Consider the following 55,576-nt stretch of genomic DNA (forward strand, 5'->3'; position numbering starts at 1 on the left):
CCGCAACCCCAACGGCACCTGGACCGGATTCCAGCCCGTCACCGGCTACAACACCACCGCCCCCGCCGCCGGCAAGGACGTCGCCATCACCGGCATGCCCGACGGCTCCGCCCAGATGCTCATGATCGGCATCGACAACGGCGTCTACCACAAGATCCGCCACCCCAACCGCACCTGGGACCCGCTCCAGCCGCTGCCCGGCGCGGGCACGCCCACCACGGCCGCCGGCAGCAACGTCAGCATCGCCGGCATGCCCGACGGCTCCGCCCAGGTGACCATCGTCGGCCGAGGTTGACGAGGCACCCACGACCCGAGGGCTGACGCCGCACCCGGGCCGCTCCACCTGTCCACCAGGAGCGACTGCGGGAGATCACCGTCGAGCAGTCGGAGTACGGCCGCGCCGACCGTACTCCGACGCGCCGGTCCGCCGTCGCCCCGTCCGCTCGGCTCCGGCCCACGGAGGCGCTGGTCGTCCCGCCGCCCTGACAATCCGGTCGCGGACCGTCAGGGGTTCCCGCCAGGATGACCGGCATGACCTGGCGAGCACCGGAGATCACCCGGACCCCCGAGCCCTACGTCGGCGACGAGCGCACCATGCTGGAGGGCTGGCTGGACTACCACCGGCAGACCCTGCTGTTCAAGTGCGCCGGGCTGACCGCCGAACAACTGAAGACGCCGAGCGTCGAGCCCTCGGGGCTCACCCTGCTCGGCCTGGTCCGGCACCTGACCGAGGTGGAGGCCTGGTGGTTCCGGGAGAACTTCGCCGGCCAGCGGGTCGACTACCCCTACTTCACGCCCGACAATCCGGACGCCGACCACGACGTCAGCGCCGCCGACGCCGAGGCCGACCTCGCCACCTTCCACCAGCAGATCGCGCTGGCCCGCGACGCCGCCGCCGGCCGGTCGCTGGACGAGACCTTCACCGAGGTCGGCCCGAAGCGCCGCACGTTCAACCTGCGCTGGGTCTACGTGCACATGATCGAGGAGTACGCCCGGCACAACGGCCACGCCGACCTGATCCGCGAACGCATCGACGGCGTCACGGGCGAGTAGCCCGCGCCGGGGCGGGCCGGATCAGCCGGTCAGTACGCCAGGGCCGCCCGCGCGTACCGCAGGTCGGCCGGGCCGCTCCAGCGCAGCGCCGACAGCCCGGCCACCCGGGCGCCCCGGATCGCCCAGTCCTCGTCGTCGACGAAGAGCACCCGGCCCGGCGGGGTCTCCAGGGCCGCGCAGGCCGCCTGGAAGTACTCCTTCGCCGGCTTGTTCACCCCGATCCTGGACGAGTTGACCACCACGTCGAACTCGTCAGTCAGGTCGAGCGCGGCGAGGTCGGCGTCGAGCAGGTCGGTGGCGTTCGTGCCGAGCCCGACGCGGATGCCACCGGCCCGCGCCTCGCGGATGAAGGCGAGCACCTCGGCGTCCACCTCGCCCCGGTAACGCTGCCACTGCTCCACGGCCGCCCGGGCCCGCTCGGGGCCGCCCACCGAGTCGGCCAGCGCGTCGGCCACGCTGGTGATCCAGTCGGCGTGGCTGACCCGCCCGGTCAGCACCGGCTGGAGCCGCCCCCACTGCATGGCGATCTCGGTGAGTACGCCCTCGGACAGGCCGTACTCCCGCTCCACCCCGGCGGCGACCGCCGGGTCCCAGCGGCGCAGGACGCCGTCGAAGTCCACCAGGAGCGCCGTCGCCCGTTCCCGACCCACTACTCGTTCTCCTCGCCGCGGCCGTGCCGCTCGTCTCCGTCGGCCCGGTTGAGCCGTTGGCTGATCACCTGGGTCACCCCGTTGCGCATGGTCACGCCGTACAGGGCGTCGGCGACCTCCATCGTGCGCTTCTGGTGCGTGATGACGATGAGCTGGCTCTTCTCCCGCAACTGGGCCAGCAGCGTGATCAGCCGGCCGAGGTTGACGTCGTCGAGCGCCGCCTCCACCTCGTCCATGATGTAGAACGGGCTGGGCCGGGCCCGGAAGATGGCCACCAGCATCGCCACCGCCGTCAAGGAACGCTCGCCACCCGAGAGCAGCGACAGCCGCTTGATCTTCTTGCCCGGCGGGCGGGCCTCGACCTCGACGCCGGTGGTGAGCAGGTCGTCGGGGTCGGTGAGCACCAGCCGTCCCTCGCCGCCGGGAAAGAGCACGGTGAAGACCTGCTGGAACTCCCGGGCGGTGTCGGCGAACGCGCTGGCGAAGACCTCCAGGATCCGCTCGTCGACGTCCTTGACCACGGTGAGCAGGTCGCGCCGGGTGGCCTTGAGGTCCTCCAGCTGCTCGGAGAGGAACTTGTAGCGCTCCTCCAGCGCCGCGAACTCCTCCAGGGCCAGCGGGTTCACCTTGCCGAGCAGGGCCAGCTCCCGTTCCGCCTTGGCCGCCCGCTTCTCCTGCACCGGCCGCTCGTAGCGCACCGGCTCGGGCACCGGCAGGCCGTCGCGTTCGGCCGCCGCCACGTCGGCCTGGGTGGGCGGGACGGGCTGGGTCGGGCCGTACTCGGCGACGAGACTCTCCACGTCCAACCCGAAGTCCTCGGCGGCCTTCGCCTCCAGCTGCTCGATGCGCAGCCGCTGCTCGGCGCGGGCCACCTCGTCGCGGTGCACCTGGCTGGTCAGCCGCTCCAGCTCCGCGCCGAGCCGCTTGGCGGCGCCGCGTACCTCCTGGAGCTCGGCCTCGCGGGCGGCCCGTTCGCGCGCCACGGCGTCGCGGTGCTCCTCGGCCATGGCGATGGAGGTGGCCAGCCGGGTGAGCGCCTCCCGGGCCCCGCCCACCACGGCCCGGGCGATCCCCGCGCCCCGGGTGCGCGCCGCCCGCCGCGCCGCCGCGCGTTCCCGCGCGGCCCGCTCGGCGGTGGCCTGCCGGCGCAGCGAGTCCGCGCGGCCGGAGATCGAGGAGACCCGCTCCTCGGCGGTACGCACCGCGAGCCGGACCTCCATCTCGTTCTGCCGCGCCTGGGGCACCATGGCGGCGAGCTGGTCGCGTTCCTCGGTGGAGGGTTCCGCGTCGACGGGGGTCTCCTCGGCCAGCCGCAGCCGCTCCTCCAGCTCGGCCAGGGCGAGCAGGTCCCGCTCCCGGGCCGCCTCCGCGCGCGCCCGGGACTCGCCGAGCCGGTCGGTCTCCGCCTTCGCGGAGCGGGCCGCCGCGCCCAGCTCGGCCAGCCGGCGGGCGGCGGCGTTGCGGTGGCTCTCCGCCTCCCGCTTGGCGGCGGCGGCGTGCTGCACGGTCTCCTTGGCGGCGGCCACCTCGGCGCGGGCGTCCACGAGCTGCTCGCGCAGCTCCGCGCCGGTGCCCTCGGCGGCGAGCCGGTTCGACCGGGCCTCCTCGACGGCGGCCTGCACCTCGATGAAGCTGGGCGCCTTGGCCGATCCGCCGGCCGCCGCGTACGCGCCGACCACGTCCCCGTCCGGGGTGACCGCGCGCAGCTCGGGATTGCCGGCGACCACCTCGGCCGCCGCGGCGAGGTCGTCGACCAGCACCACGTCGCGCAGCGCCCGGTGCACCGCCGGGCGGATCTGCGGGGAGCACTCCACCAGGTCGGGCGCCCAGCGCGCGTTGTCGGGCAGCTTCGGCCGCAGCGCGTCGGCGGGGCCGTCCATGCCCGGGCCGGCGGGGCTGCCGACCAGCAGGCCGGCGCGGCCGGCGTCGGAGATCTTCAGCAGCCGCATGGCCTCGACGGCCTCGTCGACGCCGCTGACCGCCACCGCGTCGGCGAGCCCGCCGAGCGCGGCGGCGAGCGCGGCCTCCTGCCCGGGGGCGACCGTGAGCATCCCGGCGAGGCTGCCCAGCAGGCCCGGCACCTCGTCGGCGCGGGCCAGCAGCGCGCCCGCGCCGTCCTTGCGACGCAGGCCGAGGGCGAGCGCCTCCTCCCGGGCCTTCCAGGTGGCGGCGTCCTTCTCCGCCGCGCGCTCGGCGTCGGTCAGCGACCGTACGGTGGCCTGCGCCCGTTCCTGGGCGGCGACCGCCTCGGCGTGCCGGGCGTCGAGGTCGGCGTTGTCCCGGTCGGCCTCGGTCGACTGCTCGGCCACCGCGTCGAGCTCGGCCTGCGCCTGCTCGGCCCGGGCCAGCGCGTCGGCGTGCGCGGCGGCGAGCCGTTCGATCTCCTCACCGGCGCTGGTGGTACGGGCCCGGGCGGAGTTGACCTGGCCGGTCAGCCGGGCCAGCCCCTCCCGGCGGTCGGCGATCGCCTTGGCCGCGGCGACCAGCTCGCGCTCGGCGGCGGCGAGCTGCCGTTCCAGCTCCTGGCGGTGCTCGACGGCCTCGGCCAGCCGGATCTGGTCGTCGGTGAGCGCGGCCCGCAGGTCCTCCTCCTGCTCGCGGATCCGCTCGGCCTCGGCCTCCAACTGGTCGGGGTCGCGGCCGGGGCGCTCGTCATCGGGTGTGGCGCTGAGGTGCCGGAGCCGCTCCCGGGCGAGCTGCTCGATGGAGCGGAACCGCTCGGAGAGGGCGGAAAGCTTGTACCAGGTGTCCTGGGCGGCGGCCAGCAGCGGCGCGTCCTCGGCGAGGGCCGCCTCCAGCTCGGCCAGCCGCGCCTGCACCTCGGTGTGCTCGGCCTCGACCTGCTCGCGCCGCTCGCGCACCGCCGTCTCGTCGGCGATCTCCCGGTCCAGGGTGGCGCGCAGGGTGGCCAGGTCGTCGGCGAGCAGCCGCAGCCGGGCGTCGCGCAGGTTGGCCTGGATGGCGGCGGCGCGGCGGGCCACCTCCGCCTGCCGACCCAGCGGCTTGAGCTGGCGGCGCAGCTCGGCGGTGAGGTCGGTGAGCCGGTTGAGGTTCGTCTGCATCGCGTCGAGCTTCCGCAGCGCCTTCTCCTTGCGCTTGCGGTGCTTGAGGACGCCGGCCGCCTCCTCGATGAAGGAGCGGCGGTCCTCGGGCTTGGCGTGCAGCATGCCGTCGAGCCGCCCCTGGCCGACGATGATGTGCATCTCCCGGCCGATGCCCGAGTCCGACAGCAGTTCCTGGATGTCGAGCAGCCGGCAGGAGTCGCCGTTGATCTCGTACTCGCTCTCGCCGGAGCGGAACATCCGGCGGGTGATCGACACCTCGGTGTACTCGATCGGCAGCGCGCCGTCGGTGTTGTCGATCGTGAGGGTCACCTCGGCCCTGCCCAGCGGGGCGCGCCCGGCGGTGCCGGCGAAGATGACGTCCTCCATCTTGCCGCCGCGCAGCGCCTTGGCGCCCTGCTCGCCGAGCACCCAGGCGATGGCGTCGACGACGTTGGACTTGCCGGAGCCGTTGGGGCCAACCACGCAGGTGATCCCCGGCTCCAGCTTCAGCGTCGTCGCGGAGGCGAAGGACTTGAAGCCCTTCACCGTCAGGCTCTTGAGATGCACCTTCTCGATCCTCGTCCGGTGGCCGCCGTACCGTCGCCGGCTGCGCGGACCTGGGTTGACCCGCAGACTAACCCGGGACCGGGAGGCGCCGGGCACGCGACCCGCCTGGCGACCGCCGGGCGCTCACGACAGAGGGGTCGTTCGGTGCGGGACGTCGGCGGAATAGCGCAAGATCATTGATTCACGTCGCGACAAGGGGCCCGGACAGAGTTGCGCGCCGGCACAGAAGTGTCGGCGCGCTTTTTCGCGTGGTGCGATTCAGTTTTGCGATCTGGAGATCAGGTCAGCGCGGGCTCGGCCAGACGGAGCAGATCGTCCGCCTCCGCCGCAGCCGCCGCGAGCCGATCGTTCTCGGCACGCAGCCGCGTGATCTCGAACTCCAGAGCCCGAACCGTGGCACGCAGTCGGGTGACCTCGTCGAGCAGGCGCCGATCGGGCGCCGCGCCTACGTGGCCGTACAGGGCCTTAGCCATGTTGACTCCTTGATATGCGCTGCCGGAAGGGCCGGCCAACGCGCGCCCAAATGTGTACGCGGCTGTCATCCCAGACGATTCTGGGCATGACCGGGCGCGACTGGCGACACCTACATATTGAGCCGGCACCCCCTCCTTCGTCAAGTTCTCGCAGGCCGTAGATCATTTCCACGTCGACCTGACCACTTGCCGAGGGGGCTGCCACAAGGCGCGGACACACTCTGTCCGGACACCCTGACTCTACGCCTCGGATCCCGGGAAGTCCCCACCGTGCCGCCCGGCATCCCCTTAACTCTTCCTTAGCCGCGTTGCCGCTGTTCGCGCCCGCCACGTAGCGTCACCCCGGCCCGCAAGCAACCCCCTGGAGGCACAGGCGTGTACGGCTGGACCGATCCGAACGACCCGGACGGCGCCGCCCGGCGCCGCGAGCAGCCGCTGAGTGAGGAGCCGGCCTGGCTCACCGACCGTCCGGAGCCGAGGTCGGCCTACCTGTTCGGGGACGACCCGCAGCAGCCCGCCGACGAGTGGCACCGCGACCGGCCGACCGCACGCTGGCAGCCCGAACCGACCGACGCCCCGCGCTGGCAGCCCGGGTCCGACGACGCCCGGACCGCACACTGGCAGGCCGCGCCGACCGACGCCCCGGCCGGGCGCTGGCAGCCCGAGCGCGACGACGCCCGCACCGGACACCGGCGGCCCGAGCCGATGGACGCCCCGACCGCTCCCGTCGACCTCGCCGCGCTCCGGGCGAAGCAGACCGTCGCCGACGGCCGCCACCGCCCGCGCCGCCGGTTCCCCCGCCGGCTGCTGATCGGTGGCGCCGCCGCGGCCGCGACGCTGGTGGTGAGCCTCGGGGTCGGCGCGGTCGCGCTGACCGGCGGCGACCCGGCGACCGAGCCGACCGCCGTCGACGACACGGTCGCCGCCGCCCCGGTGCTGCCGGACGTCGAGTCGACACCCGACGCGCTGGCCCCGCCCACCCCGAGCACCACGCCGACCACCGCCAGGCCCAGCCCGTCGGCCACGAAGACCACCAGGCCGGCGCCGGCACCGTCGCGTACCACCGCGCCCTCGCGGGGCAACGCCGAGCGGAGCACCGCGCCGACCAGCGGCGGCACGAAGACCCCGGTCGGCAGCAGCGGGGCCGGCAGCCAGGCCAGCCAGGTGGTCGACCTGGTCAACGCCGAACGCGCCAAGGCCGGTTGCGCCGCGGTGAGCATCGACGACAAGCTGATGACCGCCGCCCAGCGGCACAGCCAGGACCAGGCCGACCACCAGAAGATGTCGCACACGGGCAGCGACGGCAGCAACGTCGGGACCCGGCTGGACCGGGTCGGCTACTCCTGGCGTACCTACGGCGAGAACGTCGCCTGGAACCAGAAGACGCCGGCCGCCGTCATGACCGCCTGGATGAACAGCTCCGGGCACCGGGCCAACATCCTGAACTGCGCCTTCACCGAGATCGGCGTCGGCGTGGCCAGCAGCAACGGGCCGTACTGGACGCAGGTCTTCGCCGCGCCGCGCTGAACGCGAGTCGTGGCCGGGTCCGCGCTCGTTTGACCGGATGAGGTACGCCGACGCGGCGTACCCGCTCCGGGCGGCACACCGCCGCCCGCGACCCGGGAGCTGCCGATGCGGATCCGGCCGCGTACGCGCGCCGTGGCGCGGGCCCTGCCCGCCTGCGTCGCGCTCGCGCTGCTGAGCGTGCTGGGCGCCTGTCGCGTGAACCTCACCCCGCCGGGCGCCCCGACGAGCTGGCCGGCGGCGTCGGCGGGCCGGTGGCAGTGGCAGTGGCAGCTCAGCGGCGTACTGGACCCGACCGTCGCCGCCGACGTCTTCCTGCTCGATCCGGTCGCCACCACCGCCGCGCAGACCGCCGAGCTGCGTTCCCGGGACCGCCGGCTGGTCTGCCAGGTGCACGTCGGCTCCGTCCTGCCGGGCGACCCCGACGCGGACCGCTTCCCGGCCGCCGTACGGGGTGCCGCGTCCCGCCGCCCGCAGAGCCGATGGCTCGACGTACGGCAGTGGGACGCGCTGCGCCCGGTGCTGGCCGACCGGTTCCGGCTCTGCCGGGGCAAGGGCTTCGGGGCGGTCGCGCTGGCCGACGCCGACGCGTACGCGCGCCGCTCCGGCTTCCCGCTCGGCTTCGACGACCAGCTGCGGTTCAACCGCCGGCTCGCCGAGCTGGCCCGCTCGCTGAGCCTCTCCCCCGGCCTGATCAACGACCTGGAGCAGGTGGCCGCCCTGGCCCCGGACTTCGACTTCGCCGTCAACGAGGAGTGCGTACGGCTCGACCAGTGTGACCGGTTACTGCCGTTCGTCGAGGCGGGCAAGCCGGTGTTCCACGTGGAGTACACCGGCTCGACGACGGACTTCTGCGTCACCACGGTGGGCTACGGCCTCTCCTCGATCCGCAAGCAACGCGAGCTGGACGCGTGGCGGATCCCCTGCCAGGTGCCCTGACCGCCGGCACCGCCCAGCGCAGCCGGGGACGCCGGTCGGGGTCACCCCCGAAGTGCCGCCCGGGGGCGGGGCTGACAGCGCGGGCAGCTGTACGACGAACGGTTCATGAACGACTCGCGACGGATGGGCGCGGCGCAGCGGGCGCACGGCAGCCCCTCCCGCCCGTAGGCGTTCAGCGCCCGGTCGAAGTAGCCGCTCTCGCCGTTGACGTTGACGTAGAGGGCGTCGAAGCTGGTGCCGCCGGCCGTGATCGCCTCGGCCAGGACGTCCCGGACGTGGCCCAGCAGCCGCAGCGCGGCCGGGCCGGTCAACGCGTCGGTGGGACGGGCGCCGTGCAGCTTCGCCCGCCACAGCGCCTCGTCGGCGTAGATGTTGCCCACGCCGGAGATCAGCGTCTGGTCCAGCAGGGCCCGCTTGACCTCGGTACGCCGTCGGCGCAGCGCGGCGGCGAACGCCACGTCGGAGAACTGCGGGTCCATCGGGTCCCGGGCGATGTGCGCGATCTCCGCCGGCAGCTCCGCGCCCCCGGCGGAGACGGACAGGCCGCCGAACGTGCGCTGGTCGACGAAACGCAGCTCGGGACCGCCGTCGGTGAACCGGAACCGCACCCGCAGGTGCGTCTCGTCGGGGGCGGCGGCCGGCTGCACCAGCAGCTGACCCGACATGCCCAGGTGCCCGATCACGGCGTCGCCGCTGTCCAGCGGCAGCCACAGGTACTTGCCGCGGCGGCGCACGTCCAGCACCGTCCGGCCGGCCAGCACGTCGGCGAAGTGCCCGCCACCGGGCGTGTGCCGGCGTACCGCGCGGGGGTGGCGCACCTCGACGGTGGAGATCCGCCGGTCGGTGACCCACCGGGCCAGCCCCTGCCGGACCGTCTCGACCTCGGGCAGCTCAGGCACGACCCAGGCCCGCCTCGGCGGCCTCCACCGTCGGGTCCTCGGCCACCGGGCCCTCCGGCCCGACCGGCTCCCGCTCCGCCTGCTCGGTGAGCGTCCGCCAGGCCGCCTCGGCGGCCCGCTGCTCGGCCTCCTTCTTGCTGCGCCCGTCGGCCCCGCCGTAGCGGTTGCCGGCGACCACCACCCAGGCGGTGAACGTCTTGAGGTGGTCCGGCCCGGTGCCCTCGATGCGGTACTCGGGGACGCCGAGCCCGAGCGCCGCCGTCAGCTCCTGGAGGCTGGTCTTCCAGTCCAGGGCCGCGCCCCGGCCGGCCGACTCGGCCATCAGCGGGTCGAACAGCCGGTGGATGACGATGGCCGCGGTGTCCAGCCCGTACTGGAGGTAGATCGCGCCGAGCAGCGCCTCCAGGGTGTCGGCGAGGATGCTCGCCTTGTCCCGGCCGCCGGTGGTCTCCTCCCCCTTGCCGAGCAGCAGGTAGGCGCCGAGCCCGTCCGGGCCGAGGCCCCGGGCCACGTCGGCGAGGGCGCGCATGTTGACCACGCTGGCCCGCAGCTTGGCCAGCTGCCCCTCGGGCAGGTCTGGGTGGTTGTGGAAGAGCGCGGTGGTGATCACCACGCCGAGCACCGAGTCGCCCAGGAACTCCAACCGCTCGTTGGTGGGCAGGCCGCCGTTCTCGTACGCGTACGAGCGGTGGGTCAGCGCGCGCTCGAGCAGTTCCGGATCCAGGCTGACGCCGAACGCGGCTTCCAGGTGACCGACGGACGCCCGCCGCCGCTTGTCGTTGCTCATGATGTCGGTACCTCGGTGTCGATGGTGCGATCGGTGCTGTCCTCGCGGTCGTCCGCCTCGGCGCCGTCGAGCAGCGCGCGGACCTGGTCGGTGGCGCGCCGCCGCCAGAGCTGGGCGGCCAGCGCGATGCCCTCGGCGACGTCCTCGCCCCGGGCGGCGCCGTGGCAGACGACAACCGTCCCGGCGACCCCGAGCAGGGCCGCCGCGCGGGGGGCGCCGCCGCCGGACGGGGGCCCGCCGGCCATCGCGTACGCGCCCTCGATCGCCTTGAGCAGCACGTTACCGGTGAACCCGTCGGTGACCACCACATCGGCGCGCGCGCCGAGGGAGACGTCGTAGCCCTCGACGAGGCCGACGTAGCGGCCGTCGCAGGGCAGCGACGCGGCGGCGAGGACGGGATCGGCGACCCGGCGGGCGCGGTCGCCCTTGCCGGCCTCGGTGCCCACCGACAGCAGCCCCACCCGGGGCGCGGCGACGGCGTGGGCCACGGCCGCGTAGGCGGCGCCGAGCATGGCGTGGCGGGCCAGGGTGGCCGGGCGCGGCTCCAGCGAGCCCCCGACGTCCAGCAGGACCACCGGGCCGGCGACGGCGGGGAGGGTGGCCACCAGCGCGGGACGGCGTACGTCCGGCCAGCGGCCGAGGCCGAGCGCGACGGCGGTGACGGTGGCGCCGGTCGAGCCGGCGGAGACGAACGCGTCGGCCACGCCGTCACGGACGGCGTGCACGGCGGCGCGGACGGTGCTGTCGGCGCGGGCGGCCACGGGGTGGTCGGCCATGCCGACGGCGGTACGGACGGGCCGTACGGTGACCCGGGCGCGCTGCGCGGGGTCGAGGGCACGGATCACCAGGCCGGCGGCCTCGGTCGGGCCGACGAGCAGCAGGTGCAGGTCGGGGTCGGCGTGCACGGCCCGCAGAGCGCCGTCAACCACGACGGCGGGAGCGTCGTCCCCGCCGAGGAGGTCAACGGCGATCCGCGCGGTGCCCGACTCCACCGCTACGCCGGCCGGAGCAGACCGGCCGGCGTCGGAGGGAGCCGGGACACCGGGCGAGTGCCTTGGTGCGCGCGCCGCCCGACCAGGGGTCGGGGGTGTCACTCGGCGTCCAGGTCAGACCTCGAGGACCTGGCGGCCGTTGTAGGTGCCGCAGACGGAGCAGGCGGCGTGCGGCAGCTTCGCCGACTTGCACTGGGGGCAGGCCACGGTCGCGACCACGGTCGCCTTCCAGTTCGCCCGGCGGGCGCGGGTGTTGCTGCGCGACATCTTGCGCTTGGGGACGGCCACGGTTCCTACTCCTCTTTACGGTTCAGTTGCGACAGGCCCGCCCAACGCGGGTCGATCTGCTCGTGACTGTGGTCGGCCGGCAGATCGTCCCAGTGCACCCCGCAGTCGGGGCACAGGCCTGGGCAGTCCTCCCGGCAGAGCGGGTTGGTCGGCAGTGTGAGTACCACCGCGTCCCGCAGCGCCGGCTCCAGGTCGATCAGATCGCCCTGCATCCGGCCCACCTCGTCCTCGTCGGTCGTGGTGTCCGTGGTGCTGTTCTCGTACGCGTACAGCTCCTGGATCCGCACGGCCAGCGAGTCGTCGATCTCGCGTAGGCAGCGACCGCACTCGCCTCGGACGGGACCGCTGACGGTTCCCGAGACGAGCACGCCCTCGGACACCGACTCCAACCTCAGGTCGAGGTCGAGGTCCGCGCCCTCCGGCACGCTGATCATCTCTCCGCCGAGGTCCGCCGGTGCCCGCGCCACCCGCTTTTCCGTACGCATCGCACCAGGCCGGCGCGGCAGCTCCCTCGTGTCGAGGACCAGCGGCGACCTGGGGTCGAGTGTCGGTTGCGTGTGCTTGGGCATAGTCAGACTCCGGCCGGTGAGAGGCCGACAAAAGAGGTTACCTGGACGACCGCCGGACCGTCGAACCGGGGGCGACGCCCGCCCCGTGTGCCGGCTGGTGAGGTGCCGCTCAGAAGGGTAGCGGGCGTTCCGCCTCCTCCCCACCGAAGGTGCCGATCTCCCGCAGCGCGTGCATCTTGTCCCGGCCCCGCTCTATCGACGCCAGCGCCCGGGTGAGGAACTGCTCGAAGTTGGCCAGCGCGGTGTCGACGTAGTCGTCGACCTCCTCGCGCAGGCGCTGCGCCTCGGCGCGGGCCTCCGCGATGATCCGCGCGCCCTCGTGCTCGGCGGAGACCGTGATCTCGTTCACCGAGACCAGCCGGGCGTGTTCCGCCTCACCCTCGCTGATGATCCGGTCGGCCTCGCGCTTGCCGGCCTCCATGATCTTGTCCCGTTCCTCCAGCAGCGCGGCGGCCCGGCGCAGGTCGGCGGGGAGTTCGGCGCGCAGGTCGTCGAGGGCCGCGATGAACTCGCCCCGGTCGACCATGCAGTTGTTGCGCGACATCGGGACGGAGCGGGCCTGCTCCACCATGGCGATCAGTTCGTCGATGCGATCGAGCGGGTCCACCGGTACCTCACTCCTGTCGTTCGTCGGGCCGACCTACATGATGCGGGCTACGGCCGGTTTCCCGCTCCACACATCATGTCGCGCCCCGACCACACCGCGCCGCTCACCCCGGCCCGGCGCGTCGCGGTGGCACGCGCGGCCACCCCGCCGGAGACGCTCCGGCGGGGTGGGTGGCACGGGCGTACCCGCGGGGACGCCCAGCCGCGAGGCGGCCAGGCTACTCAGCGCGAGGCGGCCGGGCGGCTCAGCCGCGAGACGGCGGAACGAGGCGGGCCCGCAACTCCTCGCGGACCCGGTCGGGCACGTGGGCCGAGATGTCCCCGCCCCACTTCGCCACGTCCTTGATCAGGCTGGAGGAGAGGAACGAGTAGAGCGGGTTGGTCGGCATGAACAGGGTCTCGACGCCGGCCAGGCCGATGTTCATCTGCGCCATCTGCAGCTCGTAGTCGAAGTCGCTGACCGCCCGCAGGCCCTTGATCAGCACACTCGCCTGCTGCGCCCGGCAGAAGTCGACCAGCAGTCCCTGGAACGACTCGACCCGGACGTTGTCGTAGGAGGCGGTCACCTCGCGGAGCATGTCGATCCGCTCCTCGACGGTGAACAGGCCGCTCTTCGACTGGTTGACCAGCACGCCCACGATCACCTCGTCGAACAGCCGGCTCGCCCGGCCGACGATGTCGAGGTGTCCGTTGGTGACCGGGTCGAACGAGCCGGGACACACCGCACGTCTCATGATCGGCGACCGTACCAAAGGGTCGTCTCGCCGTATCGACGGCTGCGCTCGGCGGTGACGCCCTGCACCCATCCGACCGGGCCGGTGCGGCTGGAGCGCTCCACCACCACCAGGGCGTCCGGGGCCAGCCAACCGCCGTCGACCAGCGCGGCGAGCATCGCGGTGATCTCCGCGTCGGGCACCGTGTAGGGCGGGTCGGCGAAGACCACGTCGTACGGGTCGCCGTCCGGGCCGGCCGTCAGCACCGTGGACACCTTGCCGGTGACCAGCCGGACGGCCGGGCCGACGCGCAGTGTCGCCACGTTCTCCCGGATCACCCGGGCCGCCCGGGCGTCGGACTCCACCAGCAGCACGTGCGCGGCGCCCCGGGAGAGCGCCTCCAGGCCGACCGCGCCGGAGCCGGCGTAGAGGTCGGCGAAGCGTACGCCGGTGAGGTCGAGCTCGGCCTGCACGGCGCTGAACAGCGCCTCGCGGACCCGGTCCGACGTCGGCCGGGTGCCCGCGCCCGGCGGCGCCGCGATCCGCCGCCCACCAAGGGTTCCGGCCACGATCCGGGTCACCGTCGCTCCCTGCGCATGCCCCGACGCTACGCGACGGTCCGGCCGGTGTACGAAGCACCCGAGACGACGGGCGGATCCGCCACGACCTGTCGGCCCCGCCGGCCCACACCGGGCCCGCGACGATGCCGGGACCGGTGCCGGGGGCTCGACGATCGCCGTCCGCCACCCGGCCGGCGTCCGCACCCGGTCAACGCACCTCGGCGGGGCCGAGCACCGACGTGATCGTGACCGGGTCGACCTCGGCCTGGTTGGTCAGCAGCACGAGCCGCTGGTCCGAGTCGGGCAGCCAGGCTGCGAACGCCTTGTAGCCGCCGTTGTCCCCCGAGTGGTGCAGCGCCCGTCTGCCGGCCAGCGGGCCGACAAAGAACCCGTAGCCGTACGCCTCCCCGGGCCGGCCGGTGGGCGCGTGCGGGGCGGTCATCGCCGTCACCGAGGCCGGGGCGAGCAGCCGGCCCCGGCGCGGCACGTCGAGCCAGGTGAGCAGGTCCGTCCCGGTGCACCAGACGTCACCCGCGCCCATGCTCACGGTCGCCAGGTCCCAGGACGGCACCGGACGGCCGCCCTCGTGCCCGACCGCCACGTCCGGCCGGCCATCGCCCGCACCGGCGAAGCTGCCCGTCATGCCCAGCGGCGCGAAGACCTCCTCGGCGAGGAACTCGGCGTACGGCTGGTCGGCCGCGCGCTCGACGGCCCGGGCCAACAGCACGTAGCCGGGACTGCTGTAGTGCCACCCGGCACCGGGCCGGAACAGCGGCGGCACCGCGGCGAACAAGCCGAGCAGGTCGTCCGGCTCGACCGGGTCGACGAGATCGACCGCCGGGTACTCCGCCCAGTGACCCAGGCCCGAGGTGTGGGTGAGCAGGTGGTGCAGGGTGATGCCGGACCATTCCGGCGGCGGGCCGGGCAGCCAGCGCACGACCGGATCGGACAGGCTCAGCGCACCCCGCTCGGCGAGCAACGACACCGCCGCGGCGGCCATCTGCTTGCTGATCGAGGCGATCTGGAACCGGGTCCCGGGAGCGCAGCGGATGCCGGTGCTCCGATCGACCACCCCGGTGACCTGTTCCGTCAGGATCTCGTCGCCCCGGGCCAGCAGGAGCACGCCACTGTCGATTGAGGATGTGGACATCCGTCGAAGCCTAGATCAGCCCTTCTCCAGGTATTCGGCGCGTTCCTCGTCGACCAGGGCGGCCACCGACGCCGCCAGCGCCGGGTGCCGGGAAAGCTCCGGGTCCGCCTCGACCAGGGCGATCGCCTCGGCCCGGGCGTCGCGGATCAGGTCGGCGTCGCGCAGCAGCGAGAGCAGCCGCAGGTGCGAACGCCGCCCCGACTGGGTGGCGCCCAGCACGTCGCCCTCCCGGCGCTGTTCGAGGTCCAGCTCGGCGAGCTTGAACCCGTCGGTGGTGGAGGCCACCGCGTCGAGGCGCTCCCGTGCGGGCGTGCCCTCCAGCGCCTCGGTGACGAGCAGGCAGAGCCCGGGGGCGCTGCCCCGGCCGACCCGGCCGCGCAGCTGGTGCAGCTGGGAGACGCCGAACCGGTCGGCGTCGAGCACGATCATCACGGTCGCGTTCGGCACGTTGACGCCCACCTCGACGACGGTCGTGGCGACCAGCACGTCGAGGTCGCCGGCGGCGAAGGAGCGCATCACCGCGTCCTTCTCGTCGGCCGGCAGCCGGCCGTGCAGCACGCCGATCCGCAGGCCGTGCAGCGGCCCCTCGGCGAGCAGCGGCGCCACCTCGGTGACCGCCATCGGCGGCCGGCGCCCGTTGTCGTCCTCCGGCGGCGGCTCCTCCTCGCCCGCCGGCCCCTCCCCGATGCGGGGACAGACGACGTACGCCTGGTGTCCGGCGGCCACCTCCTCGCGCACCCGGCGCCAGGCCCGGTCGAGGAAGGCCGGCTTCTCGGCGGCCGGGACGACGTGCGAGGCGATCGGCGAGCGGCCCTGCGGCAGTTGGGAGAGCGTGGAGGTCTCCAGGTCGCCGTAGACGGTCATCGCCACCGTGCGCGGGATCGGGGTGGCCGTCATCACCAGCACGTGCGGCGGCTGCTCGGCCTTGGCGCGCAGCGCGTCGCGCTGCTCCACGCCGAAGCGGTGCTGCTCGTCGACCACCACCAGGCCGAGGTCGGCGAAGTCGACGCCCTCGTAGAGCAGGGCGTGGGTGCCGAGCACGATGCCGGCGGCGCCGCTGGCGACCTCGGCCAGCGCGCGTCGGCGGGCCGCCGCGCCCAGCGAGCCGGTGACCAACTCGACCCGGGTGGCGTCGTCGGCCGCGCCCAGCTCGCCGGCCCGCCCGAGCGGCCCGAGCAGGTCGAGGATGCCCCGGTGGTGCTGCGCGGCGAGCACCTCGGTCGGGGCCAGCAGCGCGGCCTGCCCGCCCGCGTCGACCACCTGGAGCATCGCGCGCAGCGCGACCACGGTCTTGCCGGAGCCGACCTCGCCCTGCAACAGCCGGTGCATCGGGTGGGCCGTGGCCAGGTCCGCCGCGATCTCCACCCCGACGTCGTGCTGGCCGGGCGTCAGCTCGTAGGGCAGCCGGGCGTCGAAGGCGTCGAGCAGGCCGCCGGCCCTCGGCGGGCGCGGCCGGGCCGGCCAGGCGGCGGCCCGGTGCTTGCGCTGCACCAGGGTGAGCTGCACGGCGAACGCCTCGTCCCACTTGAGCCGGTGCCGCGCCCGGTAGAGCGCCTCCTTGCTCGACGGCCGGTGGATCTCGCGCAGCGCGGTGCCGATCCCGCCCAGGTTGCGGGTGGCCCGCAGGGTGCCCGGCAGCGGATCCTCCGGCGCGGTGAAGGTGTCCAGCACCACCCGGACGCAGCGGGCGATCACCCAGGTGGGCACCGCCGCGGCGGCCGGATAGACCGGGATCAGCGCGCCGGCGAACTCCTCGACCTCCTCGTTGGCCGCCGCCTCGCCCTCGCCGCCCTCCCCGAGCAGGACGTACTCCGGGCCGTTGAGCTGCCGCCTGCCCCGGAACTCGGTGACCTTTCCGGCGAACAGCCCCCACCGGCCGGGGCGCAGCTCGCGTTCCCGCCAGGCCTGGTTGCCGAAGAAGGTCAGGGTCAGGGTGCCGCCCGAGCCGTCGCCGACCGTCACCTCCAGCAGGTTGCCCCGGCGCTGGCGCATCGGGCGTACGGCGGTGCGCTGCACCTGGGCGAGCACGGTGGCCTGCTCGCCGACATCGAGCGAGCGGATGTCGGTGTGCTCGCCGCGCTCGTCGTAGCGGCGCGGGAAGTGGTAGATCAGATCGCCCACGGTGTGCAGGTCGAGGTGCCCGGCGAGGGCCTTCGCGGTCTTCTCGCCGACCAGCTTCTTCAGCGGAGTGTCCATCGTGGACGGCTCGGACGTCATTCGACCCCCACCAGGAGCGGGTAGTGCGGCTGCCCACCCGGGTACGCCTGCACCTCGACGAACGGCCAGCGCCGCTCGACGTGCGCGCGGACCGCGTCGGCCAGCCCCTCGGGGGCGTCCGCCCCGGAGAGCAGCGTCACCAGCTCGCCGCCGCCGCCGAGCATCCGGTCGACCACGGCGGCGCAGGTGTCGGTCAGGTCGGACCCGATCAGGTGCACCTCCCCCTCGACCAGCGCCAGCACGTCGCCCGGACGGCAGGGGCCGGCGACGGTCAGCGCCTCGCGGCGGGCGTAGCAGACCTCGGCGTAGCGGCAGGCCCCGGCGGCCTCGGCCATCGCGATGACGTCGTCGGCGAAGCGCCGCCCCGGGTCACGCACCGCGAGGGCGGCCAGCGCCTGCACCGGCGAGCGGGTCGGCACCACGCTGACCTCGACACCGAGCCCGTGCGCCTCCCGGGCGGCGGCGTTCGCCACCGCCTGCGTGTCGGGGTCGTTGGGCAGCACCACCACGCGGGCCGCCCCGGTGGCGCGGATCGCGTCGAGCAGCTCGCCGGTCGACGGGTTGCCGGGCACCACCGTCGCGCCCTCGCCGGCGAACAGCCCCGCGATGCCCGCGCCGGCGGCCACCACCACGGCGGCCCGGCCGTCCGCGACCACGGGGGGCGACGCCGGGGTGACCTGGTCGGCGAAGCGGGTCACCGAGATGCGGTGCGGCCGGCCGGCCACCACGCCCGCCTCGATCGCCGCGCCCACGTCGTTGACGTGCACGTGCACGTTCCAGGTGCCCGTACCGGCGTTGCCGTCGCCGACGACCACCAGCGAGTCGCCCAGGGCGCTCAGCTCGGCGCGCAGCCGGGCCACCTCCTGCGGCCCGGCGTCCAGCAGGTACTGCACCTCGTACGCGTACTCCTCGGAACCGGTTTCGCGGACGGCGGCGGCCGGCGGCCGGGCCGGGTCCGGCGCGGGCCGCTCCGGGCTCTCGCCGGTCACGACCTCGACCAGGGCGTCGAGCAGCAGGCACAGGCCCCGGCCTCCGGCGTCCACCACGCCGGCACGGGCCAGCGCCGGAAGCTGCTCGGGCGTGCGCGCCAACGCGCGCGCCGCCTCGCCCGCCGCCGCCCGGGCGACCACGCACAGGTCGTCGCTGTCGGCGTGTTCGGCGGCGTGCGCCGCCGCGGCGACGACGCTGAGCAGCGTGCCCTCGACCGGGCGGGCGACCGCGGCGTAGGCCGCGGTGGTGCTGTCGCGCAGGGCGGCGGCCAGCTCGCGCCCCCGTACGGCGGGCGCGGCGGCCACGGCGTCGGCGAAGCCGCGCAGGATCTGCGACAGGATCACCCCCGAGTTGCCCCGCGCGCCCAGCAGGGCGCCCCGGGCCATGAGCCGCAGCGCGTGCCCGTGCGCGGTGGGTCCGTCCTCCGGGAGGGTGCCGAGGTCCATCGCGAGCGCCTGCTGGGCGGAGGTGAGCGTGAGCACCATGTTGGTGCCGGTGTCGCCGTCCGGCACCGGGTAGACGTTCAGGTCGTCGATCTCGCCCTGGTGACGCTTGAGCGCCTCCAGCCCGCCCGCGCACCAACGGCGCACCGCGGCGGCGTCGAGGGTGTCCAGCACGGCGAGAAGCCTACTGGCGCGCACCGACACCCGCCGGTGTCGCCGGCACCCGCACGGCGTGTCCGGCCGGCCGCCAGCACCGCCCTCCGGGGCCGGTTGGTCGGTGCCTGGACCATCGGGTAACCTGGCCAGGTTGCCCGGGCTGCGCCTGGCGGCGACCTCATGAACGTTTCAATCCCAGGAGTATCCCGTGGCTAGCGTGTGCGACGTCTGTGGCAAGGGACCGGGCTTCGGCCACAACGTGTCCCACTCGCACCGGCGGACCAACCGCCGCTGGAACCCGAACATCCAGTCGGTGCGTACCCCGGCCGGTGGCGGCAACACCAAGAAGTTGAAGGTCTGCACCTCCTGCATCAAGGCTGGCAAGGTCACCCGCGCCTGACGCGGTAGGCCCCACCCTCCACAACTCGTCATTGCCGGCGGGCCGTCACGGCCCGCCGGCTCTGTCGCGTCCGCCGACCGACGCCTCGGCGTCCCGGCGACGGGCGAGCGGTCGCCGGATCGCGGCCTCCCGACGACGGGTCGGAGCCGGGTCGCGGCGCCCGGCGACCGGTCGGAGCCGGCACGCGCCTGCCGCCGTACGCTGGTCGAGCGGGCCCGGTGACGGGTCAGAGCGCCCGGAGAGCCGTCAGAGCGTCCGGGCGAAGGAGATGCAGCCGGGGGCGTCGCGGTAGTAGCCGAAGTTGGGGATCCGCTCGTAGCCGGCCGCCGTGTACATGGCGATGGCCTCGGGCTGCTTGTCGCCGCACTCCAGGACGATCCGCTTGCGCCCGTGCTCCCGCGCGGAGCGCTCCACCGCCGCCAGCACCGCCCGGGCCACGCCCCGGCCCCGGGCCTCCGGTGCGGTGTACATCCGCTTCAGCTCGGCGGTGTCGCCCTCGTCACCGTGGCTGCGCCAGCCGCCGCAGCCGACCGGCTCGCCGCCGAGGTGGGCGACGAGGAAGGCCCCGGCGGGCGGCTCGAACTCGCCCGGGTCGACCGGGGTGTCGTCGCCGCTGCCGCCGTAGCGGGCGCCGAGTTCGGCCATTGCGGCGCGGATCAGCCGCTGCGCCACCGGCGAGCCGAAGCGCTCGGCCCGAATCTCGATCTGACTCACGAAGTAAAGGGTACGACGACGATCACGCCTTACCGGAAGTGGTCCCAGCCGCCGGGTCCGTCGTACGGCTCCCCGTCGACGGTGACGCCCGAGCCCTCCGTGACACGCCCGATGGGCCGCCAGTCGGGCGGCAGCGCCACCGCCGACGGGAAGGTCGCGGCCAGCGCGTGGTCCTCGCCACCGGCGAGGAGCCAGGTGTACGGGTCGACGCCGAGCGCCTGGGCGGCGTCGCGCATCTGCCGGGGCACCTCGAAGGCGTCCCGGCGCACGTCCACGGCGACCCCGCTGGCCCTCGCCACGTGCCCGACGTCGGCGAGCAGCCCGTCCGAGACGTCGATCATGGAGGTGGCGCCGAGCCGGGCGGCGTGCGGCCCCGCCGGATAGGGCACCTCGGGCCGCCGGTACGCCTCCACCAGCAGCCGGGGCGTGCGGAAGCCCCGGGAGAGCACGGTCAGCCCGGCCGCCGCGTACCCGGTGCGCCCGGCCAGGGCCAGCACGTCCCCCGGCCGCGCGCCGGAGCGCGTCACCGGGGGCCGGCCGCCGAGGTCGCCCAGCGCGGTGACCGCGATCGTCAGCGTTGGGCTAGCCGACATGTCCCCGCCCACCACGCTCGCGCCGACCTTCGCCGCCTCGGCGGCCAGCCCGTCGGCGAGTTCCTCGGCCCACCCCGGGTCCAGCTCCGGCGGCATGCAGAGCGCGACGAGCAGCGCGGTGGGCTGCGCCCCCATGGCCGCGATGTCGGCCAGGTTGGCCGCCGCCGCCCGGTGGCCGACGTCACCCGCGCCGGACCAGTCCCGCCGGAAGTGCCGCCCCTCCACCAGCACGTCGGTCGAGGCCACGACCCGGGTGTCGGGGGCGGCCACCACCGCCGCGTCGTCCCCGGGACCGAGCAGCACGGTCGATCCGTACGACAACCGGGCGGTCACCCGGTCGATCAGGCCGAACTCGCCGATCCCCGCGACACTCATGCCGGTCCTCCGCCGCGCTCGCTCACCGCTTCTCCTCGACCACCGATAGGGATCAGACCTGGTCCGTAAGGTACTTTCTCCCTTCGGGCCGCTCGGAGGCGGCGACGGACGGAGGTCGACTCGTGGTACAGGCGTACATCCTCATCCAGACGGAGGTCGGCCGGGCGCGTGACGTGGCCGGCCTCATCTCGGATCTTGCCGGCGTGGTACGCGTCGACGCCGTCACCGGGCCGTACGACGTGGTCGTGCTCACCGAAGCCAACACCGTCGACGAACTCGGCAAGCTCATCGTCAGCAAGGTGCAGATGATACCCGGCATCACCCGCACCCTCACGTGTTCGGTGGTGCGCCTGTAAGTGGACAAGACGACTGACACTCCCGTGACCGATTCCGTCCAGCCGGACGGGGCCGCCACCGACCGGCCGGCCCCCGACCGTACGACCCGCAGCGCCGCCCTGATCGCGACGCTCGTCGCGCTGCCGGTCACCCTGCTGGTGGGCGGCCTCGCGTTCGCCCAGTTCTCCCCCGACGAGCAGGCCGAGCCGGCCGCCTCGCCGAGCGCCACCGTCGCCGGCCCGCAGTCCACCGCCCCGGTCGAGATGGCCGCGCCGGCGCTGGCCGAGCGGCCCGCCACGGTCTGCCGCGCCCTGCTCTCCCAGCTGCCACCGACCGTCGGCGACCTGGCGCAGCGCCCGGTCACCGCCGGCCCCGAGCAGAACGCCGCGTACGGCGACCCGGCGGTCACCGTGGCCTGCGGCGGCACCGAACCAGCCGTCGGCGAGACGGACGAACTGCTCATCGTCAACGGCGTCTGCTGGCATCCCACGCAGGCGACCGACGTCACCGTCTTCAGCACGCTGGACCGGGAGACCACGGTGACCGTCCGGGTGCCGGGCGCCTACCAGCCGCCGGCCAAGTGGCTCCCCCTGATCTCCGACACGGTGGTGGCATCGGTGCCCTCCGGCGGCGACGCCCCGAGCGGCTGCCGCAACTGACCCTCCCCGGCCCCGCCCGCCACGGGCAGGCCGGATCGGGACGAGGGCGAGGATCCGTTCTCGCCGCGGTGGGCGTCGCCACCCGTCCCGCCCGCGCTGGCGGCCGCCGCACGGCGGAGAGGCCCCCTCCTGAACGCCTGCCGGAAGGCAGGGTGTCCGGCGCGTTCGTGGGCCCGGTTGGCCACGCGGACCGGTCTGCTGAGCCCGGCGCCAGCGTTCCGGGTTGGCGAACCGACCTATCGGTAGGTAGGTTGATGGCATGACCTCTCCCGCCGTCAGCGTCACCGACCTGACAAAGTCCTACGGAGCCCGCCACGCGCTGCACCACCTCTCGCTGACGATCGGACGCGGCAGCCGCACGGTGGTGCTCGGCCACAACGGCGCCGGCAAGTCCACGCTTCTGGAGATCATCGCCACGCTGCGCGCCCCGACCTCCGGCACGGTGACCGTCGAGGGGCACGACGTGGTCACCCGGGCCCGCGAAGCGCGCCGGCTGATCGGCCTCACCCCGCAGTCCAACGCCCTGGACCCCCTCGCCACCCCGGCCGAGGTGCTTGCCTTCCAGGCTGCCGCGCTCGGGCTCGGCCGCCGCGACGCCACTCGCCGGGCACGGGAACTCCTCGATCTCTTCGGCCTCGGGGAGCATGGCGAGACGCGGATCTCGAAACTGTCCGGGGGAACCCGACGCAAGGTCGACCTCGCCGTGGCTCTCGTGGCGGAGCCACCCGTCGTGATCCTCGACGAACCGACGACAGGTCTCGATCCGCTCAGCCGCCTCGACTTCTGGCACGAGCTCAAGCGACTCAACCAGGACGGGAGAACCCTCCTGGTCTCGACTCAGGATCTCCACGAGGCGGACGTCCTCGCCACCGACATCGTGGTGCTCCGCGACGGCACGGTCGCCGCGCAGGGTTCCCCCGGGTCGCTCAAGCAACGCGTGGGGGAACGCACCCTGACCCTGGCGCTGGCAGACGCGGACACCGCGCGGAGGCTGCTCCGCACCTCGCAAGCCCCGTTCCGCGCCGCACCCGACGAGCCGCACACGGTACGCCTCGCGCTTCCCGACACCCCGGGTGCGCTGAAAGTCGCGCTCGACGACATCGGCCGGGTCGCGGGTGGGGTGAGCGAACTCCGCCTGAGCGAACCCTCACTTGACGATGTCTTCATGGCACTCGCCGCTCGCTGACCCGAACCACACGACTCTCCGGAAGGACACCATCGTGGCACTCCCCGCCGTCCCGCTCGCCCCCGCGCGCAGCGCCGCGATCCCGGTCACCGTCGCCGCGATCCGCCGCTCCACCCGGGTCGTCCTGCGCTCTCCGGCCCTGCTGGTCGCCCCGGTCGCACAGTCGCTGTTCTTCCTGCTGGTCTACTCCGGGCAGCTCGGCACCGTCGGCAGCAACTATCTCGCGGGCGGCAGCTTCATCTCGTTCCTGCTCCCGCTGATCCTGCTCACCGGCGTCGCCACGGGCGCGGGCGCCGCAGGCACACTCGTCCTCGGGGATGTCACCAGCGGATACCTCGATCGGCTCCGCCTGGCGCACGGCACATCCGCCCCGTTCCTCGTCGGCGCCGTCGTCGCGGCCCTCGTCGCCGTCACCATCCAGATGGTCGTCACGATCGCCGGGGCCGCGCTCATCGGCTACCGGCCGCAGAGCTGGTCCGGCACGGCTGCGATGATCCTCCTCCTGCTGGCGCTCGGGTTGGGTGTCGCTCTGCTCAGCATCGCGGTGGCGATCCGCACCGCGTCGGCAGCGAGCACCAATCTCGTCACCCTGGGCGTGTTCGGGCTGTCCTTCTTCACCGGGGTGTTCGCTCCGGTGGACGAGCTCGCCGGATGGATGCGTGCGATCGCGACCTTCAATCCGCTCACCTACATCGTCGAGGCGGCCCGTACGGTCGCGAGCGGCGCCGCGCTCCCGGCCCCGCCAGTCGCTCTCGCCGTCCTCGCTACGCTGGTCGGCACCGGGGCCGCCGCATGCGCCCTCGCCCTCGACCACGCGCGGAGGAACCGATGAGCCCCACCGCGGACACCCGCGCGCGGATCATGGATGCATTCGGCGAGCAACTGGCGGCCACCGGCTATCCAGGGATCTCGCTGCTCGGCGTCGCGCGGACGGTCGGCATCCAGAAGCCGTCCATCTATCACCACTTCCCGGGCGGCAAGGAAGAGCTGTACGCGGCCGTCGCGGTGAGATTCGTCGAGCAGCTCCACAGCCGCATGACCGCGGCGCTCTCGATGGAAGGGCCGACGGAGGACAGGTTGCGAGCGCTCGCGGTCGTCTCGGCGGAGCACTCCACCCACACCATCTCGTTCGAGCAGCGCATCTACGACGCGCTCGACCACGTCTCGGAGGAGACGAGAACGGACGTGTCGCGCCGGTACGTGCGTGGCGTACTCGATCCCGTCGTCGCGCTCTTCGCCCGTGCGGTCGAGGCAGGAGACGTCTCAGGGGATCCCTGGTTCCTCACGAACGCCTTCCTGCATCTCGCCCGCGCGACCGACACGAAGACGCCGGACGGAGCGGCCCAGGTCGTCGCCCTGTTCCTGAACGGCGCCCGGCCCCGCTGAGGAACGGACCGGCTGGCCGCTGAGGGACGGACCGGCTGGCCGGTGAGGGACGGGCCGGCTGGCCGGCCTGCCGACCCGGGTGGTGGGCGGCTGGGCCAGCCCAGCACCTTCGGACCGGCCCTGCCGCACGGTCAGTGCAGGCCGGTGCCGCGGTGCAGGGCGGTACGGATGAGGCGGTTGACGAGCTTCGGGTACTCCAGCCCCGACGCCGCCCACATCCGGGGGAACATCGACGTCGGCGTGAAGCCCGGCATCGTGTTGATCTCGTTGAGGTAGACGTCCAGCTCCGGGGTGACGAAGAAGTCGACCCGGGCCAGGCCGGCGCAGTCGAGCGCGGTGAAGGCGCGGGCGGCGTACTCCTGGATCTGGCGGGTCACCCGCTCGGGCAGGCCGGCGGGAATGTCGTACTCGCAGGCACCCTCGGCGTCGATGTACTTCGCCTCGAAGTCGTAGAAGTCGTAGTCGCCGACGACCCGGACCTCGGCGAGCACCGACGCCTCCGGCGCGCCGCCGGCCTCGCCCTCCAGCACACCGCACTCGATCTCGCGGCCGACGACCGCCCCCTCGACGAGCACCTTCGGGTCGATCTGGCGGGCCGTGGCGACGGCGGCGTCCAGGTCCGCCCAGTCGGTGACCCTGGTGATGCCGAACGACGAGCCGGCCCGGGACGGCTTGACGAAGACCGGCAGCCCGAGCCGTTCCTTCTCCGCCTCGCTCAGCGTCATCCCGTTGCGCAGCACCGCGTAGGGCCCCACCGGGATGCCCTCGGCGACGCAGAGCTTCTTGGTGAACTCCTTGTCCATGGCGGCGGCGGAGGCGAAGACGTTCGCGCCGACGTACGGGATGCCGGCCATCTCCAGCATGCCCTGGATGGTGCCGTCCTCGCCGTAGGCGCCGTGCAGCACCGGGAAGACCACGTCGACGTCGGCGAGCGCCCGGGGGCCCTCGGTGGGGTGGAACACCATGAGCCCGTTGCCGGTCGGGTCGGCGCGCAGCACGATGTCGGTGCCGGACTCGGCGGTGATCTCCGGCAGGCGACGCGCGGTGATCGCCAGCTGGGCGGGGTCGCCGCTGGTCAGCACCCACTGGCCGGCGCGGGTGATGCCCACCGGCACCACCTCGAACTCGTCCGGGTCGAGTGCGCCGAGCACGCTGCCGGCGCTGACGCAGGAGATGCCGTGCTCCGGGCTGCGGCCGCCGAAGACGATCGCCACGCGGGTCCTGCCTGGGGTGGTCACTGCGTCACCTCGTTCGTACGCGACTGCTCCGGTCGGGTCGCTCACGCGGTTGACCTTACTGTGCGTGGCGGGTGCCGGCTGCCGATACCCGGGGACCGCCGGACGACACGGCAATCGGTCAACAAAGGATATACGTTGCGTAACCGCCCGTACGGCCACGGTAGCCGCCGGTCCGGCGGAGGCAGCCGCGGGACCGGCCCCGCCGCCGGCGCGGAATCCGGGACGGTGACGGCACCCGGTGCCCACTACGCTGCACGTCCTATGAGCGCTGATCCCCTCATCGAGTCCCTGTTGGCGGCCCTGGACGCCCGCCCCGACGACCTGCCGCTGCGCGTGCACCTCGCCGGACTGCTGCTGGACGCCGGCCGGGCCGGGGAGGCGATCGCACAGGTCGGGCAGGCACTCGCCCGGGATCCGGGCAACGCGCAGGCGCAGGCGTTGATGCAGCGGGCGCTGGGTGGCTCCGTACCGCCGCCGGCGTCGACGCCGCCCCCGACGGACCCGCAGCCGCCGACGCGACGCCCGGCCCCGGCCGACGGTCCGGCCGCGACCGCCGACCAGGATCCGCTCGCGGCCTACGAGCAGGAACTGGCGGACGTGGTGCCGCCGCGCTTCGCCCGCGCCGGCGACGAGCCGGAGTCGGTCACCGGCGACTCCGACCGGGTGTACGACGTGGAGACCTCCGGCGTCCGGCTGGCCGACGTGGGCGGCATGTCGGCGGTCAAGGAGCGGCTGGAGTTGGCCTTCCTCGGCCCGCTGCGCAACCCGCAACTGCGCAAGATGTACGGCAAGAGCCTGCGCGGCGGCCTGATGCTCTACGGCCCGCCCGGCTGCGGCAAGACGTTCCTGGCCCGGGCGGTCGCCGGCGAGATGGGCGCGAAGTTCCTCTCGTTGTCCATCGTGGACGTGCTCGACATGTGGCTGGGCAACTCGGAGCGCAACCTGCACGAGCTGTTCCAGGCGGCCCGCCGCAACGCCCCCTGCGTGCTCTTCCTCGACGAGGTCGACGCGCTGGGGCACAAGCGCTCACAGACCAACTCCAGCTCGATGCGGACGCTGGGCAACCAGTTGCTGGCCGAACTGGACGGCATGGAGGGCAGCAACGAGGGGGTCTTCGTGCTGGCCGCCACCAACACGCCGTGGGACGTGGACCCGGCGCTGCGCCGGCCCGGGCGGCTGGACCGGGTGGTGCTGGTGCTGCCGCCGGACGCCGAGGCGCGCCGGTCCATCCTGGAGTACCACCTGCGGGAGCGGCCCATCGCGGGGATCGACCTGCGGAAGATCGTCGCGGCCACGGAGGACTACTCGGGCGCCGACCTGGCCCACCTCTGCGAGACGGCCGCCGAGTTCGCGATGGCCGACTCGGTACGCACCGGCGAGGTGCGCATGATCGAGCAGCGGGACCTGGAGCGGGCGGTCAAGGAGGTCCGGCCGTCGACGAAGCCGTGGATGGCCACCGCCCGCAACGTGGCGATGTTCGCCAACGAGGGGGGCACCTACGACGACCTGGTCGCCTATCTGAAGGGGCGCAGGATGCTGTGACGCCGGACGGCCCGGCGGGGCGCCGGGCCGCGCCTCCCGCCGGGCCGGGCCGCCTGCCGGATGGTCTTCCGCCCGGCGGGGCCGCTCCGGCGAACGCACGCACCGGGGGTCAGCCGCGCGCGTGCCGCCGGCCGATGGCGATCACCTTGACCCGCTGCCGGCCGGCCCGCACCATGCCCAGCGCCATGAACGCGCCCGCGATCCGGTCGGCCGCCTCCCGGCTGCTCGCCCCGACCACCTGACGACGTCGCTCGGGACAATTGCGTTCGTCGCGGCCGGTGCCCTCGGCCGGTCGCACATCGGTGAGCACCACCAGGAACCGCGTCATCGGTGCCCGCCGGCGCGGTCGGCGCGGGCCTGTCGGGCAGTACGCACGTCGAATCCCTTCCGGCTGGCGGGCCACGGAGGGCGTGGCACGCGGCGATCGGGTACGGGGGAGAAACCCGATCACCGCGCGCCCCATCCCCTCCGGTCACTCACCACCACCGTCGCCACGACAACCGGCGGTGAGGACGCGATGACAGACTGACATGTCCACAGCCATGAATGCAACTCTCATCGGCGTTCTCTCATCTACACCTTCCCGGCAAGATGTGCGACGATCGATGCATGGCTCCCAAGACCGCCCGTGCCCGGCGACTGGGCATCGCGCTGCGTACCCACCGGGAAGCCGCCGGCCTCACGCTGGAGGCGGCGGCGGACGAGATCAGCAGCACCCGCAGCACCCTGTCCCGCTACGAGAACGCGCAGACGCTGGTCAGCCCCGCCACCGTGCGCGCCCTGCTCACCCTCTACCGGGTGGGCGCCGACGAGGTGGCCGCCGCCGTGCAGCTGGCCAAGGACGCGCGCAAGCCCGGCTGGTGGGTGTCCTACTCGTACCTGCTGGACCGGCGCACCATCGACTTCATCGCCCTGGAGGCGGAGGCGACCGGGATCGCCAACTTCGAACCGTCGGTGGTGCCGGGTCTGTTGCAGACCGCCGACTACATCCGGGGCGTGATGCGGGGCGGCCCGCACACCCTCAGCGACGACGAGGTGGAGCAACGCGTCCAGCTCCGGTTGGACCGGCAGGAGCGGCTCATCAGCGACCAGCCCCCGATCCTGGACGCCATCATCGACGAGGGCGCGCTGCTGCGGCCCGTCGGCGACCGGTCGGTGATGGAGTCGCAGCTGCACCACCTGGTCAAGATGGGCGAGCTGCCCAACATCACGGTCCAGGTGATCCCGCTCGCCGCCGGCTACCACCGGGGCACCAGGGGCTCGCTGCACATCCTGGAGTTCGCAGATCCGGAGGACCCGATCATCGCCTCGGTCGAGACGGTGGCCGGGCAGATGGTCCTCGACCGGCCGGGCGACCTGCGTACCTGCACCAAGATCATGGAGCACCTGCGGACCGTCGCGCTCAGCCCGGCGGACAGCCGCGACCAGCTCGTTCAACTCCTGAAGGGACGGTAGGACATGACACCGACGATCAGCGCGGCGCTGGCCGTGGCGCGGTGGCGCAAGAGCAGCCGCAGCGGCGACGAGGGGGCGTGCGTGGAGATGGCGGTGCTTCCGGGGACGGTCGCCGTACGCGACTCGAAGGACCCGTCCGGCCCCGCCCTGCTCTTCCCGCCGACCGCCTGGGCCGCCTTCGTCGGGGCGCCGCCCGGCCACTGACCCTCCCTCCGAAGAGGCGCCGGCGCGCCCGCTGACCACGTCGCGCCGGCGCCCTGCCGGCGGCGGTCCCACCGTTGGGAGCCGGTGGGGCCGTCGCCCGGCGGGTCAGCGCGCCGGAAAGGCAGGTGGGCTCGGCCCGCCGGAAAGACGAGTGGCTCGGCCCGCCGGAAAGGCGAGTGGGTCAGCGGCCGGATCGGCGGCACGGCGGAGCCGGGCTCAGCGCGGACGGCGGGCCGTGACGGCGGTGGCGTCCCGCTCGTCGTCGTGGCTCACCGTGGGATGCAGGCCCACGGCGGTCAGCGCGGCGCACAGGGCGTCCACCTGTGCCTGTCCCGCCTCCACCACCAGGTGCCCGCCCGGGGCCAGCCAGCGCGCCGCGCCCTCGGCCACGCGGCGCAGCACCGTCAGCCCGTCCGGCCCACCGTCGAGGGCCACCGGCGCCTCGTGCAGCCGGGCCTCCGGCGGCATCAACGCCACCGCCGCCGTCGGCACGTACGGGGCGTTGGCCAGCACCAGGTCCAGCCGCCCCCGCCAGCGCACCGGCAGCGGGTCGTACAGGTCGCCCTCGAAGACCGGGACGGCCAGCGGGGCGAGGTTGCGCCGGGCGCAGGCCACGGCGGCGGGGTCCACGTCGGCGGCGGCCAGCCAGCGTGGCGCGAGCCTGCGGGCCAGCGCCACGGTGGTCGCGCCGGAGCCGCAACACAGGTCCACCACGGCCGCCGCCGGCCCGGTCACCGCGACGGCGGCGTCGACCAGCAGGGCGGTACGCGCGCGCGGCACGAACACGCCGGGGTCGACGGCGATCCGTTCGCCGCAGAACTCCGCCCAGCCGAGCACGTACTCCAGCGGCGCCCCGGCGACCCGGCGGTCGACGAGGCCCGCCAGCGCCTCGACCGAGTCGGCGGCGGCGATCAGCAGCTCCGCCTCGTCCTCGGCGTAGACGCAGCCGGCGGCGCGCAGCCGGTGCACCAGCGCGGCCCGGTCGGGGCGGTAGGCGGGCCGGTCGGGGCCGTGGGAGGAGACGGTCACCGGGAGCCTCCGGGGCGCCTCGTCCACGCCCCCGGGCCGGGGGCGTCAGCCGCCGCGCTCAGCGGCTCGCGTCCAGCGCGGCGGCCACGTCGGCGACCAGGTCGACGGGGTCCTCGATCCCGCAGGAGAGCCGGACGAAGCCGGGCGGGGTGTCGTCGCCCCACTGGGCCCGCCGGTCGGCGGTGGTGTGCAGGCCACCGAAGGAGGTGGCCGCGGCCACCAGCCGGGCCGCGTCGAGGAACCGCGCCACCCGGTCGGCGTCGCCGAGGTCGAAGCAGAGCACCCCGGGGATCCGCCGCATCTGCACCGACGCCACCGGGTACGCCGGGTCGCCGGGCAGCCCCGGCCAGCGCACCCCGGTCACGTCGTCCCGCGCCGCGAGCAGCTCGGCGAGGGCCTGCGCGTTCGCCGTCTGCCGGCCCAGCCGCAGGTCCAGGGTGGCCAGCGAGCGGTGCGCGAGCCAGGCGTCGAACGCGCCGGGCACCGCCCCGGTGGCGTCCCGCCAGGCGGTGACCGCGTCCCGCAGCTCGGGCGAGCGGGTCGCGACGTAGCCGATCAGCAGGTCGGAGTGCCCCGTCAGGGCCTTGGTCCCGGAGGCCACCACGACGTCGGCGCCCAGGTCGAGCGGACGCTGCCCGAGCGGCGTGGCCGTGGTGTTGTCGACGGCGACCAGGGCACCGGCGGCGTGTGCCCGGGCGGCCAGCGCCGCCACGTCGGCGACGTCCAGGCCGGGGTTGGCCGGGGTCTCCAGCAGCACCAGGCGTACGCCGTCGAAGTCCGGGTGCGGGCCCTCGGTCGGGGCGAGGAGCACCCGTACGCCGATGCCCTCCAGCGTGTCGGCGGCGAAGGCGCGGACGGAGAAGTATCCGTCCGACGGGAGCACGACGGTGTCGCCCGGCCTCAGCACCGTCAGCAGCAGCCCCGTGATCGCGGCCTGCCCGCTGGCGAAGACCCGGCAGTCGCCGCCCTCCAGTTCCCCGACCGCCGCCTCCAGCAGCCGCCGGGTGGGGTTGTCCGGCCGGCCGTAGCCGTCGCGTGCCGCCGCCGGCCCCGCCCACGGGTCCAGGTGGTACGGCGCCGCGAACACCGGCCCGGGCAGGAACGGCTGGCCGGGGGCCGGCGCGGGCAGACCGGCGTGGACGCAGCGGGTGCCGTCCTGGTGTTCGGCCATGTCCCTCACTCCGGTTTGGTGGTGCGGCTCATCAGGGCCCCGACGGCGAGCCGCGGGTCCATGCCCTCGTGGCAGACCAGCTCGACCTGCTCGGTGATCGGCATCTCCACCGCGTGCGCCCGGGCCAGGTCGCGCAGGGCCAACGCGCTCTTGACGCCCTCGGCGGTCTGCCGGGTGGCGATGCGGGCCTCCTCCAGGGTCGCGCCCCGGCCCAGGTGCTCGCCGAAGGTGCGGTTGCGGGCCAGCGGCGACGAGCAGGAGGCGACGAGGTCGCCCATCCCGGCCAGGCCGGCGAAGGTGAGCGGATCGGCGCCCAGGGCCACCCCGAGCCGGGCCGTCTCGGCCAGCCCCCGGGTGACGATCATGGCCCGGGTGTTGTCGCCGAAGCCCATCGCCACCGCGATGCCGTACGCCAGGGCGATGACGTTCTTCACCGCGCCGCCCAGCTCACAGCCGATGACGTCGTCGTTGGTGTACGGCCGGAAGTAGGGCGTGGTGATGGAGCGCTGCACCTGCGTGGCCCGGTCGGCGTCGGTGCAGGCGACCACGGTGGCGGCGGGCTGCTCGGCGGCGATCTCCGGGGCCAGGTTGGGGCCGGAGACCACCACCACCCGGTCCGCCGCCACGCCGGTGGTCTCCACGATCACCTCGCTCATCCGCCTGGTGGTGCCCAGCTCGATGCCCTTCATCAGCGACACCAGGGTGGCGTCCGGGTGCAGGTGCGGGGTCCACCCGGCCAGGTTGCCGCGCAGCGTCTGCGACGGTACGGCCAGCACCACCAGCTCCGCCCCGGTGATCGCCTCGGCGGCGTCCCCCGTCGCCGTGACCCGGGACGGCAGCAGCACGTCCGGCAGGTACTCCGGGTTGCGCCGCTCGGCGCGGATGGTGTCGGCGATCTCCTGCCGACGGGCCCAGACGGAGACGTCCCGGCCGGCGTCGGCCAGGATCTTGGCGAACGCGGTGCCCCACGACCCGGCCCCCAGCACCGCGACGTGGCCGCTCACGCCGTCGCCCCCGGGCGCCGTCGCTCGCCGGCGGGGCGGGCAGTGCGTTCCCACAGTGGTGGCGGGGTGCCGCCCCGGATCTCGGCGAGCATGTCACGAAGGCGCAGCATGATGGTGTCGGTCATCTCCTCGAGGACGGCTCTCGTCGGGGTCGCCCCGGACCAGGGGCCCAGGTCGACGGGGGGTCCGGCGACCACGGTCACCGGGATGCGGGGGCGGGGGTTGAGCCGGGAGCGACGCGGGTCGAACATCCGCTCCGGGCCCCACATGACGAGCGGAACCACGGGCGCCCCGGTGGCGAGCGCGAGCCGGGCCGCGCCGGTCTTGCTCTTCATCGGCCACAGGTCCGGCTCGCGGGTGATGGTGCCCTCCGGGTAGATCACCACCGCGCCGCCCCGGTCGAGCGCGGCGACGAGATGGTCGAGCGACCGCACCGCGTCCACGGTGTCGCGTTCGACCGGGATCTGCCGGCACCGGTGCAGGATCCAGCCCATCACCGGGACCCGGAACACGCTCGCCTTGCCGAGGAACTGCGGCCAGCGGCCGGAGTCGTAGATGAAGTGCGCAGCGACGAGCGGGTCGGCGTGCGAGATGTGGTTCGCCACGATGATCACGCCGCGGTCGCCGCGCAGGTGCTCCATCCCCCGCCAGGTACGCCGGGTCCACATGATCAGCACCGGCTTGACCAGCACGACGGCGAACCATTGCCAGAACCCCAGCCTCGGCCGTGTCACCCACGCCTCCTCGTGCCGCCCCGCGCCGCACCGGATCCGCACCCGGTGACACCCGCAGCGGAAATCATGCCTGTTCGACCCCGGTCCGGCCAGAGAGGGTACCGCCCTCCGGCTGGCAGGATGGCGGTGTGAGTCAGCCGAGGTGGACCGTGGTGGTGCCGGTGAAGCGCCTCGCCGCCGCGAAGAGCCGGCTGCGGGGGGCGCTGCCGGCCGTACCGCACGAGGAGCTGGCGCTGGCCCTGGCCGCCGACACGGTCGCCGCGGTGCGGGCCTGCCCGGCGGTCGCCGGGGTGTTCGTCGTCACCGACGACGCCCGCGTGGCCGAGGTCGCGCACCGTGCGGGCGCCCGGGCGGTGCCCGACGCCCCCGGCGCCGGGCTGAACGCCGCCTTCCGGCACGGCGCGTCGGTCGCCGCCGACGGCTGGCTGGCGGGGCTCACCGCCGACCTGCCCGCGCTGCGCCCCGCCGAGTTGGCGGCGGCGCTGCGGGCGGCGCAGGCCGCACCCCCCGGCGTACGCCGGTACGTGGCCGACGCCCCCGGCGAGGGCACCGTGCTGTTGACCGCGCCGCCGGGCGTGCCCCTGGATCCCCGCTTCGGGGTCGGCTCCGCCGCCGCGCACGCCGCGAGCGGGGCGCTCGCCCTCACCGGGGAGTGGCCGAGCCTGCGGCGGGACGTGGACACCGCCGACGACCTGGCCGAGGCGGCCCTGCTCGGGCTCGGACCCCGCACGGCCGCGCTGGCCGCCGGCTGCCCGGCCTGAGGGGCGTGTAGCGTGCGGGACATGCAGGGCACGGTGGCCACCTACGACGCGGCGACCCGCAGCGGGACGCTGCTCCTCGACGACGGCACCGAGCTGGCCTTCCCGGCCCGCGCGTTCGACGCCTCCGGGCTGCGGCTGCTCCGCCTCGGCCAGCGGCTGCGCGTCGAGACCGACGCGACCGGCGGGGTGGTCCGGGTGACATTGCCGACCATGGCCTGAGCGGCTGGCGGAAGTTCATTTTGCGTTAACCGCATCCGGGTGATTATGGGCAGGTGAGCACCCCTCGCAAGCACCCCGCCAACCGCCCGCACACCGACCCGGCCGCACCCCGCAACGGCACCCGGGCCCGGGGCGCCGACGGCCGCTTCCACGCCGCCGTCCCCGGCGCAAACCCCGGGGACACAGTTGACGGCACCACCGGGGACGCGGCCGGCGGGACCACCGGGGAGACAGCCGGCAGGGCTGCCGGGGTGGAGGCCGCCGGGACCGACGCGGCTGCCGCCTCCGCCGGGCTGGAGGAGGTGCTGGACCAGGTGCCCGGCCCACCCGCCGAGGCGCCCGGCCTCACCGACGAGCCGCCGGTGGCCGAGCCGCTGCCGGAGGACCGCTTCCTCAACCGGGAGCTCTCCTGGCTCGACTTCAACGCCCGGGTGCTCGCCCTCGCCGAGGACCCGCGCACGCCGCTGCTGGAGCGGGCCAAGTTCCTGGCCATCTTCGCCAGCAACCTCGACGAGTTCTACATGGTCCGGGTCGCCGGGCTGAAACGCCGGCTCCAGGCCGGCCTGCCGGTACGCGGCGGGGACCGGATGCCGCTGCGTACACAGCTCGAACTGGTTGCCGAGAAGGCCGCCGCGCTGGTCACCCGGCACTCGGCCTGCTTCACCGACGACGTGCTGCCGAAGCTCGCCGCCGAGGAGATCCGGATCCTGCGCTGGAGCGACCTGGACGACCCCGAGCGGGAGCGGCTGCGCACCTACTTCCGGGAGCAGATCTTCCCGGTGCTGACCCCGCTCGCGGTGGACCCCGCGCACCCCTTCCCGTACATCTCCGGGCGCTCGCTCAACCTCGCGGTGGCGGTGCGCGATCCCGACGGCGGCTCGGAGTTCTTCGCCCGGGTGAAGGTGCCGAACAACGTGCCCCGCTTCGTACGGGTGCACCGCGACCTGCCGGGCCTGCGGATGCTGCCCGTGGAGGACCTGATCTCGGTGCACCTGGGGCAGCTCTTCTCCGGCATGCAGGTGGTCGAGTGCCACCTGTTCCGGGTCACCCGCAACGCCGAGGTGGAGGTCGACGAGGACCGCGACGAGGACCTGCTCCAGGCACTGGAACGGGAGCTGGCGCGGCGCCGGTTCGGCCCGCCCGTACGGCTGGAGGTGGCCGCCTCGATCTCCGAGCGCGTACTGGAACTGCTCGTCCGCGAGTTGGACATGCACGACCAGGAGGTGCTGCGGGTCCCCGGCCTGCTCGACCTCTCCGCGCTCTGGCAGCTCTACAACGAGGCCGACCGGCCGGACCTGAAGGATTCGCCGTTCGTGCCGGCCACCCATCCCCGGCTCACCGAGGGCGAGGTGCCGCGCAGCGTCTTCGCGACCCTGCGCGACGGGGACATCCTGGTCCACCACCCGTACCACTCGTTCGCCACCAGCGTGCAGCGGTTCATCGAGCAGGCCGCCGCCGACCCGGACGTGCTGGCCATCAAGCAGACCCTCTACCGCACCAGCGGCGACTCCCCCATCGTGGACGCGCTGGTCGACGCGGCGGCGGCCGGCAAGCAGGTGGTCGTGCTGGTCGAGCTGAAGGCGCGCTTCGACGAGGTGGCCAACATCGGCTGGGCGCGCACGCTGGAGCGCGCCGGCTGCCACGTCGTCTACGGCCTGGTCGGGCTCAAGACGCACTGCAAGACCGCCCTGGTGGTACGCCAGGAGGGCAACCAGATCCGCCGCTACTGCCACATCGGCACCGGCAACTACCACCCGAAGACCGCCCGGCTCTACGAGGACTTCGGCATGCTCACCGCCGACCCGGAGATCGGGGCCGACCTGACCGACCTGTTCAACGTGCTCACCGGCTACAGCCGGCAGACCGCGTACCGCCGGCTGCTGGTGGCGCCGCAGGGCATCCGCCGTGGGCTGATCGAGCGGATCGAGCGGGAGATCAGGCACGTCCGGCTGGGCATGCCCGGCCTCGTGCAGATCAAGGTGAACTCGCTGGTCGACGAGGAGGTCACGGACGCGCTCTACCGGGCCTCCCGGGCCGGCGTCCACGTGGACCTGGTGATCCGGGGCATGTGCACGCTGCGGCCGGGGGTGCCCGGCCTGTCGGAGAACATCCGGGTCCGCTCGATCCTGGGGCGGTTCCTGGAGCACTCCCGCATCTTCCGGTTCGGCAACGACGGCGACGCCGAGTTCTGGATGGGCTCGGCCGACCTGATGCACCGCAACCTGGACCGCCGCGTCGAGGCGCTGGTCCGGGTGAGCGACCCCGTCGCCCGGGCCGAACTGGACCACGTGCTGACCGCCGCGATGAGCCCCGACGTCGACGCGTTCGAGCTGGCGCCGGACGGCACCTGGAGCCGGCGTACGGGCACCGCCGACGAGGAGCCGGTGCACCTCCAGGAGTTGCTGCTGCGTCGTGTCGGTGGCACGGCGGGCTGACCGGTACCCGCATAGGCTGACCTGATGCTGGATGAGCGGGACGCGCCCGGCTCCGGTCGGGACCGGCCGGCCGGGGGCCCGGACGCGACGGCCCCGATCCGGGCGGCGGGCGGGGTCGTGTGGCGTACCGCCGACGGCGCCGGGCCGGCCGGCGGGCGCGCGGCCGGCGGGGTGCTGGTCTGCGTGGTGCACCGGCCCCGCTACGACGACTGGTCGCTGCCGAAGGGCAAGCTGGAGCCCGGCGAGCATCCGCTGCTCGCCGCCGTGCGGGAGGTGGCCGAGGAGACCGACGTCCGGGCGGTGCCGCAGGTACGGCTGCCCACCGTGCGCTACCGCAGCGAGGGCCGCCCGAAGGTGGTCGACTACTGGTCGATGCGGGCGGCGGCCGAAGGCGGCTTCCAGCCGGCCACCGAGGTCGACGACGTGCGCTGGCTCGGCGTGGACGAGGCGGTCCGGCTGGTCAGCTACCCGCACGACGCCGAGGTGCTGGCCGCGTTCGCGGCCCTGCCGACGGTCACCGGGACGGTGGCGCTGGTCCGGCACGCCCACGCCGGCAGGCGGGCCACCTGGTCGGGCCCGGACACCGGCCGGCCCCTCGACGCCCGGGGTTGGGCGCAGGCCCACGCGCTCGCCCCGCTGGTGGCGCTGGTCCGCCCGGTACGCCTGCTGTCGGCCTCGGCGCGTCGCTGCGTACAGACCCTCGACCCGGCGGCGGCGCTGCTCGACCTGCCGATCGAGGTCGACGGCGACCTGGACGAGCCGCGGCCCGGTCAGCAGCCCGACGAGTGCGCGTTGGCCGCCGCCGCCCGCCTGGTCGCGCTGGCGGCGACCGGAGAGCCGGTGGGGGTGTGCAGCCAGGGCAAGGTGATTCCGGGCGCCCTGGGCCGGCTCAGCGGGCTGCCGGACGACTTCACCACCCCGAAGGGCGGCGGCTGGCTGCTCGCCTTCGCCGGCGACCGGCTGCTCGCATTCGACCGTCTCTGACTCCGCGTCCACGCCGGTGCGCGTGGGTCAGGTCGGCGGCAGGGTCAGGGTCACCACGACCGGCAGGTGGTCGCTGGCCGTCCCCGGTGGGGCCGCCGCGTCGCCGGCCGCCAGGTCGGGCGTGACGAGGATGTGGTCGATCTGCTGGCGCGGGGCGTCGGCCGGGCTGGTCGGCAGGGGGCGGGCGGCGGCCAGCGCGTCGACCAGACCGGCCCGGGTGAACTCGGCGAACGCCGGGTCGTCCGGCCCGGTGTTCAGGTCACCGGCGACCACCAGGGGTCGGCCGGCGGCGTACCGGACGGCGAAGTCGGCGACCGCGCGGGCCTGGACCACCGGATCCTCGCCCGGCGGCGGTTGCAGGTGGGTGGCGACGACCGCGAGGCGGACGTCCCCGCTGAAGTCGACGGTGATCCCGAGAGCCTGCGCCCCGGTGGGCGCGCCGACGGCCGGCAGCGGCCGGGTCCGCGCCGCGACCAGGGGCCACCGGCTCAGCACGGCGTCGCCCCAGAGCGGGTCGGCGGCGGGCGCGAAGACGTACGGCATGTCGAGCCGCTCCGCCAGCAGGTCGAGCGTGTCGTGCCCGCCGTTGAGCAGCCAGCCCCGGTCCACCTCGCTGAGCGCCACGACGTCGGCTCCCGCGACGGCCCGCGCCAACGCGTCCGGGTCGAAGCGGCCGTCCATCCCGAACCCCATCCGCACGTTGTACGCCGCCACCCTGACCGTCTCGGGCGGCCCGGGCCGGTTGGTGGCGACCAGCACCTCGTCGCTGGCGACCGCGGCGAGCAGCGTCAGTACGGCTGCCGTGGCGGCCGTCCGCACCGGCGGCAACGGCGACCGGGCCGGCACCGGGGTGGGCCGGGTCGCCAGCGCGACGGCGGCGACCAGCACCGCCACCGCCACCGGCACCCCGGCATTGGGGTAACCCAGGTCGTAGGCGGCGTAGTACGCCACCGCCGCGGCGGCGAAGACGAGCATCCCGCCGGCGGCGGCGTACCCGCGTCGGGCGGCCACCCGTGCCGGCTCCGGTCCGCCGCCGGCCGACCCGGCGGACGGGGCCTCGTCGGCGCCGGCCCGTCCGTCGGCGGCGCCGGCCAGGGCCAGGCACGCCCCGAGGCCGACGGCGGTGAGCAGGACGGCCGGCAGCAGCAGCATCCCGCGTTCGAGGGCGACGAGGACGGCCCCGCCGACGAGGGCCGCCGGCCCAAGCCACCGCCAGGCCCCCCGCAGGGGCGGCGCCAGCGCGGCGAGCAGGAAACCGCCGACGGCCACGGCGAGCGGGGCGGGGCCGAACGCCGGCACCGTGGCCACCCCCGCCTCGCCGGCGGGGTCCGCGCGCAGCAGCCCGAACTGGTACGACATCGCCGTCCGGGCGACCGCCGGGGAGAGGGCCACCATGCCGGCGAGCAGCAGCGCCGGCCCGGCCAGCAGCCAGCCCCGTACGCCGCCCGCCCCGGCCGGGGGCACGGGCCGCGCCTGGCCCGCCAGGAAGAGGCCCGCGACCGCGACCGCCGCGAGCCACGCCGGCCAGGGGCCGAAGAACGCCGAGCGGTACGTGTCCAGCACCGTGTGCACGCCGGCGCCGACCGCCATCCCCAGCGCCAGCCCGGGTACGGGGCGGTCGGTGCCGGCGGCGGCGCTGGCGAGCCACACCAGCCCGGCGAGCAGCCCCGCCGTGGCGAGCCAGAGCTGGAGCCGCCCGCCGGGCTGGCCGTTGACGGCGAGACGCGCCACGACCAGCAGCACGGCGGCGACGAGCGTGCCGGGGCGGGTGCCCACCCGGCGCAGCAGCGCGGGCGCCGCCAGGGCGAGCAGGAACCAGCCGAACGCGAACGCCCCCAGCAGTTCGGCGGGTGTCGAGGCGGCCTGCCCGAAGATGGTGATCACCGCCGGCAGGAAGACGCGCAGCACGTCGACCAGGAGCACGACGCCCAGGGCGAGGGTGACGGTGGGGAGGTGGCGGTAGCGCACGGGGCTGCCTTTCGCCGACCGGAAGGGGTGCGGCGATTCTGCGGGCGCGGCACGCTCGCGGTCAACGGGTGGGGCGGACACGACGGAGGGCGCCCACCGGCCGGTGGGCGCCCTCCGCGTACCGCTCGACTCAGCGCTTGGTCGCTGCCTTCCTGGCCGGAGCCTTCTTCGCCGTGGTCTTCTTCGCCGCGGTCTTCTTGGCCGCCGCGCTCTTGCTCGCCGTCGCGGCGGTCTTCTTCGCCGCCGTGGACTTCGTCGCCGCCGTGGTCTTCTTCGCCGGGGCGGCCTTGGCGGTCGTGGTCTTCTTCGCCGCGGTCGTCCTGGTCGCCTTCGCCGCGGGGGCCTTCTTGGCCGCCGTGGTCGCCTTGGCCCCGGTCGCCTTCGCGCCCGTCGCCTTGGCTCCGGTGGCCTTGGCCCCGGTGGCCTTGGCTCCGGTCGCCTTCGCCCCGGTGGCCTTGGCCCCCGTCGTCTTGGCCGCCGCAGTGGACTTGGCGGCGGACGTGGTCTTGGCGGCCGCCGCGGTCTTCTTCGCCGCCGCCGTGGCCTTCGGCACCTTGCCGCTGGCCACCATCTCCTTGAATCCGGCGCCCGGACGGAAGGTCGGGACGGATGTCTTCTTGACCTTCACCGCCTCACCTGTCCGCGGGTTGCGCGCTGTTCGGGCGCCCCGGACGCGCTTTTCGAACGCTCCGAATCCGGTGATCGCCACCTTCTCGCCCTTGGTGACCGCCGCCTGGACCTCAGCGAGGACCGCGTCGAGCGCGGCCGTCGCCGTCTTCCGGTCCCCCAGGCGAACGGCGAGCGCCTCGATGAGCTCGGCCTTGTTCACGACTTCCTCCCGATTGTGCAACTGACTCGACGCGAGCCATTCTGCGCGCACGGTATGCCCTGTGCTGCCGCTACACAAACATTCGGTCGAAAAAAGCCCTTGTGTCGTAACGGATTCGCCCCCGCCGGTGGGACCGACGGGGGCGGAAACCGCTGTGGGATCGGGCGTACGGCTATGCGATCGAGGGCAGGAACGGCAGCCGGGTGGTCTCGTACGCGCTGATCTCCGCCTCGTGGCGGAGGGTGAGTCCAATGTCGTCCAAGCCCTCCAGCAGCCGCCAGCGGCTGAAGTCGTCCAGCGGGAACGACCAGGTGGACTCGCCGACGCGCACCTCGCGGGCGGTCAGGTCGACGGTGACCGGGGTGGTCGGATCGGCCTCCACCCGGTCCCAGATCTCCTCGATCGCCTTCAATTCCAGCTCGACCGGGAGCAGACCCTCCTTGAGCGCGTTGCCCCGGAAGATGTCGCCGAAGCGGGGCGAGATGACGGCACGGAAGCCCCAGTCGCGCAGCGCCCAGACGGCGTGCTCCCGGGAGGAGCCGGTGCCGAACTCCGGACCCGTCACAAGAATCGACGCACCCGAATGGGCTTGATCGTTGAGTACGAATTCCGGGTCCTCGCGCCAGGCGTTGAACAAGCCGTCCGCGAAACCGGTTCGGGTCACCCGCTTGAGGTACACGGCGGGGATGATCTGATCGGTGTCCACGTTGGACATCCGCAGCGGCACGGCGGTACCCGTGTGGGTGGTGAACCTCTCCATCTGAATGCCCTTCTACAGGTCGGCGGGAGCGGCCAGCCGGCCCGCCACGGCGGTGGCGGCGGCGACCGGCGGGGAGACCAGGTGGGTGCGTCCGCCCCGGCCCTGGCGGCCCTCGAAGTTGCGGTTGGAGGTGGAGGCGGAGCGCTGGCCCGGCGAGAGCGTGTCCGGGTTCATGCCCAGGCACATGGAACAGCCGGCGAAGCGCCACTCGGCGCCGGCGTCGGTGAAGACCTTGTCCAGCCCCTCCGCCTCGGCCGTCTCGCGGACGGCGGCGGATCCGGGCACGACCAGCATCCGCACCCCGTCGGCGACCCGGTGCCCGCGCAGCACGTCGGCGGCGGCCCGGAGGTCCTCCAGCCGGCCGTTGGTGCAGGAGCCGACGAAGACCACGTCGATGGCGAGGTCCCGCAGCGGGGTGCCGGGGCGCAGGTCCATGTACTCCAGCGCGCGCCGGGCGGCGGTCTGCTCGGTCTCGGTGCCGAAGTCCTCCGGCGCCGGCACCACCGCGCCCAGCGGCGCGCCCTGGCCCGGGTTGGTGCCCCAGGTGACGAACGGGGTGACCGCCGCGGCGTCCAGGGTCACCTCGGCGTCGAAGGTCGCGCCCTCGTCGGTGGGCAGGGTCCGCCACCAGGCGACCGCCGCGTCCCAGTCGTCGCCCTGCGGGGCATTCGGCCGCCCCTTCAGGTACGCGAAGGTGGTCTCGTCCGGCGCGATCATGCCGGCCTTGGCGCCCCACTCGATGGACATGTTGGCGACGGTCATCCGCCCCTCCATGGACAGCGACCGGATGGCCTCGCCGCGGTACTCGACGATGTATCCGCGGCCGCCGCCAGTGCCGACCTGGGCGATCAGCGCGAGCACCAGGTCCTTGGCGGTCACCCCGGGGGCGAGCTGCCCCGTGACGTTCACGGCCATCGTCTTCGGCCGGATCTGCGGCAGCGTCTGCGTGGCCAGCACGTGTTCGACCTCACTCGTGCCGATGCCGAACGCGAGCGCGCCGAACGCGCCGTGGGTGGCCGTGTGCGAGTCGCCGCAGACGATGGTCATGCCCGGCTGGGTGACGCCGAGCTGCGGGCCGATGACGTGCACGATGCCCTGGTTCTCGTCGCCCAGCGAGTGCAGCCGCACCCCGAACTCGGCGCAGTTGCGGCGCAGCGCCTCGATCTGCGTACGCGAGGTGGGGTCGGCGATGGTGAGCAGGTCGCCGCGCCGCTGCCGGAACGCCGGGTCGGCGTACCCCGTCGGGGTGTTGTGGTCCTCCGTGGCGAGCGTGAGGTCGGTGCGACGCACCCGACGCCCGGCGAGGCGCAGCCCGTCGAAGGCCTGCGGGCTCGTCACCTCGTGCAGCAGGTGCAGGTCGATGAAGAGCAGATCGGGCTCGCCCTCGGCGGCCCGGACGAGGTGTGCGTCCCAGACCTTCTCGGCCAGGGTCCTCGGCTTGGCAGTAGTGACTCCCACCATCTGGACATCCTAAATTCTGGGAGGTAAGTTTCGGCTTGTGGGACACAGTATGAGCGGTGTCGGCGTTCTCGACAAGGCGGTGGTCATTCTGGCCGCCTGCATCGACGGCGCCAGCCTGGCCGAACTCGTTGAACGCACCAAGCTGCCCCGGGCCACCGCGCACCGGCTGGCACAGGCGCTGGAGATCCACCGGATGCTGGTCCGGGACACCCAGGGGCGCTGGCGTCCCGGCCCGCGCCTGGGTGAGCTCGCCAACGCCGCGCCGGACGTGCTCCTGACGGCGGCGGAGCCGCTGTTGGCGGCGCTGCGGGACGCGACGGGCGAAAGCGCCCAGCTCTACCTGCGCCGCGCCGACGAGCGCATCTGCGTGGCCTCCGCGGAGCGGGCCAGCGGCCTGCGGGACACCGTGCCGGTCGGCTCGGTGCTGCCGATGACGGCGGGTTCCGCGGCGCAGATCCTGCTCGCCTGGGAGCCGCCCGAGGCGGTGATGCCGCTGCTCCCCCGGTCGAAGTTCACCGGCCGCACCCTCGCCGAGGTACGCCGCCGGGGCTGGGCGCAGAGCGTCGCCGAGCGCGAGGCCGGTGTGGCCAGCGTCTCCGCGCCGATCCGCGACCGCACCGGTCGGGTCATCGCCGCGATCAGCATCTCCGGCCCCATCGAGCGCCTGGGACGCCGCCCCGGCGAACGCCACGCGATGGCCGCCGTCCGGGCCGGCCAACGCCTCTCCGGCCTCTGACCGCCCTCCGCTGGCTGGTCGGGCGCCGGAATCCCGGGCGGGCCGAGGGGCGGAACGCGAAACGGCCCGTCCCACCGGGGTGGGACGGGCCGTTCGAGATGTAGCCCCGACCGGATTCGAACCGGCGCTACCGCCTTGAGAGGGCGGCGTCCTGGGCCGCTAGACGACGGGGCCAAGACTTCGCTGCTTCCACCGCCCTCGCGAGCGGTGCCGCTGTAGTCTAGCGGCGTCCCCTCCGGGGACGAAATCGGGGCGACCGGGCCGGCGCGACCAGGACGGAACGGCCGGGCCACGGCAGACGGCGGCGCCCGGACGCGCGAAACGGTCCATCCCCGCGTGGAACGGCATAAGGCGTGCAACGGCATAAGGCGTGCAACGGCATAAGGCGTGGAACGGCATACGAAACGGCCCGCCCCACCGGAGTGGAACGGGCCGTTCGAGATGTAGCCCCGACCGGATTCGAACCGGCGCTACCGCCTTGAGAGGGCGGCGTCCTGGGCCGCTAGACGACGGGGCCAGAACCTGCTTGCGGCACCACTTCGCAAGTGGTGCCGCTGGACTCTACCAGAGAGAACCCCGATCCCCTGACCGGGAATCGGAGTCATCTCCTACGAGATCCAGCGCCCGAGGCTCTCTCGAACCTCGGCTGCGCTGGGGTACCAGGACTCGAACCTAGACTAACTGAACCAGAATCAGTCGGGCTGCCAATTACCCCATACCCCATTGGCCCCTTGCGGTGCCGGGAACAAACCTTACCCTCCCGGTGCCGACAGGCCAAATCGAACCCCCCGAACCGCCTCTGAGCTGCAGAAACGGGGACTCGACGCGGATCAGGCGACCGGCACCACCGGGTTGCTCAGCTCCCCGATCCCCTCGATCCGCACGGTCACCGTATCCCCGTCCGTGAGCGGGCTAACCCCCGCCGGCGTGCCGGTGAGCACCACGTCGCCGGGGAGCAGCGTCATCACGTGTGAGACGTACGACACCAGGGCCGCCACGTCGAAGACCATGTCCCGGGTCCGGCCGAGCTGACGCACCTCCATCTCCTCGGGATCGCGGCCCACCTCGCAGCGGATCTCCAGGTCGCGGACGTCGAGCCCGGTGGTGATCCACGGGCCGATCGGGCAGAACGAGTCGAAGCCCTTGGCGCGGGTCCACTGGCCGTCGGAGCGCTGGAGGTCCCGGGCGGTGACGTCGTTGGCGCAGGTGTAGCCGAAGATGGCCCGCTCGGCGGCGGCCCGGTCGGCCCGGCGGGCCCCCGGCGCGCCGATCACCACGGCCAGCTCGGCCTCGTGCTCGACCTGCTTGGAGAAGATCGGCAGCCGGATCGCGTCCCGGGGCCCGATCACGGAGGTGGACGGCTTGAGGAAGAGCAGCGGCTCCTTCGGCACCTCGCTGCCGTGCTCGGCCGCGTGCTCGGCGTAGTTGCGGCCGACGCAGACGACCTTGCTGGGCAGGATCGGCGAGAGCAGGCGGACGTCCGACAGCGCCCACCGGGCGCCGCTGAAGGTGATCTGGCCGAACGGGTGGCCCTCGATCTCGGCGACGGTCAGGCCCTGCGGGCCCGCCTCCGGCTCGCCCTCGACGACCCCGAACGACATTCCCTTGGCATGAGCAAAACGAGCGATACGCACCGGGTCAATCTATCCCCGGCGACCAGCGTCCGACCGAGGCCGCAGGCAGGCGCGCCGGACGGCCACCGGCGCGCTCCGTGAACCGGGGCGGGCGCACCCTATGCCACCGTCCACCCACGGGGGCCGGTTTCGCGACTTCGTACCCGCCCGGTGTCGCCCCGCCCCTAGCGTCGGCTCCGGAGGTTCGTTCGTATGCCTGCATCGACACGACACCACAGGGCCCTCGCAGTGTTCGTACACTGCCTCGGCATTCTCGCCGCCATGCCGGCACCGTCCGCGGCGGCCGCGCCACCACCGGCGGTCGCGCCGACCCCGGAGCCGGCGATGCCGTCGGCGCCACCGGCGGTGCCCACCCCGACCCGGGCCGCCCCGCCGATGGCGAAACCGCCGGTCACGGTCGCGGTGCTGCCGGAGAGCACGCCGGCGCCGCGCTACCGGATCCAGGTCCGCAACAGCGGGGCCACCCCGGTGGACACCACGGTCCGGCAGGAGCTGCCGGCCGGGGCCTCGGCGACCGCCATCACCAACGGGGGCCGGGCCACCCGCAGCGCCGGGCACTCCACCACGGAGGTCACCTGGCAGCTGAAGCTGCCCGCCCGCAGCACCACCACCCTGGGCACGGCGCTCACCACCGCCGCCCCGGCCCGGCCGCTGACCGCCCCGGCCTGCGCCTTCGCCCGCGACGGCAACCGGCCGTACGACTGCGCGACGGCGACCTGGGCGGCGGGCGTGCCGGCCGCCGCGCCCGCCCGCGCCGAGGCACCACCGTGGCGACGTACGCCGGTGCTGCTGGCCGGGCTCGCCACGGTGACGGTGCTCGCGGTGGGTGGGGTGTGGACGTGGCGCCGACGCCGCCGACCGGTCGCCGCCGCCCTGACCGGAGAGGGGCCGGGGACGGTCTACCCGCGCCCGGCCACCCCGCGCCCGGAACAGCTGCGCCGCAAGCCGTCGGTCTGGCTGATCGTCCCGGTGGCCGCCGTGGTGCTCGCCGGCACGGTCGGCACCGCCGCCTGGACGGCCACCCGGCAGGTCGCCTCCGTCGACACCGACAGCCAGCCGACCAGCGGCGCGTGGATCGGCCAGGGGGTCAACGGCGCCATCGGCGAGGCGCTGCGCGAGTCGGCGTTCGAGTTCACCGTGTACCGCGTCGCGTGCGAACCCGGCACGGCGGCCCGGCGGTGCGAGGCCACGGTCGGGGTGCGCAACCTCACCCCGGAGAAGCAGAGCTGGCACGGCCGGCTGCAACGGGCGTACCTGCCCGACGGCAACTTCGTCAGCACCGACGAGCAGGCGACGCGCACGGCCAACCAGGGCCGGGACGTCTTCGCCCAGCCGATGGCGGCCGGCAGCCGGACGGTGCTGCCGCTGGTCTTCACACTCGACGGGAAGGCGCCGCCGCAGCAGCTGGAGCTGCGCAGCGGGGTGTTCTCCGCCGGGGTCCGGGTGGACGTGCCCTGACCGGGCGCCGGGCGGCGGTCGTACCCTGGGGTCCGTGACCGCCGCCCTCGCCCCGACCGCCGTGCTCGACGCGGCGTGCTGGCAGGCCCGGCGCCGGGCGCACGAGCAGCGGGTCGACGCCTGGGTCACCCCGCACCTGGCGCGCCGCCGCCGGGGCGGGAAGCACCCGGTGGAGGATTTCCTCTTCACCTACTACTCGCACCGTCCGGCCCAGTTGCGCCGCTGGCACCCCGGCGCCGGGGTGGTGCTGCGCGACGCGGACCCGGGCGATCTCGGCCGGGACTACCGGGCCACCGCCGCCGGGGCCACCCTCCACACCGAGGCCGTACGCGCGCGGCGCGCCGAGTCGCTCGGGTGGATCCGGGCGCTGCTGGCGGCGACAGCCGACCGACCGGCGCACCTCGGCTGCTTCGGGATGCACGAGTGGGCCATGGTCTACCGGCAGACCCAGGAGGAGGTACGCCACAACGCCTGGCCACTGCGGCTGAGCCCCGACGAGACGGCGGCCGTGGTCCGGGAACGGGGCGTGCGGTGCAGCCACTTCGACGCGTACCGGTTCTTCACCGCGCCCGCCCGGCCACTGAACCTGCTCACCCCGACGCGCGAGACGCAGCACGCGCACGAGCAGCCGGGTTGCCTGCACGCCAACATGGACCTCTACAAGTGGGCGTACAAGCTCTCCCCGCTGGTGCCGAGCGAACTGGTCGCGGACGCGTTCGAGCTGGCCCGGGAGATCCGCACGCTGGACATGCGGGCCTCCCCCTACGACCTCACCGCCCTCGGCTACGCCCCCGTGCTGGTGGAGACCGCCGAGGGGCGGCACGACTACGTACGGGCGCAGCGGTCGTTCGCGCAGCGCGCCGCGCCCCTGCGGGCGCGCCTGGTCGCCGAGTGCGACCGGCTCCTGTCGACCGCCGACGGGTGAGCGGGTCGGCCCGCCTCCGGGCCCGGGTCAGTCGCCGTCGACGCGGCGGTCGCGCTTGCGCTGTGACCGGCGCTTCTTCTCCGCCAGCCGGCGCTCCTTCGCGCCCCGCGACGGGCGGGTGGGCCGGCGGGGCGGGGGCGGCGGGGCGGCGGCCTCGCGCAGCAGCGCGGCCAGCCGTTCCCGGGCCGCCTCCCGGTTGGCCAACTGCGCCCGGTGCTCGCTGGCGGTGACGGTCAGCACGCCGTCGACCAGCCGGCCGGCGAGGCGCTCCAGGGCGCGCGCCCGCAGCGGCTCGGGCACCCCGGGCGAGGCCGCCAGGTCGTAGCTCAGCTCGACCCGCGAGTCGGTGGTGTTGACGCCCTGACCGCCGGGCCCCGACGACCGGGAGAAGCGTTCCCGCAGCTCGGCGGCGGGAACGCTCCACCGGTCGGTCACCCGCAGTCCGTCGTCCACCCCCCGAGGCTAACGCCCCTGCCGGACGCTCGGGGTCGCGGACGGGCTCGGGGTCTGCGCGGGCGGGGCGGGGTTGTCGTCGTCCGAGCCTGCGGCGGCGTACGCGACCGCCCCCACCAGGAGCAGGGCGATCACCCCGATCTTCGTGGTGGCCACCTTGATCAGCAGCCACGCGGCGCGCCGGGCGCCGGGCACGGTCTTCTTGGCGGTCTGGTAGTCGGCCCACCCGCGTCGTGCCCGGGCGTACGCCGACCCCACTCCGGTACCGATCAACAGGCCCACCAGCAGGAGGGCCACGATTCCAGGACGCTCCACCCACGCCAGTATCCATACTCAGCGTAATATTTCCATTGTCCGATCATTTCCCGCCGGGTATCTGACAGTTTTCACGTTCCCAGGCGGTCCCGAAGGGACGTACGCACAGCTCAGCCGCCCTTTCCGATGATCGTGTCGGCGGTCTGCTGCACCTGCTCGATGGGAATGGCGAAGCCGATGCCGATCGAGCCGTTGCCGTCGATCGTGGCGATGGCCGTGTTCACCCCGATCACCTCGCCGCGCGCGTTGACCAGCGGGCCGCCCGAGTTGCCCGGGTTGATCGAGGCGTCGGTCTGCACGGCGGTGTGCCGGTTGTCGCCGAGGCGCACCTGCCGGTCCAGGGCGCTGACGATGCCGGCGGTGACGGTGCCGGGCAACCCCAGCGGCGAACCGACCGCCAGCACCGGCTCCCCCACCTTGGTGGAGCCCGGCTTGGCCAGCGGCAGCGCCGCCAGGCCGGCCGACGGCGGCACCCGGAGCACGGCGAGATCGCTGCGCGGCTCCCGCCCGACCACCTCGGCGGTGTACCGCCGCCCGTCGGGCAGCTCCACCGTCACCGCCCCGCCGCGCCCCTTGGCCAGGATGTGGTCGTTGGTGATGATGTGCTGCTGGTCGTCCACGGCGAAGCCGGAGCCGGTGGCCGAGGCGCCGCCGGACCCGCCCACGAGCACCGACACCACCCCCGGCACGGTCTTCCCGGCCGCGGTCACCAGCTCCGCCGGGACCGGGGCCGCCGAGGCCGCCGTCGGGCCCGGTGCGTCGTCGCGGCCGGCCACGATGCCGCCGGCCACCGCGCCGGAGGCGGTCGACAGTGCCACCACCGCCAGCGCCGCCAGCACCCGCCCGCGCGGGCCGCGTCCCGCCGGGCCCCGGTCCGGGTCGGTCCCGCCCCACCGGGCCCGCCCGTCCGGATCCAGCTCCGGGGAGATGAACCAGGGGCCGCGCGGTTCGCCCAGCCCGGTCTGCACTGCCATGCGTACGCTCCTCACGTGTCCTTCTCGACGGTGGCCGTACGGTTCAGGGCAGCCGGGCGAACCAGCGCATCGAGCCGGCCGCGGCCCCCATGGCGAACACCAGCCCGAGGCCGATGAACCGGGCCGAGACGTCCTGTCGCTCGGTGCGGTAGCCGACCGAGGTGCCGATGTCGTCGTAGACGGCGCGCAGTTCGTCGCTGGTGCTGGCCTCGTGGAACCCGCCCCCGGTCTCCTCGGCCACCGCGCGCAGGGTCTGCCCGTCGACGGGCACCTGGATCGGCCGGCCGCCCCGGTCCACGGTGCCGCCGGGGGTGCCGAACGAGATGGTGTGCACCGGCACCTTCATGTCGATCGCCTCGGACGCCGCCTCCATCGGGTCCATGCCGGAGGTGTTCGCCCCGTCGGAGAGCAGGATGATCCGGGCCGGCGGCGGGTCCTTCGCCGCCTGGCTGTCGAAGCCCTTCACGGCGCCGAGCGAGGTGCTGATGGCCTCGCCGATGGCTGTGCCCTGCACCCCGGTGGCCCCCTCCACCAGCCGCTCGATCCCCTCGTGCAGGGCCTCCCGGTCGGTGCTCGGCGGCACCAGCACCGCCGCGCTGCCGGCGAACGCGACCAGCCCGACGTTGAACTCGTCCGGCAGGCCGTCGACGAAGCGCCGGGCGGATTCCTTGGCGGCGCTGAGCCGGTCCGGTTCCACGTCGCCGGCGAGCATCGAGGTGGAGACGTCGACGGCGACCATCACGGTGGCCCGTTCGCGGGGCACCCGCACCTCCGCCGTGGGCCGGGCGAAGCCGACCACCAGCAGCGCCAGCATGGCCAGGAAGAGCCCGGCGGGCACGTGCCGCCGCCAGGCCGGGCGGTGCGGCGCGACCCGGTCGAGCAGCCGCAGGTTGGTGAAGCGGACGGCGTACCGGCTGCGCCGGCGCTGCATCAGCAGGTATCCGACGGCCAGGGCGAGGACCCCCAGCAGGAGCCAGAGCCGGGCGGGCGACTGCCAGATCACGCCACACCTCCCCGGGCCGCCCGGGGAGGGGCCGCCGCGAGCCGCCGCTGGGTGTGCACGTGCCGCACGATGTCGGCGGCCCAGTCCCGGTCGGTACACAGCGGCAGGTGCGTGGCCCCGCTGCGGCGCAGCGCCTGGCGTACCTGGTCACGCTGGGCGGTCGCGGCGGCGGCGTAGCGCTCGCGCAGCGCGCGGTCACCGGTCCAGAGTTCGCGCCGCCGCCCGGTCTCCGGGTCGACCAGGGTGACCAGGCCGACGTCGGGCAGCTCCAGCTCCCGCGGGTCCGTGATCTCCACGGCGAGCACCTGGTGGCGCGCGGCGAGGCGGCGCAGGGCGGTCTCCCAGGGCGGTGCCTCCCGGGGGTCGTCGGGCAGCCCGTCGAGGAAGTCCGAGACCACGACGACGAGGCCGCGGCGCAGCGCCGCCCGGTGCACGCCGGCCAGCCCGTCGGCCAGGTCGGGGCCGGGCGGCGCCGGGTCGTCGCCGTCCTGGCCGCCGACGCGTGGCGGCGGGTCGTGGTCGCCGACGCGCGGGGCGGTCAGCAGGGCCCGGAGCAGGCCGAGCAGGTGGGTACGCCCGCTGCGGGGCGGGAACCGGCGCAGCCCGTCCCGGCTGAGCACCTGCGCGCCGAGGCGGTTGCCCACGCCTCCGGTGAGGAAGCCGACCGCCGCGACGGCCGCCACGGCCAGCTCCCGCTTGTCGAGTTCGGCGGTGCCGTACTCCATGCTGGGGCTCGCGTCGATCAGCAGCCAGGTGGTGAGTTCCCGGTCGGCGTCGACCTCCCGTACGTGCGGGACCGTGGTGCGGGCGGTCACCGCCCAGTCCATCCGGCGCACCTCGTCCTCACCGGGCCGGTACTCCCGGCTGCCGGCGGTCTCGCTGCCCGGCCCGGGCAGCAGGCCCCGGTACCGGCCCTGCAACAGCCCGTCGAGCCGGCGCGTGACGCTCAGTTCCAGCCGGCGCAGGCGCCGGTCCGCGGTGAGCTCGGCCAGTCCCGGGTCGGCCGGCACGACCGCCGGCGCGGTGGTTCCGCGCCACCTCATGCCGCCGCCAGGTCGGCAGCCGCGTGTTCCGGGTGCCCGGTGGCGACGCGGGGCGGCGGTACGGCCTCCACCAGCCGCCGGACCACCGCCTCGGCGGCCACCCCGTCGGCGACCGCGTCGAAGGAGAGCACCAGCCGGTGGGCGAGCACGTCGACGGCCAGTTCACGCACGTCCTCGGGCAGCACGTACTCGCGACCGCGCAGCAGCGCCTGGGCCCGCGCGGCGCGGACCAGGCCGAGGGTGGCCCGGGGGCTGGCCCCGTACGCGAGCAGCGGGGCGATCTCGGGGAGCCCGAACCGGCCGGGGTCGCGGGTGGCGAGGATCAGCCGGACCACGTACTCGGCGATCGCGTGGTGCACGAAGACGTGGGCGGCGCGGGCCTGGAGTTCCCGCAGGCGCTGCGGGTCGAGCACCTGTCGGGCGGTGGGCCGGTCGGCGCTCATGCGGTACAGGATGGCGAGTTCGTCGACGTCGCTCGGATAGTCGACGACGACCTTCATCAGGAACCGGTCGCGCTGCGCCTCCGGCAGTTGGTAGACGCCCTCGGACTCGATCGGGTTCTGGGTGGCCAGCACCAGGAACGGCTCGGGCACGGGATAGCTGTGCCCGCCGATGGAGACCTGCCGTTCGGCCATCGCCTCCAGCAGGGCGGACTGCACCTTCGCCGGGGCCCGGTTGATCTCGTCGGCGAGCACCAGGTTCGCCATGATCGGGCCCAGCTCGATGTCGAAATCCTCCCGCGACGCCCGGTAGATCCTGGTGCCGACGATGTCGGAGGGGACCAGGTCGGGTGTGAACTGGATCCGGGAGAAGGTGCCGCCCACCACCGTGGCCAGGGTCTGCGCGGCGAGCGTCTTGGCGACCCCGGGCACGCCCTCCAGGAGGCAGTGCCCGTCCGCGACGAGGGCGGTGAGCAGGCGCTCGACGAGCCGATCCTGCCCGACGATCACGCGTTTGACCTCGAAGAGGGTCTGTTCCAGGTCGGCCGGGGTCGCATCGGGATCGACCGGGCTGGGCACGCTGGCCAGGGTGTCCGAGATGTCCGTCACGGTGCTTGCTTCCCGTGCCGGCCGCCGCACAAACGTCGGAATATCGGCGCCGGGGTGGCCCTTAGCGACCCGAACCGGGACAACCTTCCCCCGGCCCCCGACCCCGCGTCGATCATGCAGGTTGTGGCGCCCCGCACAGGGCGCGATCCGGGGCACGACCCCACCACGCCTGCATGATCGACCCGCGAGGGGAGGGCGCGGGCGGCGGGTACGGGCGGCGCCGGCCCCCGCGCGTGGTGGGGGCCGGCGTCGTCAGCAGGTGCTCAGTTGGCGATGACCAGGTGGAACGGCCGGTCGGCGGCGCCTCCCGTCGAGTTGCGCGTCTGGACGTAGACCGCGTTCGGCGTCTGGAGCCGCGGCGCGACGGAGACCTCGCCTCCCGGGGGCACGTTGTACGGGTCGGTGGTGCCGATGGTCGCCACGAACGTCTTCAGCGAGACGTCGTAGTTGAACAGGACCTGGTACTGACCGGGGCCGTACCGGGTGGCGGAGACCACCTCGGGCGAGCCACGGAGCAGGATGCCGCCGCTGGTGACGACGGCGGAGGCGACGGAGCCCGGCGTACTCGCCTGCGCGGACGGGCCCTGCGCCAGCGCGGCCTTGGCCGCGCGGGCCTCGGCGGGGGTCACGGCTGGCTGGCTGCCGGAGCCCGGCTGGCGGGCGGCCGACTGGGCGCTCCCGGCGGGCGCCTGCGCCGCTGGCTGGGCGACGGCGATCCCGCCCCCGGCCAGGGTGAGCGCCAACGCGGCGAACGCCACCGTCACCGCCTTGCGTCGGAAGAGTGTGGTCATGACAGGGTCTCCCTCTTGTTGACCGTGCGGATTCGACCTGCCCACCGATCGGGGGGCGGTCGACTTCCATTTCTTGAGCGGAGAGAATGAGCGGCAACCGCCTGGAGCCCACACCTCAGGCCGCACCCTAGATGTTGCCGTCTCAACATTTTCCACCGGGCCTGAGCTGGGATTACTACTCAGAGTTCCGGCCTCTCAACCCACTGGAACGTAGCACCGCAAAAAGTCCGACGTCAATAGTTGATCACGCCCCGTTAATGGTCTGAACCGGTGTCGACGAATTGCGAAAAGTGAGCGCTCGACCATTCACGAATGGCGGCGCGGGGCCGGTCGGGCCCCGGGGTGGCGCGCTGTCGCCGACCGTGGCCGAGGGCCGGGGGCGCTACCCTCCAACGGTGATCATCGGGGCCGCACGGCCGGACACGGGCCGCCGGGCCACCGGGCTGCTGACCGCGCTCTGCTGGGCCGCCGTCGCGCCCGGGGTCGCCTGGACGGCGGTACGACTGGGCGGCCTCGACCGGGGGCCGCTGGTGCAGCTGCTCGCCTTCACCCCGTACGCCGCCGCCGGGAGCCTGCTGCCGCTGCTGCTCGCGCTCGCCCTGCGGCGCCGCCGGCCCGCGGTGGTCGCGGCGCTGGTCGCGGCGGCCCTGGTGGCCGTGGTGGCGCCCCGGGCACTGCCGTCCGGCCAGCCGCCGGTCACCGGCCCGACGGTGCGGCTGCTGACCGCCAACCTGCTCGCCGGGGCCGGCGACGCGCGGGCGTTGGTCGACCTGGTCCGGGAGCACCGCGTCGACGTGCTCACCGTGCAGGAGTTCACCCCGGAGGCCGGTGCGGAGCTGGACCGGCTCGGCCTGGACCGGCTGCTGCCCCACCGGCGGCTCGACCCGGCCCCGGGCACCGTGGGCTCCGGGCTCTACGCGCGGTTCCCGATCGGCGCGGACGGCGTCCGGCACAACCGCGGCGGCTGGGGCTTCGACCAGTCCCACGGCACGGTGGCGGTGCCCGGTGCGCCCGCGGTACGGGTCGAGTCGGCGCACCCGTCGGCCCCGTACGCCGTGGACCAGGTCGGCCACTGGCACGCCGACCTGGCGGCGCAGCCGCCCGCCACGCCGGACGGGCCGCTGCGGATCCTCGCCGGAGACTTCAACGCCACCCTCGACCACGCCCCGCTGCGTGCCCTTCTGGACACCGGCTACGTCGACGCCGCCGACCAGGCCGGCGCGGGCCTGATCGGCACGTGGGGCCCGTACGACGGGGACCTGATCCCGCCGGTGACCATCGACCACGTGCTGGTCGACCGGCGGATCGCCGTGCGGGCGGTCTCCGTGCACCGGGTACCCGGCAGCGACCACCGCGCCGTGCTGGCCGAACTGCGCCTGCCGGCCGGGTGACGGCTCAGACCCGGGCGCGGTCCAGGCCGTAGGTGAGCGCGTCGACGAGGGCGTGCCAGGACGCCTCGACGACGTTGGGGTGCACGCCGACGGTGGTCCAGTCGCGTCCGCCGCCGTCGGCCGTCTCCAGCAGCACCCGGGTCACCGCGCCGGTGCCGTGGGTGCCCTCCAGGATCCGCACCTTGTAGTCGGCCAGCTCGAAGTCACGCAGCTGCGGGTAGTGCCGCGTCAGCCCCGCCCGCAGCGCCTCGTCCAGGGCGTTGACCGGACCGTTGCCCTCGGCGGTGGCGATGACCCGCTCCCCGCGTACGCGGATCTTGACGGTCGCCTCGGAGACCACCGAGCCGTCCTCCCGGTGCTCGACCAGCACCCGGTACGACTCGAGCGTGAACGGGGTGGCCGGGGCGGTGTCCAGCTCCGAGCGGACCAGCAGCTCGAACGACGCGTCCGCCGCCTCGAACGACCAGCCGCCGGCCTCCAGCTCCTTGACCCGCCGGGTGACCCGGGACAGCGCCTCCGGATGGCCGGCCAGGTCCAGGCCGAGTTCGCGGCTCTTGAGCTCGACGCTGGCCCGGCCGGCCATCTCGGTGACGAGGATCCGCATGTCGTTGCCCACCACCTGCGGGTCGACGTGGTTGTAGAGCAGCGGATCCACCTTGATCGCACTCGCGTGCAGCCCCGCCTTGTGGGCGAAGGCCGCGGCCCCGACGTACGCCTGGTGGGTGTCGGGGGCGATGTTGGCGATCTCGGCGATGGCGTGGGAGACCCGCACCATCTGCTCCAGGCAGCCCTCCGGTAGGACGGGCAGCCCGAGCTTGAGCTGGAGGTTGGCGACCACGGCGAAGATGTCGGCGTTGCCGGGACGCTCGCCGTAGCCGTTGGCGGTGCCCTGGAAGTGACGTACCCCCGCCTCCACGGCGGCGACGGTGTTGGCCACCGCGCAGGCCGTGTCGTTCTGGCAGTGGATGCCGAGCAGCTCCGGGCCGACGCCCAGCCGCGCGGTCAGGTCGGCGATGGCGGCGGTCACCTGGGAGGGCAGCATGCCGCCGTTGGTGTCGCAGAGCACCACCCGCTCGGCGCCGGCGGCGAGGGCGGTCTCCACGACGGCGGCCGTGTACGCCGGGTCGGACCGGTAGCCGTCGAAGAAGTGCTCGCCGTCGACGAATACCCGCCGCCCCTCGGCCACCAGGTGCGCCACGGTGTCGCGGATCATCGCCAGGTTCTCGGCCGCCGTGGTGCGCAGCGCCCGCTCGACGTGCCGCAGGTCCGCCTTGGCGACCAGGGCGATCGCCGGCGTCTGCGCGTCGAGCAGGCCGCGCACCTGCGGGTCCTCGCCGACGGGCACGCCGGCCCGCCGGGTGGCCCCGAACGCGACCAGCAACGCGTGCCGCAGGTCGAGTTCGGTACGCGCCCGGCGGAAGAACTCGGTGTCCTTCGGCACGGCGCCCGGCCAGCCGCCCTCGATGAAGCCGACCCCGAACTCGTCGAGCAGCCGGGCCACCGCGAGCTTGTCGACCACCGAGTAGCTGAGCCCCTCACGCTGGGCGCCGTCGCGCAGCGTGGTGTCGTACACCTGGAACGTCATCAGGGAATCCTTTCGGGGAGCAACAAAAAGACCCCCCGCGGATGCGGGAGGTCTGCGCGCTCGGCGGAGGGGAGGCCGGCGCGCTAGGTGCGAATAATCAGGTGGGTGCTGGTCACGATCGCCACTCTGCCACGGGGCGGCGGATCTGGGAGACAC

Annotated in this window: 56 protein-coding genes and 3 tRNA genes; 21 read left to right on the forward strand and 38 right to left on the reverse strand. The window is 74.2% G+C overall.

What is annotated here, in order from left to right; all coding sequences use genetic code 11:
• A partial coding sequence (locus ACGFIG_RS18780) for a hypothetical protein (RefSeq protein WP_393004418.1) occupies positions 1-295 on the forward strand: 295 nt, incomplete at its 5' end.
• Between the two features lie 236 nt (positions 296-531).
• The gene (locus ACGFIG_RS18785) at positions 532-1,053 is read left to right on the forward strand and encodes a DinB family protein (RefSeq protein ID WP_393004420.1); all 522 of its coding nucleotides are present in this window, start codon (positions 532-534) and stop codon (positions 1,051-1,053) included.
• Positions 1,054-1,082: 29 nt separating this feature from the next.
• Here ACGFIG_RS18785 and ACGFIG_RS18790 read toward each other — a convergent pair whose 3' ends face one another.
• The 3 genes from ACGFIG_RS18790 to ACGFIG_RS18800 form a co-directional block, all read right to left on the reverse strand.
• Positions 1,083-1,703, reverse strand: a complete 621-nt coding sequence (locus ACGFIG_RS18790) for an HAD-IA family hydrolase (RefSeq protein WP_393004422.1) — start codon at positions 1,701-1,703, stop codon at positions 1,083-1,085.
• Positions 1,703-5,314 carry a chromosome segregation protein SMC gene (gene smc / locus ACGFIG_RS18795; RefSeq protein WP_393004424.1) on the reverse strand — a complete coding sequence of 1,204 codons (3,612 nt, stop codon included), beginning with the start codon at positions 5,312-5,314 and terminating at the stop codon, positions 1,703-1,705. Before smc ends, ACGFIG_RS18790 begins: the two co-directional genes overlap by 1 nt.
• A 278-nt stretch (positions 5,315-5,592) precedes the next feature.
• Positions 5,593-5,787 (reverse strand): hypothetical protein, encoded by a 195-nt coding sequence (locus tag ACGFIG_RS18800; RefSeq protein ID WP_091096806.1) that lies wholly within the window; start codon positions 5,785-5,787, stop codon positions 5,593-5,595.
• 375 nt (positions 5,788-6,162) lie between these two features.
• Between ACGFIG_RS18800 and ACGFIG_RS18805 the strand changes: the two genes are divergently transcribed.
• Both ACGFIG_RS18805 and ACGFIG_RS18810 read left to right on the forward strand, forming a co-directional pair.
• Positions 6,163-7,314, forward strand: coding sequence for a CAP domain-containing protein (locus tag ACGFIG_RS18805; RefSeq protein WP_393004426.1), 1,152 nt, complete (start codon positions 6,163-6,165; stop codon positions 7,312-7,314).
• Between the two features lie 105 nt (positions 7,315-7,419).
• Complete coding sequence (locus ACGFIG_RS18810; protein WP_393004428.1) at positions 7,420-8,250, forward strand: endo alpha-1,4 polygalactosaminidase; 831 nt, start codon at positions 7,420-7,422, stop codon at positions 8,248-8,250.
• A 41-nt stretch (positions 8,251-8,291) separates the two neighbouring features.
• Here ACGFIG_RS18810 and mutM read toward each other — a convergent pair whose 3' ends face one another.
• The 11 genes from mutM to ACGFIG_RS18865 form a co-directional block, all read right to left on the reverse strand.
• Positions 8,292-9,149, reverse strand: a complete 858-nt coding sequence (gene mutM / locus ACGFIG_RS18815; protein ID WP_393004430.1) for a bifunctional DNA-formamidopyrimidine glycosylase/DNA-(apurinic or apyrimidinic site) lyase — start codon at positions 9,147-9,149, stop codon at positions 8,292-8,294.
• Positions 9,142-9,936 carry a ribonuclease III gene (gene rnc, locus ACGFIG_RS18820; RefSeq protein ID WP_393004432.1) on the reverse strand — a complete coding sequence of 265 codons (795 nt, stop codon included), beginning with the start codon at positions 9,934-9,936 and terminating at the stop codon, positions 9,142-9,144. The genes mutM and rnc overlap by 8 nt, the downstream gene beginning before the upstream one ends.
• Positions 9,933-10,928: a phosphate acyltransferase PlsX gene (locus ACGFIG_RS18825; RefSeq protein WP_393004434.1), complete on the reverse strand. Its 996-nt coding sequence runs from the start codon at positions 10,926-10,928 to the stop codon at positions 9,933-9,935. Before ACGFIG_RS18825 ends, rnc begins: the two co-directional genes overlap by 4 nt.
• Before the next feature lie 114 nt (positions 10,929-11,042).
• A complete protein-coding gene (gene rpmF / locus ACGFIG_RS18830; protein WP_018786309.1) occupies positions 11,043-11,216 on the reverse strand; it encodes a 50S ribosomal protein L32 in 174 nt (57 codons plus the stop codon).
• Positions 11,217-11,221: 5 nt separating this feature from the next.
• On the reverse strand, positions 11,222-11,785 hold the full coding sequence (locus ACGFIG_RS18835; RefSeq protein ID WP_393004436.1) for a YceD family protein: 564 nt from the start codon (positions 11,783-11,785) through the stop codon (positions 11,222-11,224).
• A 109-nt stretch (positions 11,786-11,894) separates the two neighbouring features.
• On the reverse strand, positions 11,895-12,392 hold the full coding sequence (locus tag ACGFIG_RS18840; RefSeq protein WP_393004438.1) for a hypothetical protein: 498 nt from the start codon (positions 12,390-12,392) through the stop codon (positions 11,895-11,897).
• A gap of 244 nt (positions 12,393-12,636) precedes the next feature.
• Positions 12,637-13,125 (reverse strand): pantetheine-phosphate adenylyltransferase, encoded by a 489-nt coding sequence (gene coaD / locus ACGFIG_RS18845; protein ID WP_393004440.1) that lies wholly within the window; start codon positions 13,123-13,125, stop codon positions 12,637-12,639.
• Positions 13,122-13,685, reverse strand: a complete 564-nt coding sequence (rsmD, locus tag ACGFIG_RS18850) for a 16S rRNA (guanine(966)-N(2))-methyltransferase RsmD (protein ID WP_393004442.1) — start codon at positions 13,683-13,685, stop codon at positions 13,122-13,124. Before rsmD ends, coaD begins: the two co-directional genes overlap by 4 nt.
• 187 nt (positions 13,686-13,872) lie before the next feature.
• A complete protein-coding gene (locus tag ACGFIG_RS18855) occupies positions 13,873-14,814 on the reverse strand; it encodes a serine hydrolase domain-containing protein (protein WP_393004444.1) in 942 nt (313 codons plus the stop codon).
• A 15-nt stretch (positions 14,815-14,829) separates the two neighbouring features.
• Entirely contained in the window at positions 14,830-17,031 is a 2,202-nt protein-coding gene (gene recG / locus ACGFIG_RS18860) for an ATP-dependent DNA helicase RecG (protein WP_393004446.1), read from the reverse strand.
• Positions 17,028-18,638: a DAK2 domain-containing protein gene (locus ACGFIG_RS18865; RefSeq protein ID WP_393004448.1), complete on the reverse strand. Its 1,611-nt coding sequence runs from the start codon at positions 18,636-18,638 to the stop codon at positions 17,028-17,030. The genes recG and ACGFIG_RS18865 overlap by 4 nt, the downstream gene beginning before the upstream one ends.
• Before the next feature lie 190 nt (positions 18,639-18,828).
• Between ACGFIG_RS18865 and rpmB the strand changes: the two genes are divergently transcribed.
• Positions 18,829-19,020 (forward strand): 50S ribosomal protein L28, encoded by a 192-nt coding sequence (gene rpmB / locus ACGFIG_RS18870; RefSeq protein ID WP_011905179.1) that lies wholly within the window; start codon positions 18,829-18,831, stop codon positions 19,018-19,020.
• A 246-nt stretch (positions 19,021-19,266) separates the two neighbouring features.
• On the opposite strand, the gene ACGFIG_RS18875 is transcribed toward rpmB, so the two are convergent.
• Complete coding sequence (locus ACGFIG_RS18875) at positions 19,267-19,734, reverse strand: GNAT family N-acetyltransferase (RefSeq protein ID WP_393004450.1); 468 nt, start codon at positions 19,732-19,734, stop codon at positions 19,267-19,269.
• A 29-nt stretch (positions 19,735-19,763) separates the two neighbouring features.
• The gene (locus ACGFIG_RS18880) at positions 19,764-20,702 is read right to left on the reverse strand and encodes a thiamine-phosphate kinase (RefSeq protein WP_393004453.1); all 939 of its coding nucleotides are present in this window, start codon (positions 20,700-20,702) and stop codon (positions 19,764-19,766) included.
• A gap of 122 nt (positions 20,703-20,824) precedes the next feature.
• Between ACGFIG_RS18880 and ACGFIG_RS18885 the strand changes: the two genes are divergently transcribed.
• The 5 genes from ACGFIG_RS18885 to ACGFIG_RS18905 all read left to right on the forward strand — a co-directional run bounded on the left by ACGFIG_RS18885 (position 20,825) and on the right by ACGFIG_RS18905 (position 24,269).
• Positions 20,825-21,058 carry an Lrp/AsnC ligand binding domain-containing protein gene (locus tag ACGFIG_RS18885; protein WP_393004455.1) on the forward strand — a complete coding sequence of 78 codons (234 nt, stop codon included), beginning with the start codon at positions 20,825-20,827 and terminating at the stop codon, positions 21,056-21,058.
• A 24-nt stretch (positions 21,059-21,082) separates the two neighbouring features.
• Positions 21,083-21,697 carry a DUF3515 family protein gene (locus tag ACGFIG_RS18890; protein WP_393004457.1) on the forward strand — a complete coding sequence of 205 codons (615 nt, stop codon included), beginning with the start codon at positions 21,083-21,085 and terminating at the stop codon, positions 21,695-21,697.
• Between the two features lie 259 nt (positions 21,698-21,956).
• The gene (locus ACGFIG_RS18895) at positions 21,957-22,883 is read left to right on the forward strand and encodes an ATP-binding cassette domain-containing protein (protein ID WP_393004459.1); all 927 of its coding nucleotides are present in this window, start codon (positions 21,957-21,959) and stop codon (positions 22,881-22,883) included.
• Between the two features lie 34 nt (positions 22,884-22,917).
• Entirely contained in the window at positions 22,918-23,715 is a 798-nt protein-coding gene (locus tag ACGFIG_RS18900) for an ABC transporter permease (protein ID WP_393004461.1), read from the forward strand.
• Positions 23,712-24,269 (forward strand): TetR/AcrR family transcriptional regulator, encoded by a 558-nt coding sequence (locus tag ACGFIG_RS18905; RefSeq protein ID WP_393004463.1) that lies wholly within the window; start codon positions 23,712-23,714, stop codon positions 24,267-24,269. The genes ACGFIG_RS18900 and ACGFIG_RS18905 overlap by 4 nt, the downstream gene beginning before the upstream one ends.
• Before the next feature lie 131 nt (positions 24,270-24,400).
• On the opposite strand, the gene ACGFIG_RS18910 is transcribed toward ACGFIG_RS18905, so the two are convergent.
• On the reverse strand, positions 24,401-25,507 hold the full coding sequence (locus ACGFIG_RS18910) for a D-alanine--D-alanine ligase family protein (RefSeq protein WP_393004465.1): 1,107 nt from the start codon (positions 25,505-25,507) through the stop codon (positions 24,401-24,403).
• Between the two features lie 261 nt (positions 25,508-25,768).
• Here ACGFIG_RS18910 and ACGFIG_RS18915 point away from each other — a divergent pair, with 261 nt between their 5' ends.
• Positions 25,769-27,049, forward strand: a complete 1,281-nt coding sequence (locus ACGFIG_RS18915) for an AAA family ATPase (RefSeq protein WP_393004467.1) — start codon at positions 25,769-25,771, stop codon at positions 27,047-27,049.
• A gap of 109 nt (positions 27,050-27,158) precedes the next feature.
• On the opposite strand, the gene ACGFIG_RS18920 is transcribed toward ACGFIG_RS18915, so the two are convergent.
• A complete protein-coding gene (locus ACGFIG_RS18920) occupies positions 27,159-27,377 on the reverse strand; it encodes a hypothetical protein (RefSeq protein WP_393004469.1) in 219 nt (72 codons plus the stop codon).
• Positions 27,378-27,658: 281 nt separating this feature from the next.
• Here ACGFIG_RS18920 and ACGFIG_RS18925 point away from each other — a divergent pair, with 281 nt between their 5' ends.
• Together ACGFIG_RS18925 and ACGFIG_RS18930 are read left to right on the forward strand one after the other, a co-directional pair.
• Positions 27,659-28,504 (forward strand): helix-turn-helix domain-containing protein, encoded by an 846-nt coding sequence (locus ACGFIG_RS18925; protein ID WP_393004471.1) that lies wholly within the window; start codon positions 27,659-27,661, stop codon positions 28,502-28,504.
• A 3-nt stretch (positions 28,505-28,507) separates the two neighbouring features.
• Positions 28,508-28,708, forward strand: a complete 201-nt coding sequence (locus ACGFIG_RS18930; RefSeq protein ID WP_393004473.1) for a DUF397 domain-containing protein — start codon at positions 28,508-28,510, stop codon at positions 28,706-28,708.
• A 216-nt stretch (positions 28,709-28,924) separates the two neighbouring features.
• On the opposite strand, the gene ACGFIG_RS18935 is transcribed toward ACGFIG_RS18930, so the two are convergent.
• From ACGFIG_RS18935 to ACGFIG_RS18950, 4 genes are read right to left on the reverse strand one after another with little or no spacing between them, the layout of a single operon-like run.
• The gene (locus ACGFIG_RS18935) at positions 28,925-29,737 is read right to left on the reverse strand and encodes a putative protein N(5)-glutamine methyltransferase (RefSeq protein ID WP_393004475.1); all 813 of its coding nucleotides are present in this window, start codon (positions 29,735-29,737) and stop codon (positions 28,925-28,927) included.
• Between the two features lie 58 nt (positions 29,738-29,795).
• The gene (locus ACGFIG_RS18940; RefSeq protein WP_393004477.1) at positions 29,796-30,908 is read right to left on the reverse strand and encodes a cystathionine gamma-lyase; all 1,113 of its coding nucleotides are present in this window, start codon (positions 30,906-30,908) and stop codon (positions 29,796-29,798) included.
• Positions 30,909-30,913: 5 nt separating this feature from the next.
• Complete coding sequence (locus ACGFIG_RS18945) at positions 30,914-31,912, reverse strand: NAD(P)H-dependent glycerol-3-phosphate dehydrogenase (RefSeq protein WP_393004479.1); 999 nt, start codon at positions 31,910-31,912, stop codon at positions 30,914-30,916.
• Positions 31,909-32,646, reverse strand: coding sequence for a lysophospholipid acyltransferase family protein (locus ACGFIG_RS18950; RefSeq protein ID WP_393004481.1), 738 nt, complete (start codon positions 32,644-32,646; stop codon positions 31,909-31,911). Before ACGFIG_RS18950 ends, ACGFIG_RS18945 begins: the two co-directional genes overlap by 4 nt.
• A gap of 128 nt (positions 32,647-32,774) precedes the next feature.
• Here ACGFIG_RS18950 and cofC point away from each other — a divergent pair, with 128 nt between their 5' ends.
• The 4 genes from cofC to ACGFIG_RS18970 are packed head-to-tail and all read left to right on the forward strand — an operon-like array spanning position 32,775 to position 37,045.
• A complete protein-coding gene (gene cofC / locus ACGFIG_RS18955) occupies positions 32,775-33,407 on the forward strand; it encodes a 2-phospho-L-lactate guanylyltransferase (RefSeq protein ID WP_393004483.1) in 633 nt (210 codons plus the stop codon).
• 21 nt (positions 33,408-33,428) lie between these two features.
• Positions 33,429-33,626 carry a cold-shock protein gene (locus tag ACGFIG_RS18960; RefSeq protein WP_393004485.1) on the forward strand — a complete coding sequence of 66 codons (198 nt, stop codon included), beginning with the start codon at positions 33,429-33,431 and terminating at the stop codon, positions 33,624-33,626.
• A 53-nt stretch (positions 33,627-33,679) separates the two neighbouring features.
• The gene (locus tag ACGFIG_RS18965; protein ID WP_393004487.1) at positions 33,680-36,061 is read left to right on the forward strand and encodes an RNA degradosome polyphosphate kinase; all 2,382 of its coding nucleotides are present in this window, start codon (positions 33,680-33,682) and stop codon (positions 36,059-36,061) included.
• A gap of 24 nt (positions 36,062-36,085) precedes the next feature.
• Positions 36,086-37,045: an NUDIX domain-containing protein gene (locus tag ACGFIG_RS18970; protein WP_393004489.1), complete on the forward strand. Its 960-nt coding sequence runs from the start codon at positions 36,086-36,088 to the stop codon at positions 37,043-37,045.
• Between the two features lie 27 nt (positions 37,046-37,072).
• On the opposite strand, the gene ACGFIG_RS18975 is transcribed toward ACGFIG_RS18970, so the two are convergent.
• The 4 genes from ACGFIG_RS18975 to leuC all read right to left on the reverse strand — a co-directional run bounded on the left by ACGFIG_RS18975 (position 37,073) and on the right by leuC (position 42,063).
• The gene (locus ACGFIG_RS18975) at positions 37,073-39,013 is read right to left on the reverse strand and encodes an endonuclease/exonuclease/phosphatase family protein (RefSeq protein WP_393004491.1); all 1,941 of its coding nucleotides are present in this window, start codon (positions 39,011-39,013) and stop codon (positions 37,073-37,075) included.
• A gap of 130 nt (positions 39,014-39,143) precedes the next feature.
• On the reverse strand, positions 39,144-39,842 hold the full coding sequence (locus tag ACGFIG_RS18980) for an HU family DNA-binding protein (RefSeq protein ID WP_393004493.1): 699 nt from the start codon (positions 39,840-39,842) through the stop codon (positions 39,144-39,146).
• A gap of 172 nt (positions 39,843-40,014) precedes the next feature.
• Complete coding sequence (gene leuD / locus ACGFIG_RS18985) at positions 40,015-40,602, reverse strand: 3-isopropylmalate dehydratase small subunit (protein WP_393004495.1); 588 nt, start codon at positions 40,600-40,602, stop codon at positions 40,015-40,017.
• Positions 40,603-40,614: 12 nt separating this feature from the next.
• Entirely contained in the window at positions 40,615-42,063 is a 1,449-nt protein-coding gene (gene leuC / locus ACGFIG_RS18990) for a 3-isopropylmalate dehydratase large subunit (RefSeq protein WP_393004496.1), read from the reverse strand.
• A 49-nt stretch (positions 42,064-42,112) separates the two neighbouring features.
• On the opposite strand from leuC, the gene ACGFIG_RS18995 reads away from it, so the two are divergent.
• Positions 42,113-42,799, forward strand: a complete 687-nt coding sequence (locus tag ACGFIG_RS18995; protein WP_393004498.1) for an IclR family transcriptional regulator — start codon at positions 42,113-42,115, stop codon at positions 42,797-42,799.
• A 101-nt stretch (positions 42,800-42,900) separates the two neighbouring features.
• Here ACGFIG_RS18995 and ACGFIG_RS19000 read toward each other — a convergent pair.
• The 4 genes from ACGFIG_RS19000 to ACGFIG_RS19015 form a co-directional block, all read right to left on the reverse strand.
• Positions 42,901-42,973, reverse strand: a tRNA-Glu gene (locus ACGFIG_RS19000).
• 270 nt (positions 42,974-43,243) lie between these two features.
• Positions 43,244-43,316: transfer RNA gene (locus tag ACGFIG_RS19005), tRNA-Glu, on the reverse strand.
• Positions 43,317-43,450: 134 nt separating this feature from the next.
• A tRNA-Gln gene (locus ACGFIG_RS19010) sits at positions 43,451-43,522 on the reverse strand.
• 107 nt (positions 43,523-43,629) lie between these two features.
• A complete protein-coding gene (locus ACGFIG_RS19015) occupies positions 43,630-44,433 on the reverse strand; it encodes a fumarylacetoacetate hydrolase family protein (RefSeq protein ID WP_393004500.1) in 804 nt (267 codons plus the stop codon).
• Positions 44,434-44,625: 192 nt separating this feature from the next.
• Between ACGFIG_RS19015 and ACGFIG_RS19020 the strand changes: the two genes are divergently transcribed.
• Together ACGFIG_RS19020 and ACGFIG_RS19025 are read left to right on the forward strand one after the other, a co-directional pair.
• Positions 44,626-45,891, forward strand: a complete 1,266-nt coding sequence (locus tag ACGFIG_RS19020) for a hypothetical protein (protein ID WP_393004502.1) — start codon at positions 44,626-44,628, stop codon at positions 45,889-45,891.
• Between the two features lie 34 nt (positions 45,892-45,925).
• Complete coding sequence (locus ACGFIG_RS19025; protein WP_393004504.1) at positions 45,926-46,816, forward strand: 3-methyladenine DNA glycosylase; 891 nt, start codon at positions 45,926-45,928, stop codon at positions 46,814-46,816.
• Between the two features lie 27 nt (positions 46,817-46,843).
• On the opposite strand, the gene arfB is transcribed toward ACGFIG_RS19025, so the two are convergent.
• From arfB to ACGFIG_RS19060, 7 genes are all read right to left on the reverse strand, one after another.
• A complete protein-coding gene (arfB, locus tag ACGFIG_RS19030; protein WP_393004506.1) occupies positions 46,844-47,269 on the reverse strand; it encodes an alternative ribosome rescue aminoacyl-tRNA hydrolase ArfB in 426 nt (141 codons plus the stop codon).
• A 9-nt stretch (positions 47,270-47,278) separates the two neighbouring features.
• Positions 47,279-47,584: a hypothetical protein gene (locus ACGFIG_RS19035; protein ID WP_393004508.1), complete on the reverse strand. Its 306-nt coding sequence runs from the start codon at positions 47,582-47,584 to the stop codon at positions 47,279-47,281.
• Positions 47,585-47,694: 110 nt separating this feature from the next.
• A complete protein-coding gene (locus ACGFIG_RS19040; protein ID WP_393004510.1) occupies positions 47,695-48,558 on the reverse strand; it encodes a S1C family serine protease in 864 nt (287 codons plus the stop codon).
• 43 nt (positions 48,559-48,601) lie between these two features.
• Positions 48,602-49,561: a VWA domain-containing protein gene (locus tag ACGFIG_RS19045; protein ID WP_393004512.1), complete on the reverse strand. Its 960-nt coding sequence runs from the start codon at positions 49,559-49,561 to the stop codon at positions 48,602-48,604.
• The gene (locus ACGFIG_RS19050; RefSeq protein ID WP_393004730.1) at positions 49,558-50,571 is read right to left on the reverse strand and encodes a DUF58 domain-containing protein; all 1,014 of its coding nucleotides are present in this window, start codon (positions 50,569-50,571) and stop codon (positions 49,558-49,560) included. Before ACGFIG_RS19050 ends, ACGFIG_RS19045 begins: the two co-directional genes overlap by 4 nt.
• 29 nt (positions 50,572-50,600) lie before the next feature.
• Positions 50,601-51,653, reverse strand: coding sequence for an AAA family ATPase (locus tag ACGFIG_RS19055; protein ID WP_393004514.1), 1,053 nt, complete (start codon positions 51,651-51,653; stop codon positions 50,601-50,603).
• Between the two features lie 263 nt (positions 51,654-51,916).
• The gene (locus ACGFIG_RS19060; protein ID WP_393004516.1) at positions 51,917-52,444 is read right to left on the reverse strand and encodes a hypothetical protein; all 528 of its coding nucleotides are present in this window, start codon (positions 52,442-52,444) and stop codon (positions 51,917-51,919) included.
• 446 nt (positions 52,445-52,890) lie between these two features.
• Here ACGFIG_RS19060 and ACGFIG_RS19065 point away from each other — a divergent pair, with 446 nt between their 5' ends.
• Complete coding sequence (locus tag ACGFIG_RS19065) at positions 52,891-53,835, forward strand: endonuclease/exonuclease/phosphatase family protein (protein WP_393004732.1); 945 nt, start codon at positions 52,891-52,893, stop codon at positions 53,833-53,835.
• A gap of 4 nt (positions 53,836-53,839) precedes the next feature.
• Here ACGFIG_RS19065 and cimA read toward each other — a convergent pair whose 3' ends face one another.
• Positions 53,840-55,420: a citramalate synthase gene (cimA, locus tag ACGFIG_RS19070; protein ID WP_393004518.1), complete on the reverse strand. Its 1,581-nt coding sequence runs from the start codon at positions 55,418-55,420 to the stop codon at positions 53,840-53,842.
• Positions 55,421-55,576 lie beyond the last annotated feature (156 nt).

Source organism: Micromonospora sp. NPDC049048 (assembly GCF_043197615.1).
In the GTDB taxonomy this organism is placed as follows: Bacteria; Actinomycetota; Actinomycetes; order Mycobacteriales; family Micromonosporaceae; genus Micromonospora.

Excerpts from the sequence above, each read along its gene's own strand:
- ACGFIG_RS19020 (WP_393004502.1), top strand. The coding sequence starts at position 44,626 with ATGCCTGCATCGACACGACACCACAGGGCCCTCGCAGTGTTCGTACAC.
- ACGFIG_RS18785 (WP_393004420.1), top strand. The coding sequence starts at position 532 with ATGACCTGGCGAGCACCGGAGATCACCCGGACCCCCGAGCCCTACGTC.
- ACGFIG_RS18915 (WP_393004467.1), top strand. The coding sequence starts at position 25,769 with ATGAGCGCTGATCCCCTCATCGAGTCCCTGTTGGCGGCCCTGGACGCC.
- ACGFIG_RS18920 (WP_393004469.1), bottom strand. The coding sequence starts at position 27,377 with ATGACGCGGTTCCTGGTGGTGCTCACCGATGTGCGACCGGCCGAGGGC.
- ACGFIG_RS18970 (WP_393004489.1), top strand. The coding sequence starts at position 36,086 with ATGCTGGATGAGCGGGACGCGCCCGGCTCCGGTCGGGACCGGCCGGCC.
- rnc (WP_393004432.1), bottom strand. The coding sequence starts at position 9,936 with ATGAGCAACGACAAGCGGCGGCGGGCGTCCGTCGGTCACCTGGAAGCC.
- ACGFIG_RS18995 (WP_393004498.1), top strand. The coding sequence starts at position 42,113 with ATGAGCGGTGTCGGCGTTCTCGACAAGGCGGTGGTCATTCTGGCCGCC.
- ACGFIG_RS18905 (WP_393004463.1), top strand. The coding sequence starts at position 23,712 with ATGAGCCCCACCGCGGACACCCGCGCGCGGATCATGGATGCATTCGGC.
- leuC (WP_393004496.1), bottom strand. The coding sequence starts at position 42,063 with ATGGTGGGAGTCACTACTGCCAAGCCGAGGACCCTGGCCGAGAAGGTC.
- ACGFIG_RS18835 (WP_393004436.1), bottom strand. The coding sequence starts at position 11,785 with ATGCCCAAGCACACGCAACCGACACTCGACCCCAGGTCGCCGCTGGTC.
- ACGFIG_RS18895 (WP_393004459.1), top strand. The coding sequence starts at position 21,957 with ATGACCTCTCCCGCCGTCAGCGTCACCGACCTGACAAAGTCCTACGGA.
- ACGFIG_RS18880 (WP_393004453.1), bottom strand. The coding sequence starts at position 20,702 with ATGAGTGTCGCGGGGATCGGCGAGTTCGGCCTGATCGACCGGGTGACC.
- ACGFIG_RS18855 (WP_393004444.1), bottom strand. The coding sequence starts at position 14,814 with ATGTCCACATCCTCAATCGACAGTGGCGTGCTCCTGCTGGCCCGGGGC.
- recG (WP_393004446.1), bottom strand. The coding sequence starts at position 17,031 with ATGACGTCCGAGCCGTCCACGATGGACACTCCGCTGAAGAAGCTGGTC.
- leuD (WP_393004495.1), bottom strand. The coding sequence starts at position 40,602 with ATGGAGAGGTTCACCACCCACACGGGTACCGCCGTGCCGCTGCGGATG.
- ACGFIG_RS18925 (WP_393004471.1), top strand. The coding sequence starts at position 27,659 with ATGGCTCCCAAGACCGCCCGTGCCCGGCGACTGGGCATCGCGCTGCGT.
- ACGFIG_RS18940 (WP_393004477.1), bottom strand. The coding sequence starts at position 30,908 with ATGGCCGAACACCAGGACGGCACCCGCTGCGTCCACGCCGGTCTGCCC.
- ACGFIG_RS19040 (WP_393004510.1), bottom strand. The coding sequence starts at position 48,558 with ATGGCAGTGCAGACCGGGCTGGGCGAACCGCGCGGCCCCTGGTTCATC.
- ACGFIG_RS18930 (WP_393004473.1), top strand. The coding sequence starts at position 28,508 with ATGACACCGACGATCAGCGCGGCGCTGGCCGTGGCGCGGTGGCGCAAG.
- ACGFIG_RS18960 (WP_393004485.1), top strand. The coding sequence starts at position 33,429 with ATGCAGGGCACGGTGGCCACCTACGACGCGGCGACCCGCAGCGGGACG.
- ACGFIG_RS19060 (WP_393004516.1), bottom strand. The coding sequence starts at position 52,444 with ATGACCACACTCTTCCGACGCAAGGCGGTGACGGTGGCGTTCGCCGCG.
- ACGFIG_RS18810 (WP_393004428.1), top strand. The coding sequence starts at position 7,420 with ATGCGGATCCGGCCGCGTACGCGCGCCGTGGCGCGGGCCCTGCCCGCC.
- ACGFIG_RS18800 (WP_091096806.1), bottom strand. The coding sequence starts at position 5,787 with ATGGCTAAGGCCCTGTACGGCCACGTAGGCGCGGCGCCCGATCGGCGC.
- coaD (WP_393004440.1), bottom strand. The coding sequence starts at position 13,125 with ATGAGACGTGCGGTGTGTCCCGGCTCGTTCGACCCGGTCACCAACGGA.
- cimA (WP_393004518.1), bottom strand. The coding sequence starts at position 55,420 with ATGACGTTCCAGGTGTACGACACCACGCTGCGCGACGGCGCCCAGCGT.